We start from the raw sequence: 57,671 nt of genomic DNA, 5'->3' as shown, positions 1-57,671 counted from the left end.
GTTTTTCCGTAACTTCTACATCTCGATTCCGGATGAATTGATCAAAGCAGCAAAACTGGATGGTGCGGGCTTCTTCACCATTTTCTTTAAGATCTTATTACCGATCTCAACACCTATCATCATGGTGACGGTGATCTGGCAGTTCACTGCTATCTGGAACGATTTCTTGTTCGGGGTGGTGTATTCAGGCTCAGAGACTCAACCAATCACCGTGGCATTAAACAACTTAGTCAACACCAGCACGGGCGTTAAAGAATATAACGTCGATATGGCGGCCGCGATCATCGCCGCATTGCCAACGCTGTTGGTGTATGTCTTCGCAGGAAAATATTTTGTTCGTGGCCTAACGGCAGGATCAGTAAAAGGATAATTACCCATGGCAACATTAGATTTAAAACAGATCCGTAAAACCTATCGCAACGCGGACAACGAAACGTTAAAGGGCATCGACATCAGTATCGATTCGGGGGAATTTTTGATACTTGTCGGCCCTTCGGGGTGTGGAAAATCCACCCTAATGAACACCATTGCTGGGCTAGAAAATATTAGCTCGGGTGAAATCGTGATTGATGGTGTTGACGTGGCTCAGGTTGAACCCAAAGACCGCGACATCGCGATGGTATTTCAGTCTTACGCGTTATATCCAAACATGACGGTACGCGGCAATATCGCCTTCGGCTTGAAGATTCGTAAGATGCCACAAGACGAAATCGATGCAGAAGTGAATCGAGTTGCTGAAATGCTTCAAATCGAAAAACTGCTTGATCGTAAACCATCACAGCTATCTGGTGGTCAGCGTCAACGTGTCGCGATGGGGCGTGCTTTGGCGCGTCGTCCTAAGCTGTATCTGTTCGATGAGCCACTTTCTAATTTGGATGCCAAGCTGCGTGTTGAGATGCGTCACCAGATTAAACGCCTTCACCAAAAGCTGAACACCACCATTGTTTACGTGACTCATGATCAGATCGAGGCAATGACTCTGGCTGATCGTATCGCAGTAATGAAAGATGGTGAATTGCAGCAACTTGGCACACCGCAAGAGATCTACACCAAGCCAAATAATATGTTCGTGGCGGGCTTTATGGGGTCACCGTCAATGAACTTCATTAAGACTATGGTGGATTTGGATGATGATCAGAATCCGATCATCAAAGTAACGGGTACGGCTGAACAAGAGCACCATATTCGCTTGCCACAAAGCATGCGTGAGCAAGATGGCAAAGAAGTGGTGATTGGCCTGCGCCCTGAACATATTACCGAGCAGGAAAGTGAAGATGTGTCGGCAACGACCAAGCTAGACTTGCAGTTAGAAGTGCTAGAACCAACAGGGCCAGATACGATTGCGATGGTGAAAGTGAACGACCAAGAAGTGGCTTGTCGCTTGTCGCCAGAATTTGAAGTGTCAGTTGGGCAGATGGCGCCGCTGCATTTTGATTTATCAAAGGCGGTATTCTTTGATGCTCAGACTGAAGCGAGAATTGATTTCTAGTTTTTTGAGACAGTAGCTCAATGAGAGGCTAAGCTTAAACAAAGACAGTATCACTCACTTATAATAAGTAACGTGATGCTGTCTTTTTTGTTGTTTTAGCCTGTTTTATTTCCTCACGAAAACAGAGGGATAAACGAGATAAATGGATTAACTGCAATAATATCGCTAAATAGCCTCCGTTAGCTCTATAAAGCTGACCGAGAACAGCGTAGGATCGCGCTACTTTAGACCAAATACTAGGTTGCACATTAGTGCATAAACAGAAGAATACATGAAACTAACAGCAAAACCCTCAGCTAGTAACGCTTTACTTATTTCTATTACGACACCGGACTTCAAAGGTGATGAAGCAAAAGAGTCTCTTGCCGAACTTGCTCGCTTAGTAACAACCCTAGGGTTTAAAGTGGTCGGTACACAATCACAGCACCACAGTTCAACACAACGACAAAATGTGTTGGGCGCAGGTAAGCTTGCAGAAATTGCACACTTAACCGGTTACCAAGGTTCGATTGAAGAAGCTGAAGACGAAGATTTTATCGATGAATCCTTTGATTTTCGCGCTGGTATCGATGAGTTAGATTTTGATGATCTTCCATCTGAAGACGTGGAGTTTGGTACTGCTGACGTAGTGGTATTTGACTGTGATTTGAGCCCATCTCAGCTGCGTAATGTAGAAGCGCATTTGGGTGTCGAGGTGTTTGACCGTACTGGTATCATCATCGAGATCTTTAGCCGTCATGCTCGTACTCGTACCGCACGTCTGCAAGTTGAAATCGCTCGTCTAAACTACCTAGTGCCTCGACTGCGTGAAACGGCCGACGGTGATAAAGAGCGCCAAATGGGTCAGGGTGCTGGTGAAACTTCGCTAGAGCTAGACCGCCGTAAAGTTCGTGATCAAATTGCTGCGCTTAAGCGTGAGCTGGTTAGCGTTCAAGACGAAATGAAGAACCGACGCACACAGCGTTCGGAGCTTTTCACTGTTGCTCTGGTTGGCTACACCAACGCGGGTAAATCTTCGATGATGCGCGCTATGACAGCAACCGAAGTGAGCGGTGAAGATAAGCTTTTCGCTACTCTAGACACCACGGTTCGTGCTCTTCAGCCTATCACTCAGCCACGTATCCTAGTGTCAGATACGGTGGGTTTCATCAAGAAACTGCCACACGATCTGGTTGCTTCATTCCACTCAACACTCGCAGAAGCGCACGATGCTTCGTTACTGCTTTATGTGGTTGATGCTTCAGACGTCTCATTCCGCGCACAGCTTGATGTGGTACATGAAGTATTAGCGCAAGTGGGCGTTGAAGGCAGCGAAAAACTATTGGTACTGAACAAGTGCGATAGATTGAGCGAAGAAGAGCAGTTAGAGCTGATTGAAGAATTCCCAGATGCGATGCTGACCTCGACTCGTGACCCGCTCGATATCACCAAACTGCATAAGTATATCGTTGGTGTAGCTGAACAAGGCATGATCGAAGAAGAGATCACGATTCCTTATTCTGGACAAGGCATCATTGGTGAGATTCGCTCAAACATGAGTGTGGTGAAGGAAGAGTACGACTACGAGTGCATCAAGTTGACTGTACGTTCAAGTGCAATTGATTTAGCACGCTTGAAAAAGCGTATGCAGAAGTCTTAATCTTTTAGCTAGCTCGAAAAGAACAACCAAAAGAAAAGCGACCCGATAAGGTCGCTTTTTTGTTTCCTGTCGCTGAGTAATTAGTTACTCGTCAACTAGCTCATTTACGCCATTCTTTGAGTTGGCTTCCAACGTGCTAGTTCTGGGTCAAGTTTGATACCTTGCGAAGTCAGCAGGTTAACACGTGCTAAGTAAGCCGCACCGTGCATCAGGTGCTTAGCAAGATCGACCGCATTACGCTGTTGGTAATCATCTAGATAGCTGTCTTTTGCCCATGCGTTGAATGCGCCAAGTGCGGGGCCTGCCCATACTTGGTAATCCATTTCACGACCTTGTTCGCCAGTGTTTGACCAGCGGCTAGAAAGGCCCAAGTACCAGCGGAAAATTAGTGCCATTTTACGCTTCGGATTGCCTTCAGCACGTTCGATCTGTTTCGGGTCACGCTCGTTAAAGTGCGCGACTGTACCTGCCCAGATGTCATCCAATGTTGAACGGAATACCTGTTTCTCCAGCTTTTGACGTTCTTCAGCTGGAATCGCTTCAATTGAATCGTAACGCGTGTAGATTTCGTAAAGCTTGTTTGCTCGCATTGGGAACAAGGTACCGCGCTTAACCACTTGCAGCTTCACGCCCATTTCGAACATGTCTGCCGCCGGAGCCATAGTTACGTCAGCCATTTCAGTTGTCGAAAGCAGCTTGCGTGTGTGTTCGCTCGCGCCAGCCTCAACACAGGCTTGGTTGATAGAACCAGTAACAATGTATGCCGCGCCCATGTTAAACGTCGCTAGAGCAGCGTCAGGTGTGCCGACGCCACCACCACAACCAACGCGCAGCGGTGTTTTGAATTGGTACTGAGCTTGGATCTGTTCTTTCAACGCAAGAATCGTTGGTAACAGGGTAACCAGAGGGCGGTTATCGGTGTGGCCACCAGAATCCGCTTCTGCAGTAATGTCATCCGCCATTGGAACCAACTGTGCTAGCTCCATCTGTTCTGCTGTGATTCGACCTTCATCAACCAAAGCTTGTAGCATTTTCACAGGAGCAGGCTGCATGAATTTGCTTGCCACTTCGGTACGGCTCACTTTTGCGATGACTTTGTTGCCGATCTGGATTTCACCTTTTGCATCACGGCTAAGGCCAGCAGCACGATAGTGAACGATTTGCGGTGTTAAACCTAAGAAGGCTGAAGCCTCAACTGTTTTTACTTTGTGCTTCAAAAACAGCTCTACACTGCCACGTTCTAGTGCAGGTTCACTTGGGCTGTGAATCAGGTTAAACGCGTAAGGGCCGTTTGGTAGCGCTGCTTGAATGCGGTTGATCGCTTGTTCAACGCGAGACGGGATCAAGCCCGCCGCGCCAAATGAACAAAGAATGCCAGCCTGACCCAGTGCAATTACAAGCTCTTCAGATGAGATGCCGTTAGCCATTGCGCCTGCATAGTACGCGTATTTTACGCCATGGCAGCGACGAAACTCTTCGTCGCCTAGGCTTTGTGTGCCCAATGCCGGAGCAAAGGCGCTAACAGGTTGACTGTTCGCTGCACTTGCTGAATCACCCGATGTAATCTCAGCTTGTTGGCTTACGCCTAAGCCTTTTTCTGGGTGGTTCACTACGTAACAAGCAAGGCTTAAGTCTTTTAAGATTGTCGACATTGCCGCGCTATCAAAGTGAGTTGTGTTCTCTTCAATCTGCCAAGGCCACGGAGATAGCTTTTCGTTATTAATTGTAGTTTGAGTTGTCATACTAAATTCTTTCCTAATTCTTTGTCTCTAATGGCGGCTTATGCTTTCTTGATACCAGAAGCTTTATCGCTAGCAGGGGCTTCTTCGATACAAATCGCGATGTCTTTCACTTCGTAAATACGCAGGCCATCTTTGCTCAGGTTTGCGTCGCCAACGATGATGCGCTTGCCGTCTTCGTCTTTAATCGCAGTGATGTGTACATCCAGAGACATCTGTTTGTTCAGAGGGTTAATCTGACCACGGTATTTCCATTTCACTTCAGATTGGATTTGACCAAACTTCGGATTGCGGAAGCCTGCGCCAAGGTCTTTGTTTAGCGCGTAGGTTTGCATTAGCTCGATGATTGCTTCGACACCTAGAGAACCTGGCATTACTGGATCTTGATGGAAGTGGAATTGGAAGAACCAATCGCTTGGGTCAATCGTACGTTCAGCGTATAGGTAACCAAGGCCGTCTTTACCACCATCACTAGTGATCTGCACGGTATCGATAAAGTTCAAACGACCGCCAGCCAATTTGTAGTGCTCTTGTACTTCACCTGTAGACGTGACAGGTGCATTGAAGTAACGCGTCGTTTTGTCTAGCAGGTTGATGTTTACATCCGGTGTGCGGTTGTTATCAACGTGCCAAGGGTGAGTCACCTTACCGTTGTCCAAACCTAGTTGGTCTTTCAGTGCTGCGCCTTTGAAGTAACCAAATACCGCTGTACCTTCGTAGAACGGCACACCATCTGTGCTCAGTTCGAAGCTAAAGCTCTGTACGATGTTGGTACCCATCATTACGGTTGAAAGCAGGCGAGAATCGTTGGTGATCGTCTTGCCACGTAAGTCGACGTTACGCAGCATTTTGCCGCTGCCGTCTAGGTTACGGAAAAACAGTTCTTCACCTGGGAAGCCCAGAGTGGTGCCCATGTAGCCAGAGATGAAGCCGTTTGGCTGCAGTGAAATCTCCATCAACACCGAATAAGGCATCAAGGTATGGTGGCTGTTTTCATCAAAGTACCATGCGTTTTCTGGTACTTCGTATTCTGCGATACACGATGAAGGTTTCTTGAAGTCGCCACGCTTGCCATCAATCTCAACGACACGAGTGGTTAACTGCAGATCGCCACACGGAGTACGTGGTGGAATCATTCCACGGTAGATAGAGAAGTCAGGGCCGAAACATTTTTCGATGTCACCAGTCGCGAATTCGAACATGTGGTATGGCGTGAACGGAACCGTATCGGGTGTGCGGTTCGGGTAATCTGGAGTCACCGGTGCTTCAACGTGTTGAAGAGGAATCACGCCTTTATTTGGCGCTGTTTCTAGGTCTTCAATTTGTGCCATCAACGGCGCATTTGCTGAAGCTTGTTGGTTCACTGCTGGTTTATGGCCCAAGTTTTCGATAACAGGGGTCGCGACAGCTGTTTCTAAAGAAGGCAGGTAACGAGTGCATTCTTCGTCTTCTTTGATCATCACACCCAAGTTTTGGAAATCAACAATCACTTTGCCGTTCAGCAAAATATCGATGTTGGCTTTCGCGTATGGGCGAGGGCTTAGACCAATCTCGGTCACTTCCATGCGGTAAGTCAGTTCTGCCGATTGTGGTAGAACTTGACCACGACAGCGTACTTGTTGAGGCGCATTCTCAAGCGGTTGGAAACGACCATTTTGAACAAGCGTGTGCATGCCAAGGTGCATCATGAAGAATTGAAGCAGTTGACCACAACCTTCTGCCATCAAAGAGCCAGCCATTACTGAGTCATCTTTGAAGTGACAAGGGAAGTACCAGTGCTCAGGTTCTAGCTGCTTGTGACCTTCAATCAGACCAAGCCCCCATGTGCCGCCTTGCGGTTCAACACGGCTGACCTTTTCGATCATCATGAACTTCTCTGAGCTGAAGCATAGAGAAGGCTGGTGGCGATCAGATTGGTGAGTCGGGCCAAAACACTCTGCAATGTTTGCAGTCAGCAGGTGGCGCAGTTCTTGGTGGTTAAACTGGGTTTTAGGGCAGTGCAACATTGGGTCGAAGCGTTGCTTAGTGGCAAGCTTACGAGCCTTAATTTCGTCTTCAGTGTGAATCACACCTTTGCCGTCAGCTAGCTCTTCATCAGTGAAGAAACCTGCACAGCCGTTATCCATTTTCAGGATCATCTTGTCGCCAACGAAACATTCGTACGAGAAGAAGAACAGCAGCGTGTCGCCATTGCGAGCAAAGCTATTGATTGAGATATCGTAACGCAGCGTATCGCCACCACGAGGCAAGTCGCCCAGGAAGGTCAGCGTACAATCAAGTAGGCGATAAACACGCTCACCTTTGTTTTCGAAATCAATGCCTAAGTAGCTGATCAGCATTAAGTCACACTGACCAGATTCAACCGCAACAGCCCAAGGGATCTGACCATCTACAAGATACGGCGCATCAACAGGGATGTCGTATTCCGTAGTCATGGTGCTTGGTTTATATTCGTTCACTGTCGCGTTGAGTTTAGTAACACGAGATACCAATAGGTAATCGGTAGTTGGTAAACGAACGCGACGCGAGTAGCTATCAATGATCGCGTAGTCAGGGCCAAACACGTTCGCAATATCACCTTCCGCGTACTCAACCAGATCATCGTAATCCCAAATGCATGGCTTACGGATTGGTTTCACGGGTGCTGGCGTTGCAAGTACGTTGATTGGTGCTTCCTGAACCTGAGCCGGTTGAGCTTGAACTGGCTGAGCTGACGTTTGTTGGCCATTCGTTTGTTGAATAAGGGCATTGCTATCTAAGCCAGACGTAACGGCGTTTAGCTGTGCTTTTAATAGAGCATCTGCAATCTGCATACCTTGCGCACGTGTCTGCAGGAATGCTTTGTGAACTTGCTGCGCCGCCTGCTGGTTTTGAGCAAAGGCTTGGTTGTGTGGTGTTACAGATGGCTGTGATGCTGCATCCGTATTAGCGTTGATGTTTGATACGCCATTTTTAGCGGATAGGACATGAGTCATATTGCTGTGGTTACCTGTTAGCTGACTGTGGCGAGTTGGCGCCAGAGTAGGGGATACTGATGTAGGAGTTTCGATGACTGGCTCTACCGCGTTCTGCGCTAATGCTTTCTTCTCTAACTCTTTTTGCGCAATCGCTGCTTGAATATGTGCAGTCGTTGGAACCGACGCCACTCTTACTGCTTGTTTACCAGAGGCTTTTTGTTGAATGTGCGCTAGGTTAGCGATTGGTGTCTCTGCGATGTGTTGATAAATATCGCGACCACCAAGAGTCACTTGTTTAACTAATTGACGCTTAGCATCACTTGCCAGTTCACTACTTAAGCGAACAGAAAGTGATTGAGATTCAACACTCGATTGGCTTAGTAGCAGCTGTGAACATTGTCCTTCGCTGATGTTGGCAACAATCGCGTTTTTAGAGCGGATGCTTGGATTCAGAGGGACGAGGTTCAGGTTGAGCAGGCCGTGTAGTAGGCTGGCCATGCCAGAAGCTGCAGAGCAATGACCAACACGTTGGCTCGCTTGAGTCGTTTTTGTGTTCCCTAGGCTGATAGGAGAAGATTCATGTGCATGGTTAAGCTCAAGCAGAGAAACGTCATTCGAGCTCATGCCGACTTGAGTCAATAACTCATCAGCCACGGCGTTGTTACGCTCGCTTGAACCAAAGGCCAATGCATTGATGCTGCCGTAAGCCGTATCTTTGTTTCCAATGGCTCGACTCTCTTCAACAAGAACAATTGCACCTGCGCCTTCGCCTACATTCCAACTGCCGTCTTGCGGTTGTCCGAATTTTGGAGCAAGTGACACTGGGCTTACGCAGTTCTTCAGAATCACATGCTCTGCACTGCCACTAAGGTCAACGGCTGCAATCACGACTGCGTCCATGGATTCTTGCGACATTAGGTTTTGCGCGACATCGATACAACGAGCAACCGACTGTTCAGCGGCTGAAATCGTAAAGGCAGGGCCGTTAAAGTCCCACAATGAAGAGATACGCGAAGCCATGATATTGCCGATGAAACTGGTGTACTGGTTCAGCTTAGCTGCGTCCATCACACTGTCCATCGCAATGGTTTCTAGCGATTGGTATTCATCTTGTGTTAGCTCAATACCCATGTTGGTAAAGCTGTCAGCTAGTTGGCTATGCAGGTTTACGCGCCCACGGAATTGGTGCATCTCAAGCTCTGTTTCCATCGCAACGAGCACTGCAACCTTTTGGCCTGCCACGAGTTTGGCATCTTTGATGGCTTCATCTGCCACTTTCATCAGTAGTAACTGCTGAGAGATCAAACGGTCATCTTCATTAGGCGGCACTTTGAAGCGTAGGAAATCGAGATCGAATTGATCGATGTACGCTCCGTTTGGAATGCCGTGTAAACCAAATTGATTCAGTAGTTCTGGATGTTGGTCTAAGCCTTTCCAGCGCTTCTTAGGCAAAGCAATGAAAGCATCCTTGTTAGTCTCAATTGCAGTACTTAGTGCATTGATACTTTGCAGGGAGCCGAAGTGCGATGCGAGGCCAGTAATGCTTAAATTAGGCGATTGTAGACTTTGAGAAACTGACTCTAGAGTCTGATTTACATGACTGGTGTCTGAATACGCTTCAAGCAGCAAGTGAGCGTTACAACCACCGAAACCAAATACAGACACACCTGCGCAGCGCTCTGAGTTACCCGCTTTACTTGGCCAAGGTTGCACTTGTGTTGGTAGCGTCTGAGAACCAAATAAACCTTCTGGCGAAGACAGTGGCTTGTCCAAGTTGATACTTGGCGGAAGCACGCCTTCTTTCATAGCGAAGATCATCTTCATGATCCCTGGCATACCTGCTGCTGTCAGTAAGTGACCGAGGTTTGACTTAGCAGAGCCAATCAATGGCGGGTTAGAACCATTCAATTTCTCAGTAAAGAATCGCTCCATTGAGGTCAACTCAACCTTGTCACCTAATGGTGTGCCGGTTGCGTGACACTCAATCACTTCAATGCTGTCTGGGGTTAGGTTCGAAGCCTCGTAAGCGCGTTCAAAGGCTTGTACTTGTCCTTTGCTGTTTGGGCTTAATACGAACTGGCCGCGGCCATCGTTTGACAAGCCAATGCCGCTGACGACTGCGTAGATGTTGTCGCCATCACGCTCTGCATCAGCTAAACGTTTTAGCACTAAAACACCAGCGCCTTCGCCAGCAAATAAACCTTTACTATTGCTATCAAACGGAACCGACACACCGTGGTCAGGGTAAGCGTGGAATATGGAAAAACCCATGTTGATGAAGAATGGGTCAGCACCGGATACTGCACCTGCCAACATCATGTCGGCTTTGCCCGTGTTCAAGTAATCACACGCTAACTTCAATGAATAGACTGAACTTGCACATGCCGCATCTAGGCTTAGTTGCACGTTGCCTAGACCTAGCGCATCAGCTACTAACTTAGAGGCGTTGTGTGCCGCAGCACCGTTGATCGGGTTGAGGTCTTGAGCCGTTTCATTGGTTGGTAGCAGTGAAAACTGGTCATTAGCCAATTTAGCTTGTAGTGCTTTCTCTACCACCGAGTGATACATCGGTAGAAACAGGTCGTTTGAACGTGTGGTTGGGAACGAAAGGGCACCCATGATCACGCCTGTACGCTCTAAAACATCGGCATTTAAATCAATGCCGGCGTCGACTAAAGCCTTGCGACTGGTATCTAAAGCCCAAAGGAAACTCTGGTCGACACCTTTGAATGATTCGGCTGTTAAGCGGTAGCCATTGCTGTCGAAATTGAAGTTTTCGATGTAGCCGCCTTTATCACAGTAAAAGCGGTCTGATTCGCCTTGCACGCCCTGATAGCTTTCAGGTTTAGCGCCTAACTTTTCAGCGCTTAATGTGGTTCGAGAATCTTTTTTGTTCAGCAAGTTTTGCCAAAAATCTTTTGGTGTATCAGCTTCTGGGTATAGGTTGGCAATACCGACAATCGCGATCTTATTGCACTTCACTTGCTGCTTAGTCTTGGCTTGAGCCTGATATTGAGAACTCATACTAGCTCTCCTTGATGATTCACTGCGCTGCCTTGAGAGACACCACTTAATTGCTTAGCGGCGGTGATCTGTTGTTCTAGCCCTTGAATAAGTGGCTCGACAGACAGTGGGATTTGATGAGTAATGAGCTGACCAATGCACTTGATGAGCGTGACAACATCGTCACCACCTTTGGCATTGGAAGCGATTGAGCAGTACTGGTCTGCTACGTTGTCGCTGCGGTTGATCTTGTCGATCAATGTGCTGGTTTGACGATCGGCACCCACTTCGACAAACAGGCGAGCACCTTGCTGACGTGCACTCTGGATCAACGCGGTGAAATCCAGCGTTGAACAGAAAGTGTCGGCAATCGAAAGGGCGATGCTATCGCTGTCGATATTGATTGGTGCACCAGTTGGCAAGCCAGCTGCGCTGATAAAGCGGATATGCTTTGGCAATTCGTCGAACAGTGGTTGCGTGTAAAACTCACGCACTTGGCTATGTTGGCTCAATGCTGGTGTAGTGTGCATTGCGGTAACACGATTCGCGGCAATGCCACGTTTACCCAGTTTCTTGAGCAATGCACGACAGGTGCTTTCACAACCAGCTAATACGCAGGTGTCACCTTGGATGATGGCAAGATAAGCACGTGGAAACTCCGGTAATAGAGCTTCAATCGCTTGCGCATCACTGCGAACTACAAAGCTATTCCATTGGATGCTTTCGTTGCCGTTCAGCTGCCAATCTTGACGCACAGCTGTGAGTTCACCAGAAATAGCCGTCGTGAAAATAGGGCTAGTCTGAGTCATCTCAATCAGCGCATGTGGATTTTTCCAAACATTTAAGCTCGCCCACATTGAGGCTTCACCCTTGGAGTAACCCAAAGCGAAGTCTGGCTGTACTTTGAATTCATCACACAGTAGTTGTGTTAACAGATAACTACTGCCCACACCGGCAATTGCCAATTCACTGAGTGACATTTCTTGCGAGTCTTCAGCGTAGGTTTTTTCAGCCTGCAGCATCTCTTTCAAGTTACCTTCGCGCTCTAAACGAGCAAATAACTGTGGGAAATGGTGGTGAAATTCACGTAACATACCGGGATAAACCGTGCCAACACCAGGGTAAACAAATGCAACGCCACCTTTGCTTTGAGGCATCGGTGAGAAACAACTACCCGCAGGAGTTTTGTATTGGCTATTGTCAGCCATTACTTTTGGCAACGCATTTTCTAGCGTTGTAATCTCTTGTATTGCAGCCTCAATTGTAGCCGCCTGAATCACGATGTTTGCACCAACGCCAGCATTGTGCTGAACGCTTTGGAAGTGGCTTAGGTTTGAATGCATCAAGCTGGCGATAGCAATTTCGCTGTCCGCCGAATCGCTAATGCATTTAAGCTCTGCGCTTAACAAGGTTAACTGAGAAACCAATTCAGCTTGGCCATTGCCAGAAACCACAAACATCAAACGTTCGCTCGATAGCAATGGTTTTGGTTCTTGCAAACCGGTCGCTTGAGTCAGTATCAGGCTGGTTGCGTTTTGGCTATCGTCATTAAAGGTCAATGAAGCAACACGTGCTTTGTTCGGCTCAGTGAACCAGTAATTATTAGCTGATGAATGGCTCGGTAATGAACGGCTCGATATCGCATTAACCATATTCAGCAATTCATCAAACTGCTGCGAAGCAGAGAGTGCTGAGTATTGCTGTTGATGGCTTAAATCTGTCGCGGGGCGGCGTGCAATATCCAGAGCAAGCTCAACGCTATCTTCGATAGCTGCATCTGCAAAACTCGCTAAATTCGCGTGTGGGTGAATCTTGTTTTGAGCAGCGGTCAGTGCACTCAACATCACTAAGGATAGAGCGTGAGAATCCAAACAAAGTTTAACAACACTACCTTGATTGACTGCCTCAATTACTTGAGTAAGCGCTTGATTAAAATTGCCATCAACCACAACAGTCATCATCTCAGAGAGCGATGGTGATAAGTCGGCAGAAAGCTCAGCTGCGTTTGCTGGCTGAGCTAAAAGAGCGATGCGCAATGGCATCGCTTTATTAGTAGGAACAGTCACTATGACAATTGCTCCTTTTCTGTTTTCTTATCCGCTTTAGGCTTACTCGCTACTGCTGAACTAGACTTCGGCAAAAATGCGTCATTCAATCCCCTGCTGATGGTGACTTTGGCACCTTTCATTACAGCGCTTAAACGACCATCTTGGTGGTAAAGCGAGATATCAGCTTGCAGTGAACGAGCCGTGCTTTTTATCACGTTCAGCTCTAGCCAACCTTGGTCACCATTGTGCATCGGTGCGTAACAAATAAATTCACTGATCGCAGATGGTAGACTTGCTGCGCCGTATTTCAATCGAGCCCATACCAACATGGCTTGCAGTAAATAATCTTCTGCAAATGGCTGGCTATCACCAAAACCTTGCTTCGGAATAAATGATCCGCAGTCGCTGTTTTCAATCTGAGGTAACCGGCATTGAGCCAATAAGCCTAAGTCGTCAAAGCGTTCAACTGAGGTAATACCTTGCAATCTTGGTCCATGAAACAGAGTGCCGTCACTGTATAGAGCTTGTGCCGTTGTTACAGGTGTTGAAGTGCTGGCTTCAAAGCGTTTTACTGACGCTTGTTGAACATCTTCAGACATTTGCACTGAGGCAACTTGCAACTGAGCTTGATACTGTGGTCGCCCTTGGCAACTGATCACTGCTTTTAGCTGATCTTTTGATTTAGCGTCAGAAGAAAGAACCAGTTTCAGCTCTTGCACTTCATCAGTATCAAAAATCACACCCTTAAGCAGTTTGTAGTTGTGAACGCTAACGTTCACCCCTAACAGTTGCTCTGCGACTTCACGCATCCATTGGATGGCACACACAGTCGGTAACACTGGGTTACCGGCAATGCAGTGATCTTGAATGAAAGGCAATGCCTTCGGGTTAAGACGACGTGTCACAGTGATGCTTGTATTCAGCGGACTCTTTGCAAGATGCACAGACTCCGCATTAAGCTTTTTTACAGCAGCTTCCTTGTTGTCAGAACCTTGCATGCTCGTACCAACCAGCAGTTGAATGCCAGTTTCGTTCAGTAGTTGAGAACTAAACAGCTCTGCACCTGCTTGAAGAGGAATCACGTAAACACCGCGCTCTGTGAACATACGTTTCAGTGCTGCGTTTACCATGCCACCGTCCCACGGTCCCCAGTTGAAGCTCATCACTTTCGCTTGAGGGTTGCGAGCAGACAGCTGTAGAGCCGCTTTGTTTAGGATCTCGTTCGACATCGAGTAGTCACTTTGACCTGTGTTTCCGTAGAAACCTGCCGCCGAAGAGAACATCGCAATCAGTTTTAGCTTGCTGCTATCAAGACCACCAAGAACCGCTTCTAGTCCACCCACTTTCGTGCCGTAAACCATGTTTAGTTCATCAAGTGTTTTATCTTGAATGTGTTTGTCAGCCAGTACACCAGCACCGTGGATAAGACCTGTGATGCCTTCGAAATTCGCCAGTGTTTTGGCTACTGACTCATGGTTCGATACATCTAGGCTTAGGTATTCAGCACTCGCGCCAATCTCGTTGAAAGCGGCAAGTGCTGCGTTGATTTCAAGGCTGCTCAATACCGGTTTTAGCAAGGCATCAACTTTTTTCGGCGTTGGCTTATCACCCGTCGCTTGTAGGTGAGCGATAGCCGCTGGTTTTAGCTCTTTCTCTTGCTTGCCTTGTGCCCACTGAGGTAGCTCAGCTGAAGTAATATGCTTACTACGACCTGCAAGAATGAAGTGAGACTTACATTGCTTAGCAAGCGTCAGTGCACATTCAAACGTCACGCCTTTAGCGCCACCCGTCACCAGAACTTTGTCGCTCTTGGTGAGTTGAGCGCCTGTGTTTTTAGTTTGTGCAGCGCCTGGTGTTGCAGCAATCAATGTTGCACGACCAGATTCACCGTTTTCTGCATGGCTAAGGCCGATTTCAACCGTGTTGGTATCGATATCGAACAGTTCGCCTGTGATAGCTTCAGCTAGGTGACGAGCATCAATAGAAGCGTCAGCATCCAATGCACGGCAGAACACGTTTGACCATTCATGGCTTAGTGTCTTAGTTAGACCAGACAGCGCCGCTTGGTTAAGTTCTGCATTCGCTAATTGCTTAGCATCTAGGTAACCAAAGCCACCATCGATACGGCTTAGCGTGAAGAACACGCTGCGACCAGAAACCGCATTCAGTTGGCCATTTAGGTGCTTCGCGAACAAGAACGCTGTGGTTAGCGAAGCTCTTGAATCTGCATTCAAGTTAACCGCTTGCTCGTTGCTTTGTTTTGCATCAACGATAGCTTGTAGGTGAATGAAGCCAGCAATCACTTTGTTCGACGTTTTAAGGTCTGCTTCGATGTCGTTAATAACTGCAGTCACACCAGCATCATCGACGCTGTTGAGTGTGTAGCTTGCGATTTCACTGTTTAAAGGTGACGCGGCAGAAAGGGCACTACGCACTACGGCAACTTGAATGCCGTTAGCGGTCAACTTTTCTGCTAGAACACCGGCGTTGTGACCATCATCTGTGATCACGACACAAGCGTCTTTTGAGAAACAATCGACGAGTTTATCTGCCGCTGGTAGCTTTTTTAGCGCCACCTCATTGTGTGGAGGAAGTTCCGCTGTCGCTGTTTCTGCGATAGGCGTTACTGACTCAGCTTTTGGAGTCACTACGGGTGCAGCAGCGGATAGCTTGCTTTGCATGTAAGTAACGATTTCACCAAGCGTACGACACTCAGCTAAGTCTTCAGGGTTTAGTTCTGGCAGCGTTGGTAGTTGGTCTTGAACCGTTCCTAGAATTTCAACGCGTTTGATAGAGTCGATACCAAGATCTGCTTCCATGTCCATCGCTAGGTCGAGCATTTCTGCTGGGTAGCCTGTTTTGTCGGCAACCACTTCCATCATTGTGGATTGAACATGAGCAGGGTTTAGGTCGTTGCTCGCGCTTTCTACAATTGCCTCTACTTCTGCAGCAGGAGCTACTGTCGCTGCTTCCGAACTAGGAGCTAACTTGCTATTCATGTAGTCAACGATTTCGCCAAGAGTACGACACTCAGCTAGGTCTTCAGGGTTTAGCTCTGGCAATGTTGGTAGCTGGTCTTGAACCGTACCAAGGATCTCAACACGTTTGATTGAGTCGATGCCAAGGTCTGCTTCCATGTCCATTGCTAGGTCGAGCATTTCTGTTGGGTAGCCCGTTTTATCAGCCACTACGCTCAGCATTGTGCTTTGAACTTGTTCTGCGTTTAAACCGTTTGATACTGCTTGCGCTGGTGCAGATGCTTGAGCTGCTACAGGAGCAGAAGCCGGAAGCTTGCTGTTCATGTAGGCTACGATTTCACCTAGAGTGCGACACTCTGCGAGATCTTCAGGGTTGAGCTCTGGAAGAGTCGGTAATTCGTCTTGTACCGTACCTAGGATTTCAACACGCTTGATTGAGTCGATACCAAGGTCGGCTTCCATGTCCATTGCTAGGTCTAGCATTTCAGTTGGGTAGCCCGTTTTCTCTGCTACTACTTCTAACATGGTTTTTTGAACGACAGCCGCATCTAGTCCGCTAACTGCTTGAACTGAAGTTGCTGCAGGTTGAGCGACTACAGGAGCAGAAGCCGGAAGTTTACTGTTCATGTAAGCAACGATTTCGCCAAGAGTGCGACACTCAGCTAAATCTTCAGGGTTTAGCTCTGGAAGAGTAGGCAGTTCATCTTGAACCGTACCAAGAATCTCAACACGCTTGATTGAATCGATACCAAGGTCTGCTTCCATATCCATTTCTAGATCAAGCATTTCCGTTGGGTAACCTGTCTTCTCAGCAACCACTTCTAGCATGGTTTGTTGAACGATTTTTGCATCAAGACCATTAACTACAGCAGCTGCTTGAACTGGTGCAGCTTCATTAGTTGAAACTCCAGAAGGCATCTTGCTGTTCATGTAGGTAACGATTTCACCAAGAGTACGACACTCAGCTAAATCTTCAGGGTTCAGCTCAGGTAGGTTCGGCATTTCGTCTTGAACGGTACCAAGGATCTCTACGCGCTTGATTGAGTCGATACCAAGGTCTGCTTCCATGTCCATTTCTAGATCAAGCATCTCCGTTGGGTAACCCGTTTTCTCGGCGACCACTTCTAGCATCACTTTTTCAGCATCGGCTGATTGTACTGCTACTGGTGCAGCCACAGGAGTCGGTTGCGCTTTAACTGGCAAGGGTTGAGCTGCAACCGGTGCTGCCGCTTGAGCCGCTACTTGCGGTGCAGGAGCTGCTTTCTGTACTGGAGCTTTCTGAGTTGTTGTATTTTGAACCGGCGCAGCTTGAACAGACTGAGCTTGTACAGAAGTCGCTTGTACTTGAGCTACAGGCTGTTGAACGATAGCTGCTGGAGTATCTGGATCTTGAATCGCTGGCTGAGCATTTACAGAAGCAACGAAGGTGGGTTGTGCCGTTTGCACTGAACCTTGCGTCAGCATATTAAGTGCTGAGTTGTTGCTGTGCGCTTGCATCTCTAGGTAATGAGCGTGCGCTTTTAGCGTTTCAGCTTGGTGCTGGTGGAACATCTCCATAGAACGCTGTAGGTTCTCAGGAATTGCTACGCCAGCTGTTGCCATTTTCGCTTGCTCAGACATTAGGGTGTTGAATGTGTCACCGTATTGCTGAGGAATCGCCAAGAATTGCTGATGTACTTCTGCTGCTTGTTGTTGAGCATTGAAGAACGATTGCAGTGAAGACTCATCAACGGTTACTGAAGCTGCAGGCTGACTAGTCGCTGGGGCTGTTTGAACCACTTGTGGCTGTTGAGCTGCTGTTACTACTTGTGCACTTGGTGCTGGAGCAGCTGACTGTTGTACATTTGAAGCTTGAGGAGCAGCCACAGGTACTTCAACGATTTCTGTTTTAATCACTTCTTTTTCCACGATTTTCTCGACTTCAACTTTCACTTCAACAATCTCAGTCTTTTCGGTGACGTTGCCCGAAGCCAATGATTGATCCATTTTCTTACGAGTAGCTGGGCTGATGTAGTTGGTTGCATTCAGCTTGATGTTCATTGGTGATGCCTTTGCAGGTTCAGCAATGTCAGCTTGGTAAGGGTCAATGTTGTCTAATGAAACACCTGCCACGCACAGTTGAACCGCAGCTAAACGAAGCTGTTGGTCACTGTCGCCTTTAGGGCTTGGGTTGATGCTGATTGCGTAAAGCTCTTCGTTCTTATCAGCCAATGTTTTCTCAACCAGCTTTTGAAGAATGTTTTTCGGACCGAACTCAACGAATACACGCGCGCCTGCTTCATACATCGCTTCAATTTGCTCGCTGAAACGAACCGATTGCAGCATGTGCTGTTTGAATGCTTTCTTGATCGCTTTAGCGTCTTTGCTGTGCAGTTTGCCCGTTGCGTTTGAGTAAAGCGGCAGCGTTGGAGCGCTGAATGAAGCTTTATCAATTGCAGCAGCAAATGGTTTTTGAGCGTGAGCAACAAGTGGTGTGTGGAAAGCACCAGACACTGGCAGAGCAATCGCTTTGAAGCCTTGTTCTGTTAGCGCTTGTGCTGCTTGTTGAACCGTCGCAGTTGGACCTGCAATAACCAGTTGAGTAGGGGCATTGTAGTTGGCAATACTCACGCCTTCAAATTGGCTGATGCAGCTTTCAACGGCTGGAAGCTTGTCTGCGTCTAGGATGACCGCAAACATAGTACCGCTGTCGCCTTGTTCAGGTGTCGCTGCCATCGCATCGCCACGAGCGAAAGCTAATTGGTAGTAATCGTCTTGCGAGATAACACCCGATGCACATAGTGCACTTAGTTCACCAAAGCTATGACCTGCGACCATGTCGGCTTTGAAGCCAGCTTGAGTCATGATGTCGAACTGACCCATAGACACAGTACCAATCGCACTTTGCGCATTGGCCGTGTTGGTTAACACCGCTTCTTGAGCCTTGGTTGCTTCTGGTGTGAAAGTTGGAATTGGGAACAGAATTTGCGACAGAGCCGTTTTCTTGTGCTGACCAAATACTTGATCCGCTTGAGCAAGCTGTTGGCGCATTTCAGGATAATGACAAGCAAGCTCGCGACCCATGTTTAGGTACTGCGAACCTTGACCTGCAAATAGCGCTGCCACTTTACCTGCGCCGTTTGCAGCAATCAGTGCCGACTCACGGTAGCTAGTGCCGTTTGGCATCTGCCAATGTGCTTTGGTTTGGCTCTCAAGCATAGAAAGCGCTTGAGTCAGTTGCGCTTGAAGGTCTACTTGGTCAGTGACAACTAAACCAATACGAGCATGCTTAGCGTCAATTTCGCGTAGAGCGTGTTGCTCAGCAAGCGCTTCCAGCTTGAACGCAGCATCTGCAGTTTGAGTTGAAACCTGTTTTAGTTCATTGATCAGTGCTTGACGAGATTCTGCGCTGAATAACAGAGTTTGCGGTACTTGGCGCTGACGGTATTTGTCACCGCGAGCGTGTTCTGGAGTGTACTCTTCCAATACAACGTGGAAGTTAGTGCCACCAAAACCAAATGAGCTGATACCTGCACGGCGTGGTGTGCCGTCAACACGTTTCATCCAAGGACGCGTTTGTGTGTTTAGGTAGAACGGTGAGTTCTCGATATCCAACTTAGGATTCGGAGCCGATACGTTGATCGTTGGCGGCAGTACTTTGTGGTGTAGTGCTAATGCAGCTTTGATTAAACCTGCAGTACCCGCGGTTGATTTAGTGTGACCAATTTGAGATTTCACAGAGCCTAACGCAATGTGTTGCTTCTCTTCATTGTTCTCACTGAATACCGAGTTTAGGCCGCCAAATTCAGCAACATCGCCTGCTGCTGTACCTGTGCCGTGCGCTTCTAAAAGGCCAAGCGTGTGCGGTGCGAAACCAGCATCATCGTAAGCGCGTTTCAGTGCTTTTGCTTGTCCTTCAGGGCGAGGCGCGTAGATACTCTTGAACTTACCATCCGAAGAAGAACCGACACCTTTAATCACGGAGTAGATTCTGTCGCCATCGCGCTCTGCATCTTCAAGACGCTTAAGAGCTACCATGCCGATGCCTTCACCAATCATCATGCCTTTTGAGTCGATGTCGAAAGGTTGAATGGTTTCATTAGTGGTGAATGCTGGCGTTTTCGAGAAGCTCATGTACATGGTTGGTGAGTTATCAGTACACACGCCACCCGTGATCATCATTTCACTGCGGCCTTCAACCAGCTCACTTAGAGCCATACGCATTGCGGCTAGAGAACCAGCACACGCAGCGTCTACCACACAGTTGATGCCACCAAGATCAAAGCGGTTAGCAATACGACCTGAAATTACGTTACCCAATGAACCAGGGAATGAGTTCTCTTCCCAATGGATGTATTGATCTTGGAATTTTTTGATCAGCATTTCGCTGTCTGCGTCGTTGATGCCACTGCTCTTGAAGACTTTTTTCAAAACAGGGTATTGCAGACGAGCATTCAAGCTTTGGGCAATCTTCTGACCGCCACCAACACCAAGCGTAATACCGATCTTGTCGCGATCGTAACCCTCTGGAAGTTTTGCATCTTCAAGTACTTCTTTTGCCACAATCAGAGAAAGCAGCTGTGACGTATCAGTCAGTTCTAGGATATTTGGCGGAAGACCGAATTCCATAGGGTTGAAGTCGACTTCTGGGATGAAACCGCCGCGCTTACAGTAAGATTTGTCTGGCGTTGTACGATCTGAATCGTAGTAATCTTCTGGACGCCAGTGCGTATCAGGCACTTCGGTAATTGCATCGATCTTTTCGCTGATCAAATCCCAGAACTTGTTTAAGTAACGAGAGTTCGCAAACATGCTTGCCATACCAACGATAGCAATAGGCATGTCTTTAAGACGTTTATTAAGTCGAGTGTCGTCGACTGATTCCGGTGTATTTTTTTCGGGTTGGCTCATTATGAGTCTCCACTTGAAATCACTGAGGGCGATGTCGTGTTTTGAGGCTGCGCTTTTAATTGAATCGAAAATAAATCTGAAACAGATTTGGGCAAACGCAGCTGAAGAGTAAGGCTGCCGAAAGTTGGCCACCTGACTGAAATAGGGAGTGCGAAGTTCATTGACTTGCAGACGTTGAGAACGTGTTTCATGCGTGAAGGGGGTATTCGAATGTGAGGGTAATGTCCATTTAAATCCTGTCCAAAGTACTGCTTAACGGAAAGCAGTTATCCGCAATGAAAACGTGTGAATTTGTTTAATGGTTGAGCAGGCTACCCGAGGTGAGTTGCCGATACAATGCTCCCAGAGGCCACTATGATCTGTTCAGACCAGATGAAATTTGTGTGTTTTTGATTTTTGTATTTTTAATGTAATTAACTTATTGATAATTAATGGGTATGACTTGTTTTTTAGTGTTTATACTCTATATTTTGACTTGGTGAGATCTATGTCAGATTTTTGTAAGTAACATTTAATAGATGCCTGTTCCGTAAGGCTAAGTGTGATCTGTGTTTTAATTTGTTATTATTTGAAAAATTAGTTTTAAGTCCGCATATGAAGGGTGTTTCCTGCCCCAATTCTCTATGTTTCTCTCAAAACATAGGTGAGTTAAATTTGTTCGTTTTGATGTTTTATTGATGGCTTTATGAAGAGTGATTTTTAAGAAGTGAGTGCTAGAAAGATGGAAACACCAGTCGTTGATTTGTGGCTTTGTTCTCTAAGCGATTTGGATGAAGGTACTGAGCATGTGTTGCGCCTTAAACAGAAACTGACCGACGATGAAGTCGCTAAGGTTGAGCGTTATCGAATGCCTTCATCTCAGATCCAAGCGCTCTATGTTCGTAACTACCTGCGAGAGGTGTTGTCGATCTACTCTGATTTGACGGCTGAAGAGTGGCGGTTTGAGTATGGTGAAAAAGGCAAACCAAGCTTGATTGCAGAGCAGCAACACAAAACCAGACTGAATTTCAATATTAGCCATAGCCAAGATCATTTACTGATTGCTGTCTGCCAAACGAAAGGGCAACCACTACAGCTTGGGGTGGATATAGAACATGCAAGAAGCTCGACCAACATCGCGGCGATCATGAAGCATTACTTTTCGGAGTTTGAGATTAACGACTTACTCGAACTGGATGAGGTATCTCAAAGAGAGCGTTTTTTTGATTTGTGGGCACTGAAAGAGTCGTACATCAAAGCGACAGGAAAGGGATTGGCCACATCGTTGAAAAGTTTCTCGTTCGATTTTTCCAGTCTAAATCAACAAACACTGCCAGTTTATTCGTCGGGCTTACAACCAGAGTTACATGATGGAATCATTGTACATAACGGAGTTGGGTTGGATGCTGCTGAACAAGGTGATACTTCAACAGATTGGCAATGCAGTTTAGGAAGACTGGATAACCAGTTTCGATTTGCCGTGACGCTTGGTGGTGCAACGCTTCCTATGCAATTAGAGATGAAGTGCTTCCCCAAATCGAAGCTACTTGGCTGAGTTTACGCTCGTTACACTAGAACCTTGAGCTTCTAATCTGGAACAAGGCGCACTCTCAACCACTCGCACTTTCAGCCACTCGCGCTCTCAGCCATTAACAATCTTAGTTAACTCGTTTCGCCAAGCATCGCTTTTAATACTTCTGCGGGTACAGGCTGAAGTTGTTTGTCTTTATCTAGGCAAACCATCTCGATATCACCAATCACGGCAGGTTTGGTCGCATCTTTACGCCATACCTCTTGTCGCCATAAGGTTTTGTATTTGCCATCGAGTTCAAAAGAGGTTCGGATATCGCAGATCTCTGCGAACTCAACGCCGTCTTGAAAGGTCATATTGGCTTTATACACCGCAAACCCCAGTCCATGCTCATTCCACAACTCCGCCAGTTTATCGCTGCCCAACACATGCTCTCGCGCACGCTCAAAGTATTTAAGGAAGTTAGGGTGATAAACCACACCTGAGTGATCGGTATCTTCGTAGTAAATCTGTACTGGGTGATGGTAGATCTGACTCATGGGTAGCAACTCTTGGTAAGTAGTGGATCAGTAAATCTGACTAAGTTGTGCTGCACTCTACAGGATAGGTTGAAATTACTTCAAGGCATCATCGTGAAAGGGGCTTTTGGTCAGACCTCATTTATCACTGATGCTTTGGTCAACTCCCACCCATTTATAAATATTCTATGTGTCATTTTCCACCCATTAAATTTTGCAAAGAGCTAGCGACTCATGTTGGCAACTATGATGAAGCCTTGTGGTTAAAGGCTTGTTAATGTTTTGTATCAATATGGCGCGCTAATTGCCTTAGTGAAAGCACGCAGTTCCCATTGAAGGGCTGCTTTGTTTACTAAGGAGAATAATAATGTTTAAGCCTCTTACCCTGCTGTCTGTATCTGCTCTGGCGCTCACAAGTTTTAATGCTGCTGCAAACTGTGACCCTGGTGAAATCGTGATTAAATTCAGTCACGTAACCAATACTGATAAGCACCCGAAAGGCATTGCCGCTTCTCTACTAGAAGAGCGAGTAAACACTGAAATGAATGGTAAAGCTTGTATGCAAGTTTTCCCTAACTCGACGCTTTACGATGATAATAAGGTACTGGAAGCCCTGTTAAATGGTGATGTTCAAATGGCGGCACCTTCGCTGTCTAAATTTGAGAAGTTCACTAAGAAATACCGCATTTTTGACCTTCCGTTCTTATTTGAAGATGTAGACGCTGTTGACCGTTTCCAAAACTCAGAATCCGGTGAAAAACTGAAGAATGCGATGAAGCGTCGTGGCCTACAGGGCCTAGCGTTTTGGCACAATGGCATGAAACAGATGTCGGCGAACAAACCTCTTATCAACCCTGAAGATGCGGAAGGTTTGAAATTCCGTGTTCAAGCATCAGATGTATTGGTTGCTCAGTTTGAACAGCTAGGCGCTAACCCACAGAAGATGTCTTTCAAAGAAGTGTACGGTGGCTTGCAAACTAAGGTTATCGATGGCCAAGAAAACACATGGTCAAACATCTACGGTAAGAAGTTCTTTGAAGTACAAGACGGCGTGACTGAAACCAATCACGGCATCTTGGATTACCTAGTTGTAACCTCAAACGACTTCTGGAAAGACCTACCTGAAGATGTACGCACGCAGCTTGGCACTATCGTTCAAGAAGTGTCTGAGACGCGTAACGCGGAATCTTCAAAAGTTAACCTAGCGAACAAAAACAACATCATCGAAGCTGGTGGTGAGGTTCGTACGTTGACGCCTGAACAGCGTCAAGCATGGGTAACGGCACTTCAACCAGTATGGAAGAAGTTTGAAAAAGACATCGGTTCAGATCTTATCGATGCAGCATTAGCTTCAAACCAATAACACCGCTATAGGGTGGCGGCTCCCTACCGCTGCCCTTTATTAAAACAATTATAAGCGGAGTCAATTATGGAAAAGCCTCAAATGGAACAACCAAATTCTAGCGAATCAGCACTGGACCCCTCTCTTTTTTCCAAAGTCGGAAGAGTTACGGATGCGATTGAAGAGTCATTAATCGCATTTTTCCTTGGCGCAATGACGCTACTTACTTTTGCCAATGTGGTATTTCGATACGCATTCAATGACAACATTTTATGGGCATTAGAACTGACGGTATTCATGTTTGCATGGATGGTATTGGTCGGCGCATCTTATGGTGTTAAAAAGCACTTCCACATTGGTGTTGATGTCATCATCAACCTTGCCCCTGAAAAGCTACGTAAAGTGTATGCGTTAATCGCGGTGACCAGCTGTCTAGCATTTTCAATCTTACTGCTTATCGGTTCTTGGAACTATTGGTACCCATTCGCGACCGATCGCGCATGGTATGAGACCGATGATATTCCAATGCCAGAGATGCTTCAGTTTCTTGCTGATTGGCTGAATGAAGGCGAACGATACGAGAAACTGCCACGCTTTATCCCTTACATGGCGCTGCCGATTGGTATGGCAATGCTTACGTTCCGTTTTGCTCAAGTTGCTTACCAAGTAGTAACAGGCAAACTCGACCGTATGATTGCTGGGCACGAAGCCGAAGAAGAGCTGGATGCATTGAAAGCGGACGTGCTAGCGGGTTCTGATGAAGGCGCGACAGCGGTATTGGATTCGACGAAGCCAAGCAAGGCGAGTGAGTCGGATACAAAATCCAACGGTAAGGAAGACTAATCATGGCAATGTTATTTCTATTTTTAATGGTAATTGCTTTCATGTTGGTCGGTGTACCAATTGCGATTTCTCTAGGTTTATCGAGTGTAATATTCTTATTGATGCACTCAGATGCGTCATTAGCTTCAGTCGCACAAACGCTGTTTAATGCTTTTGCAGGCCACTACACACTCTTAGCGATACCTTTCTTTATCTTGGCCTCTAGCTTCATGTCTACAGGTGGTGTGGCGAAACGTATTATCCGTTTTGCAATCGCGATGGTGGGTTGGTTCCGTGGCGGTCTGGCGATGGCATCGGTAGTGGCATGTATGATGTTCGCAGCGCTGTCTGGTTCGTCTCCGGCGACGGTAGTGGCAATCGGTAGTATTGTTATCGCCGGCATGATCAAAAACGGCTACTCAAAAGAGTTCGCAGCAGGGGTTATCTGTAACGCAGGTACTCTGGGCATCTTGATTCCGCCTTCAATTGTGATGGTGGTATACGCAGCGGCGACCGATGTATCTGTTGGTCGTATGTTCTTAGGTGGCGTTATTCCAGGCCTGTTGGCGGGCGTGATGTTGATGATTGCTATCTATATTGCGGCGCGTATTAAGAAGATTCCTGCACAGCCATTTGTTGGTTGGGGCGAGATGTTCGCAGCCGCGAAAGATGCAAGCTGGGGCTTGTTACTGATTGTCATCATTCTGGGCGGTATCTACGGCGGTATCTTTACTCCGACCGAAGCAGCGGCTGTTGCAGCGGTTTACGCGTTCTTTATTGCCAACTTTATCTATAAAGATATGGGGCCGTTTGCGGATAAGAACAACACAAAACCAGCGCTGGTTAAGGTGTTCCAAACCTTCTTCCATAAAGACACCAAAGATACGCTTTACGATGCAGGCAAGCTGACGATCATGTTGCTGTTTATCATTGCCAACGCTCTGATTCTTAAGCATGTACTGACGGAAGAACGTATCCCTCAAATGATCACTGAGTCTATGCTTTCTGCAGGCTTAGGTCCGATTACCTTCTTGATTGTAGTGAACGTACTACTCTTGATTGGTGGGCAGTTCATGGAGCCATCAGGCTTGCTGATAATTGTTGCGCCGTTGGTATTCCCAATCGCTATTGCACTCGGTATCGACCCAATTCACCTTGGTATCATGATGGTGGTGAACATGGAGATAGGGATGATAACCCCGCCAGTTGGGCTCAATTTGTTTGTGACTGCAGGGGTTGCGAAGATGTCGATGATGAACGTGGTCAAAGCGGCACTGCCTTGGGTAGGCGTGATGTTCTTGTTCTTGATTATCGTAACCTACGTGCCTTGGGTTTCTACATGGTTACCAACCACCTTGATGGGGCCGGAAATTATAACCAAGTAGCTATTTGATCCATTCACTAACATGGAATTTAATCCATAAAAAATGAGGAGGTCGTTAGACCTCCTCATCTATATTTCTGCCACGATTTGACTGAGGGTTTATCTGCTCATACAAAGCGCGTTTTGCTTCTAATTCTGGCGTATTTAAATCGACGTGATGATCGGTATAGTAAATGCCATCTATCTCAAAAGTATCAGTAATCGATGGTACTCTCGTTTTCTCACCCATAACCACTTCCTTATTATATTTATTGCATAACATCCTGTTATTGAAATAAGTATAGGTGATCTTGCTCGCAAATCTAATTTAGTTTGGTTCTACCTTATAAGACTCTTTCGTTAGCTGGTGTTTTTGCATCTTATCGTAGAGGGTTTTCCTTGGTAATTGCAGCCTCTCCATGGTCTCTTTTATGCTGCCATTACATTCAATAAGTGCTTGCTTCAGCGTATTTTTTTCGAAGTCAGACACCAGTTCAGCTAAGGACAGCTCTTGAGCCGTTTCAACGGTGCTGTCTGATAAGTGAGAAAGCTTACCTAAAAGCACAAAACGTTCTGCAGTATTACGTAATTCACGCACATTTCCCGGCCAATCATGGGCTAGAAGCTCATGTAGCTGCTTTTGTGGAAGCGCAGGGGCTGTTTTCCCATAGCGAGCCGCAGCAACAAGCAAGAAGTGGTGAAACAGTGCAGGGATGTCTTCTTGGCGACTTCTTAGTGGCGGTAAATCTAAGGTCACGACATTGAGTCGGTAATAGAGGTCTTGTCGAAAAGTCCCTTCTTCAGCCGCTTTCTTTAGATCGATTTTGGTGGCGGCAATCACTCGAATATCGAGAGGCACCAAGCTATTGGATCCAACTCTCTCAATCACGCGTTCCTGTAATACACGCAGTAGGCGAATTTGTGCCTGCATCGGCATGGATTCAATTTCATCTAAGAATAGGGTTCCGCCTTGAGCAAATTCAAATTTACCGACACGTTTACTTTCTGCGCCAGTAAACGCGCCTTTTTCATGTCCATAGAGTTCGCTTTCAATCAGGTTCTCTGGAACCGCACCGCAATTGACGGCGACAAAGTTTTGCTCTCGACGACTGCTTTGTTCATGCAGAGAACGTGCAACCAACTCTTTACCTGTGCCTGTTTCACCAAATAACAAGATGTCGGCATTGGTGTCGGCAACATGGGTGATGATAGAACGTAGCTCTGTCATAGATTGTGTGTCACCAATGATTCTCGGTCCTAGTGCCTTACTCGCCTTCAACGAGCGCTTCAGTTCTTGGTTTTCGAGAGTTAACTGGCGTTTTTCGATGGCGCGTTTGGTCGTCTCAATTAAGCGTTCATTCGCAAAGGGCTTTTCAATGAAATCATAGGCACCGTTATGGATAGCTTGAACGGCCATTGAGATATCACCATGACCAGTGATTATGATGACCGGGATTTCTTTGTCTTTATGCATGACCGTGCTGAGTAGGTCATGCCCAGAGATACCCGGCAAACAGATATCGGTAATGATCACGTGGGGAAGACCATTTTTCTGGATGGCGATCAGCGCAGATTCTGCATCGGGAAAGAATTCGGCGTCAATCTCGGCAAGTTCAAAGCTTTGCTCAATGGCCATTCTTAGATCGGATTCATCATCAATGAAATAGACGTGACACATAGTTTATTCCTTTACTCTTTTGTTCTAATTATCGTTGAGTTTGCTTGCTTGTGAAGTTAGCTAATTTAATGAGTTAGCCTTAATCTGCTTGCGTGCGTTCTGTTCGTGCACGTTGCTCATCAGGCACAATTGGGAGTTCGATACTAAAACGAGCGCCACCTTGTGGGCTGCTATCGGTCAACAGTTTTCCGTTAATTCCACCGATTATTTGTTGAGAAATCGATAGCCCGAGTCCAAGACCATTTTTTTTGGTGGTATGGAAGGGTTCAAAAAAATCTCCCGTCGAAGGTGACATAAAGCCGGGGCCATTATCATCAACGTGAATCAACAGAGTTTTTGATTGTTCATTATTTGATTCCCTAATCTCTAACAGGATAGCCAATTGTTTATCTTCTTGATTTTCCATAGCTTGAACTGCATTGGTCAGTAGGTTAATGATTACCTGTTCCAGTTGAATCGCATTGGCGAGCACGCAAGCATTGAAGGTTTCAGGGAGCTCATTTACTTTGACTCGCTCAGTTTTCAATTGCGGTTTCATCAGCTCTTTAGAGGAATGAAGAACAGGCAATATCTGCAATGTGTGTAGCTCTTCCGCCGTGGACTTTTTTGCGAAGGAGCGAAGCTGGTGGCTAATTTTCGCCATACGATCGGTGAGTGATGAAATTCGAGATAGGTTGTCATCAACACGCTCGGTCTTTTCTTTTGCAAGAAACAGTCGGCCGTTATCGGCATAACTGCGAATCGCAGCGAGTGGGTTATTCAGTTCGTGACTGATGCTCGCTGACATTTGACCCAATACCGCTAGTTTAGCGGCTTGGATAAGCTCATCTTGTGTTTGCCTGAGCACCCGTTCTGTTTCGATACGCTGTTTGATCTCGATATGGAGCTCAGAGGTTCTTTCGAGGACTTGAAACTCGAGTTTTTGTTTGGCTTCAGATTGTAGCCTATCGATTTGCGTACGCCTTTGTTGGCGGTGATGGTTGAGTTGCATCGTGAGATAGATAATGGCAAACACTAAACTCAGCACCACAAGGTAAGCGATGAGATCCCACCAAACTATGTGTGTTGGAGAAAATACTCTGACAGTTAGTTTCGGGTCATCGAGGAAGCGTGATGAAGTAAAAAAACGTTCTTTTACGAGCTGGTGTGGTGATTGAATGCTGCTGGTGGCGCTTTCTAAGTCTCCTGAAAAGTGAAGGCTCTCGATCTTGGTATCAAGGTATTGTCTGCTTTCTTGAATGCGAGTTTTTTGCGCTTTATCTAAAGGTTGAAGGCTTTTGAACAACCATTCAGGCTTGCTCGACATAAAAACAATCTGGTCTTTATCGTCGGCAACAAAAAAACTCTGCTTTCCTTTCCAACTTGCTTCAATCAGTGATAAATCCATTTTTACGACAATCACGCCAATGATTTCGGCCGCGTAGGAGACAGGGTAAGAATAATAATAACCTCGCTTTCCCGAGGTAGAACCTAAAGCAAAGTACTGGTTTTCATTGCCGAGAATTGCTTGTTGATAGTAGGGACGAAAAGCAAAGTTACGTCCAACGAAAGAGTGTTTCAGGTTCCAGTTACTAGCAGCTATGGTGGTACCGATACTGTCGAGTAGGTAAGTGTCGGACGCTTGAATTACTGTGTTTACGTGCTCTAGATACCGATTAGTCAGCTCGATTTGCGCGGAATTACTTGGTGAGTGTAGGGCATCGACCAGCTCTTTGTCTTTTGAAAGCAGTTCTGGAATGTGCGCGAACTTGTCCAATTGACTTGAAATGTGAACAGAAAAGCGGTCCAGCTTAGATTGATGATCATTTAACAAACTTTCATGGCTTGTGTTCCATACCCAATGACCGCCAAACACCATTAGTAAAGTGTATATGACCATTAATAGGCTTGGGATTCTAAAAGCTTGAAACATGAAGGCTCTCCGCTAATTTCTTTGGTAAACAATCAAGCCTGTCTTCTCTCGTTTATGGTAGCAAATAGCGGTAGTTTTTGCTGAAAGCGGAGAGTGAACAGATGGGTGTAGGTTAAGGGTTTGTAACGAGGATTGTTGAAAAAGTTATCGACTCTGAGGGGTAAAACAAGAGCAAGATCTCTTTTTAAGGTTTTTAGCAAAAAAAGCCCTCGATTCCCTTGAAAAAGTCGCTATTGTCCCCATTTCTGTTGTGCTAAGTGATGATTTGATCGTTTTTGTATCACTTAGTTGGACGAATTTAGAGCATTCATCATCATGCAGAGGTGAACGGCTCGACAGAGATTAAACAGATCGCTAGAATGTCGCGTCTAAAATTTCTGTCCTGAGGCTAATCGGAGATACCTTTCTTGTTTCTGAAAACAAGCTTTATTACGTTTTAATCGACGTGTGAAGAACGAAGATATCGCTGATTAGTCTGTTGTTTGGTTGAATAATCAATTCAGACATCAATGCTCGATTTTAAATTAGGTGTTCGGATAGAGCACTACACAAGGATGCAGCCAACAACGTCGGCTTTTGAATTAAAGCTAAGTTACGGCTCATATGCTCAGATTACTGAGCCAGTTTTGAGGTTTATATAATGCAAGTTACTGTTGAAACGCTAGAAGGCCTAGAGCGCCGTCTTAATATTACTGTTCCTGCTGCTAACATCGAAGATGCAGTTACAGCTGAACTACGCAACATCGCGAAAAACCGTCGTTTCGATGGTTTCCGTAAAGGCAAAGTGCCAATGAAGATGGTTGCTAAAATGTACGGCAAAGCAGTACGTCAAGACGTGATGGGCGAAGTAATGCAACGTCACTTCATCGAAGCGATCGTTAAAGAGAAAATCAACCCAGCTGGCGCACCAACTTTCGCACCAGTTGAAAACAACGAAGGCGCTGACCTAGTATTCAACGCAACTTTTGAAGTTTACCCAGAAGTTGAGCTGAAAGGTCTACAAAACATCACTGTTGAGAAACCAGCAGTAGAAGTTAAAGAAGCTGACGTTGAAGAGATGATCGAAACTCTACGTAAGCAACAAGCAACTTGGACTGAAGTTGAAGCTGCTGCTGACGCTGGTTCTCGTGCAACTATCGACTTCGTTGGTTCTATCGACGGTGAAGAGTTTGAAGGCGGCAAAGCTGAGAACTTCCCACTAGAGATGGGCGCTGGTCGCATGATCCCTGGCTTCGAAGACGGTATCGTTGGTAAAACAGCAGGTATGGAATTCGAAATCGAAGTAAACTTCCCAGAAGATTACCACGCTGAAAACCTAAAAGGTAAAGCAGCTAAGTTCTCTATCAAGCTGAACAAAGTTGAAGCTCGTGAGCTTCCAGAACTAAACGAAGAATTCGTTTCTAAGTTCGGTGCTGCTGACGGCGTTGAAGGTCTTAAAGCTGAAGTTCGTAAGAACATGGAGCGTGAGCTTAAGCAAGCTGTTAAGAACCGCATCAAAGAGCAAGCAATCGACGGTCTAGTTAACGAAAACAACATCGACGTACCTTCTGCTCTTATTGATCAAGAAATCGGTGTTCTACGTCAACAAGCTGCTCAACGTTTCGGTGGCAACACTGAAGCTGCTGACCAACTTCCACGTGAGCTGTTCGAAGAGCAAGCTAAACGTCGCGTAGTTGTAGGTCTTCTTCTTGGTGAAGTAATCAAGACTGAAGAACTAAAAGCTGACGACGAGAAAGTTAAAGCTATCATCGAAGAGATGGCTACAGCATACGAAGATCCAACAGAAGTTATTGCTTACTACGAGCAAAACGAGCAAATGATGAACAACATGCGCAATGTTGCTCTAGAAGAGCAAGCTATTGATGCAATCATCGCTAAAGCTCAAGTTTCTGATAAAGAAGTTAGCTTCAACGAGCTAATGAATCAGCAACCTGCTTAATATAGTAATATCTGACGTAGAAGGTTGACGTACGGTCAACAATTCTGCTAACAATGGTCCGTATGATTTAATCATTCGGGCCATTTATTTTAGGGACATAAGAATATGAGCTACCAAGAAAAAAACACAATGCCATCGATTATGGACGCACTAGTTCCTATGGTGGTTGAACAGACTTCCCGTGGTGAACGTTCTTACGATATTTATTCTCGTCTATTAAAAGAACGTATCATTTTCTTAACCGGTCAAGTGGAAGACCACATGGCAAATCTTGTCGTGGCTCAACTGCTTTTCTTGGAATCAGAAAACCCAGACAAAGATATCTATCTTTACATCAACTCACCTGGCGGTAGCGTAACAGCAGGCATGTCTATCTACGACACAATGCAGTTCATCAAGCCAAACGTGAGCACAGTATGTATGGGTCAAGCTTGCTCTATGGGTGCATTCTTACTAGCGGGTGGTACTCCTGGTAAGCGTCACGTGCTTCCAAACTCACGTGTAATGATTCACCAGCCACTTGGCGGCTTCCAAGGCCAAGCGTCTGATATTCAAATTCACGCGCAAGAAATCCTAACGATCAAACAAAAGCTAAACAAACTATTGGCAGAGCACACTGGTCAGCCTCTAGAAGTTGTTGAGCGCGATACAGATCGTGATAACTTCATGTCTGCTGATCAAGCAGTAGAATACGGCTTGGTGGATTCAGTTCTTAATCACCGCGGTCAATAATTGCAGGGCAATTGTTTAACGCAAAGTGATTCAAATTGATATACACTCAAGCATAGAGAGTTAAGGCTAAGAGGTTAGCGAATGACAGACAAAAGCAAAGAGGGTGGTAGCGGTAAACTGCTTTACTGCTCTTTCTGTGGCAAAAGCCAACACGAAGTTCGCAAGTTAATCGCAGGTCCTTCTGTTTACATTTGTGATGAATGTGTCGATCTTTGTAACGACATTATTCGTGAAGAAATTAAAGATGTTCTTCCTAAGAAAGAATCTGAATCGCTGCCAACGCCGCGTGAGATTCGTGAGCATCTTGACGACTATGTAATCGGTCAAGAATACGCGAAGAAAGTGCTAGCAGTTGCAGTTTATAACCACTACAAGCGTTTACGTAATGGTGATACGACAGCTGAAGGCGTAGAGCTAGGTAAGAGTAACATTCTTCTTATCGGTCCTACTGGTAGTGGTAAAACACTACTGGCTGAAACATTGGCTCGTTTCCTAGACGTTCCTTTCACAATGGCAGACGCAACAACACTAACCGAAGCGGGTTACGTGGGCGAAGATGTTGAAAACATCATCCAGAAGTTGCTTCAGAAATGTGATTACGACGTAGCGAAAGCAGAACGTGGCATTGTTTACATCGATGAAATCGATAAGATTTCTCGTAAAGCTGAAAACCCATCCATAACGCGTGACGTGTCTGGTGAAGGTGTACAGCAAGCTCTACTAAAACTTGTTGAAGGTACAGTTGCTTCAGTTCCACCTCAAGGTGGTCGTAAGCATCCACAGCAAGAGTTCTTGCAAGTGGACACGTCTAAGATCCTATTTATCTGTGGTGGTGCGTTTGCAGGCCTAGATAAAGTGATTGAACAACGTGTAGAAACAGGTTCAGGTATCGGTTTTGGCGCAGAAGTGCGTTCAAAAGACGAAACCAAGACTATTGGTGAATTGTTCACTCAAGTAGAACCTGAAGATTTAGTGAAATATGGTCTGATTCCAGAATTCATTGGTCGTCTACCTGTGACAACAACACTGACAGAGCTTGATGAAGAAGCGCTAATCCAAATCCTATGTGAGCCAAAGAATGCACTGACAAAACAGTACGCAGCATTATTTGAGCTTGAGGATACAGAGTTAGAATTCCGTGAAGATGCCCTACGCGCAATTGCTAAGAAAGCAATGAACCGTAAAACAGGTGCTCGTGGTCTACGCTCTATCTTGGAGGGTGTTCTACTAGAAACTATGTACGAACTGCCATCTTCAACTGATGTAAGCAAGGTTGTGATTGATGAGTCGGTAATTAATGGTGAGTCAGAACCACTGTTGATTTACAGCAACTCAGATAATCAAGCAGCTGTTGCAGAGTAGGTCTTTTTTAGACAAGTCACTCAAATTGAAAAAGGAGGTAAGCAATTACCTCCTTTTTTTTATTCTTCCATTGAATCCAGTCGTTTAAGCCCCATATACTGCTTTATAAGTTAAAGCGGAAGAGAGAAATATATGAACTTGGAACGTTCCGAGCGTATCGAAATCCCCGTGCTACCTCTACGTGATGTAGTGGTTTACCCACACATGGTTATTCCATTGTTTGTCGGTCGTGAAAAATCGATTACATGCCTTGAATCGGCAATGGAAGCTAACAAACAAGTACTACTTGTAGCGCAGAAAGAAGCGGACACTGATGAGCCTTCAATCGACGACCTATTTAACGTAGGTACAGTCGCTACTATTCTTCAGTTACTAAAGCTCCCTGATGGTACGGTTAAAGTACTTGTTGAAGGTCAGCAGCGTGCAAAAATTCACCAGTTCAAAGAAAGTGAATTCTTCTTAGCGGATGCCGAATACGTTGTTACCTCAGAACTTGACGAAAAAGAACAAGAAGTGGTTGTTCGCAGTGCGATCAATCAATTCGAAGGCTTTATTAAGCTAAACAAAAAGATTCCACCAGAGGTTCTAACATCTCTGAACGGTATTGATGAGGCGGCTCGCCTTGCTGATACCATTGCTGCGCACATGCCACTTAAACTGGTAGACAAGCAGCACGTTCTAGAAATCTTAGATGTCACTGAACGTCTGGAATTCTTGATGGGCCAAATGGAGTCAGAAATTGACATCCTGCAAGTTGAAAAACGCATCCGTGGCCGCGTTAAGAAGCAGATGGAAAAATCTCAGCGTGAGTACTACCTGAATGAGCAAATGAAAGCGATTCAGAAAGAACTTGGCGAGATGGACGACGCACCTGATGAATTCGAGACTCTGAAGAAGAAGATCGAAGATTCTAAGATGCCTCAAGAAGCTCGTGAAAAAACCGAGCAAGAACTGCAAAAACTGAAAATGATGTCGCCAATGTCTGCTGAAGCAACAGTAGTACGTAGCTACATTGATTGGATGGTGGGTGTTCCTTGGGCTAAGCGTTCAAAAGTGAAAAAGAATTTAGCGAAAGCGGAAGAGATCTTAAACGAAGATCACTACGGCTTAGAGCGTGTTAAAGAACGTATTCTTGAGTACTTGGCAGTACAAAATCGTATCAACAAGCTAAAAGGTCCAATCCTTTGTCTAGTAGGTCCTCCAGGTGTAGGTAAAACCTCGCTAGGTCGTTCGATTGCAGCGGCAACGGGTCGTAAGTACACACGTATGGCACTTGGTGGCGTTCGTGATGAAGCTGAGATTCGTGGTCACCGTCGTACGTACATCGGTTCACTTCCGGGTAAATTAATCCAGAAGATGTCTAAAGTTGGCGTTAAGAACCCACTGTTCCTATTAGATGAGATTGATAAGATGTCTTCTGATATGCGTGGCGACCCATCTTCAGCACTTCTAGAAGTTCTAGACCCTGAGCAAAACAACGCATTCAACGATCACTATCTAGAAGTCGATTACGATCTGTCTGATGTGATGTTCGTGGCAACGTCTAACTCAATGGACATTCCTGGCCCACTACTGGACCGTATGGAAGTAATTCGCCTGTCTGGTTACACAGAAGATGAAAAGCTGAACATTGCTAAGAGCCACCTGTTGGACAAGCAAGTTCAACGCAACGGTCTGAAGCCTCATGAGATTGAGATTGAAGACTCTGCAATCATCGGCATCATTCGTTACTACACGCGTGAAGCGGGTGTACGTAACCTAGAACGTGAAATCTCTAAGATCTGCCGTAAAGCAGTTAAGAATATCCTGCTAGACAGCAGCCTTAAGTCTGTAACGGTTAACATTGATAACCTGAAAGAGTACTTGGGTGTTCAACGTCATGACTTCGGTAAGGCGGATGAGAGTAACCGTATCGGTCAAGTGACTGGTTTAGCGTGGACTCAAGTCGGTGGCGATCTACTGACTATCGAAACTGAATCAATGCCAGGTAAAGGTAAGCTAACGCAAACCGGTTCTCTTGGTGATGTGATGAAAGAATCGATTCAAGCAGCAATGACTGTGGTTCGTTCTCGTGCGGAAAATCTGGGTATTAATTCAGATTTCTACGAGAAGCGTGATATTCACGTTCACGTACCTGAAGGTGCAACACCAAAAGACGGCCCGAGTGCGGGTATCGCAATGTGTACTGCATTAGTGTCTAGCTTGACGGGTAACCCTGTTAAAGCTGAGGTCGGTATGACAGGTGAAATTACCCTTCGTGGTGAAGTTTTACCTATCGGTGGCTTGAAAGAAAAACTGCTTGCAGCACACCGTGGCGGTATCAAAACTGTACTGATTCCTAAAGACAATGAGCGTGATTTGGAAGAGATTCCAGACAACGTAATCGCTGACTTGAAAGTGATTCCGGTTCAGTGGATTGATGAAGTACTTAAAGTAGCGCTAGAACGAGATCCGTCAGGGGTCGAGTTTGACGTGAAAAAATAGTGATGCATAGCAAAAATAAGTAAAGAATTACGCTGATAGGCCCGAAAAGGCTTGTCAGCGTTTTTTTTGGACGCTAAGTTATTGATCAAAGCGGCAGCCCTTTTGCAATAAGGCTTGCGGCTAAATTAAAACCAAAATGGAACGTACAGTCATCAAGAAGTAGTCACAGATGACACATAGGGGAAAAACAGTGAATAAAACACAACTAGTAGAATCAATCGCAGAAAACGCAGACATCTCTAAAGCTTCAGCTGGCCGCGCTCTAGACGCATTCATCGAAGCAGTTGGCACAACGCTACAATCAGGCGACCAAGTTGCACTTGTTGGCTTTGGTACTTTCAGTGTTCGTACTCGTGCTGCTCGTACAGGTCGTAACCCAAAAACTGGTGAAGAGATCCAAATCGCAGAAGCTAAAGTACCTGGCTTCAAAGCGGGTAAAGCACTTAAAGACGCATGTAACTAATTTTCACTGCTGAAACCTCCATTTTAAGAGGGGAAGGTAGTAAAATGCGTTTACTGTTTGAAAAATGATGTTTCATTCTTAAACAGTATGTGTGCAAAGCACATTGAACTTATTTAAATTATGCGCATCCTACTGATGCGCATTTCTTTTTCTGATAATATCGCGTGAATAGATTTTTATTTTGAAGCCAATGCTTCATATCCGGAGAGCACTTAAATTATGATGGATCGATTACGCGAAGGCGTGAATAGCATCGCGGTAAAAATTATCCTTGGGTTGATTATCCTGTCATTCGTATTCGCAGGTGTAGGCAGCTACATCACCGGTGGCGGTAACAACGCAGCAGCTAAAGTTGGCAACACAGAAATTGCTCGTGGTGAGTTCGAACAGGCTTACCAAAACGAACGTAATCGTATGCAGTCGCAACTTGGCGATTACTTCGCTCAAATGCTTGCAGACCCTGCATACGTAGAGTCTTTCCGTAAATCAGTACTTGATCGCATGATCAACGACGTTTTACTTGAGCAGCAAGCTGAGTCTCTAGGCCTACGAATCAGTGATTCTCAAATCCGTACCATGATTCTAGAAATGCCTCAGTTCCAAACGGCTGGTCAATTCGACCAAGAAGTTTACCAATCAGCACTACGTCGTGCAGGTTTCAGCGCAGAAAGCTTCGCTGAATACATGCGTCGTGATCTAATGCGCAACCAACTTGTTACTGCCCTACAAGGCAGCGAATTTGTTCTTCAAGGCGAAATCGACACGCAAAGTAAACTGATTGCTCAAACTCGTGACATTCGTACAGTGACACTGTCTGTTGCTGACCTTGCGAAAGGCATCGAGCTAACTGACGAACAAATCGAACAGTACTACCAAGAGAACCCAGCAGCTTACACTCGTCCAGAGCAAGCGAAGGTATCTTACATTGAGCTTTCTGCTGAAGCACTTAAGTCTCAGCTTGAAGTAAGCGATGAAGAAGCGCAGAAATACTACCAAGATCACCTAGATAAGTACTCAACTGAAGAGCAACGTAAAGTTAGCCACATTCTAGTTCAAGGCGATGACGAGGCGAAAGCTCAGTCTATCCTAGACGAACTAAATGCAGGCGCTGATTTTGCTACGCTAGCGGAAGAGAAATCTGACGACTTCGGCAGTGCTGACGTTGGCGGTGACCTAGGTTGGATCGAACGTGATGTTATGGATCCAGCATTCGAAGACGCGGCTTTCGCTCTTGAGAATATTGGTGATACTACTGGCCTAGTTAAATCTGATTTTGGCTACCACATCATCAAGCTAGATGAACTAAAAGCGTCTCAAGCTCAGCCTTACGCTGAGGTAGCGGCAGAGATTAAGACAGAGCTTCTAGACCAGCACGCAGTTGATCAGTTCTACGAGCAACAAACTGAACTAGAAAAAGTAGCGTTTGAATTCCCAGATTCTCTAGATGATTCTGCAGAAGCTATCAACGCTAAGATCACAACAACAGATTTTATCTCTCAAGTTGACGCTCCAGAAGTGCTGATGACGCCTGCAGTTATGCAAGCAATCTTGAGCCCTGAAGTGAAAGAAGACGGTCTAAACTCTGAAGTTATCGAAGTGGCTCCTGAGCACGTGATTGTTGTTCGTGTTGAAGAAACTCGTGACGAGACAATTCTTCCTCTAGCTGAAGTGAAAGATCAAGTTGTCGCTGCACTGTCTGCGGTACAAGCAGAGCAACAAGCGGTTGAGCTTGGTGTATCTCTTGTTAACGAACTTGAGCAAGGCAACGAAGCGGTGCTAGCGGACAACAACCTTGAGTTCACTGAACTTGAAACGATTGACCGTAACTCTCCACTTGCAGCTTCTGTGTTCGCACTGTCGAAACCAGAAGAAGGCCAAGCGGTATTTGGTCAATCTAAAGACCAAGACGGTAACATCGTCGTTGTTGAGCTTTCTAAAGTAACGGCTGAAATTAACCCAGCTTACAGCACTCAAATTGGTGCACAGTTGGAGCGAGTTGGTAACCAGCAAGATCTGACTAACGTACTAAACGTACTTCGTAAAAACGCAGACGTTGAATACTACGTAGTGGGTCAAGGTCAGTAAGCGTTTGATTCCTTCAGTAGCAAGCTCAAGTTAGAGTTTACTACTGAGGATCAACATATGATTGTTAGGCACTAATTTAGATTTGTGAGCCAACAAACAAGCTGATGAAAATAAGATGTATAACGAAGCGGGTCACTTAGGTGGTCCGCTTTATTTTTGTCTGGTGATTGTGTTATCTAGCGAGGAAAATGCATAAGTTACCTTTTTTGAACAAAGGAACGATTTATGCGCACGATATATTCAACACTATTTCTTTCATTTCTGATGCTTTTAAGCCCTGCTGTGTTTGCAAACAGCCCAACCAAGGCTGAGCTTTACGATGGCATTGAGATTACGGTCAACATCAATACCGCGACAGCAGAAGAACTTTCAGCACTATTGGTTGGTGTAGGTGACAAGAAAGCCAAAGAGATCGTCGATTACAGAGATCAGAACGGGGCATTTACGACTGCTGATGATTTGGTGAGTGTCAAAGGGATAGGTGAAGCTACGGTGAAAAAGAATCTCGAAAGAATTCAGCTTTGATCCGTTTTTTTATTCATTAGAAATGAAACGACAGCTATGAAGCCTCCAGCCATTGCACCTGCTAGGTGGGCTTCAATTGCAACACGAGCGTTAATCAGTTCACCAGTCGTACTAGAAGGGCCAACAAGCTGCTCCCAAGCGATTTTAGCGACTAATCCTAATAGTAATAGCCAACTAGATTTCCTACCGTTTAAAGCTTCTCTGAGCGCGAATAAGCCAAACAGTCCATGCAAAGTGCCCGATAGGCCAACGTAGATCTGAATACTCGAAAATAACAGAGCGCCCCCAGTCACTAAACTAATCACTAGCAAAGCAACAATAAGCTGTTTTTTACTCGGTTGAAACAGGTAGCTGATGATCCACAAGCCTGCTAGATTCATTAGAAGGTGTGAGGTGTTGGTATGTGAAAAATTTCCTGTTAGGATTCGCCACCATTGTCCATCGGCAATCGCATTGCTATCCCAAACGACCCAAGTTTGTATTGGTTCAATTTGGAATAAGACGCATAAAAGTGAAGTGAAAATTAAAACAGGGTACACATTAAATCCATGTCTCGTTATTGCCCCCAATGCAGCAAGGCTTTGAAAGCTTGTATTTGTCAGTGGGTTACACCACTCGAATCGAATGTTGAGCTTATCATTCTTCAGCACCCATCAGAAGAGCATCGTCCGATGGGAACGGCGCGTATCCTCTCGTTATCTCTAAATAACAGTGTGACGTTTGTCGGTGAAGACTTTTCAGATAATAAAAAATTGAACGCGTTGCTGGCCGATGAGGGTTACCAACACGTGATTTTGTACCCAAGTGAGCACTCTGTATCTGTTGATTCTGCAACATGCCCAAGCAAAAAAATGCGTGTGATTCTATTGGATGGTACGTGGAAGAAGGCATTTAAGATGTGGCAGGTGTCGAGTAACTTGCACGGGTTGCAAACTGTTCACCTACCCAAAGACCTTAAAGGTAATTACCGAATCCGCAAAGCGCCAAGTGAAAACAGCCTTTCGACTGTAGAGGCGGGTTATCACCTGTTGAGCTTGTTAGAAAATGACCGAGACTTTAGCCCTTTGCTAACGGCATTTGACCAGATGATTCAGTTTCAAATCAATCAAATGCCGCCGGGCGTGTTTGAGAGAAACTACTTAGATTAAGATCAAGCCGTTTCACGAGCACGAGTTAGAAATTAAAACTCTGTATGCGCTGAAAACAATTGTTGATGCATTTTTTGTGCAAGATCATCAGTCATTGACGAAATGTAATCGGTAATCACGCGCATCTTTCTCGATTCATCTTCATGCTGTAGCCATTGCTTCTTGATTGGCAGTGGCAACAAACGTTCAGGGTCAGCACTGAATGCCTCAAACATGTCCATGATGATCTGTTGACCCTTATATTCGATGACTTGAACCTGTGGCACTTGAATAACGAACTCGCTGACAAAGTGTTTCAGTTTTTCGAGCGTGCCGTCCATGCTTGGTTCAAGCACGGCATTGTAAGCCAAAAGCACATTCTCAAAGCCTGCATCGACTCGCTTAATCGAGATACTGGTCAGTAGCGCATTAACTATTCCGCCAATGGCGTCTTTACGGCGGTATTGTTCTCCAGAAAACAGCATTTCGGTAATTGAATCTAGGTGCTCGCAAATCCAAGGGTCGGCCATCTCTTTCAATTGAGGATAAGCAGATTCAACCCATTGCGCTTTGGTCACTGAACCAAGCACAATCGCATCTTCTAAATCGTGCACGCCATAAGCAATGTCATCAGCAAGCTCCATAATCGAACAATCAAGTGACTTATATTTGGTCTTATTATGCTCAAGAGGCTCGGTGTGTGCTTTTCTTTTCTGTTTGAGAAGCTGTTGGTCGCAGCTTGAGAGCGGCTCCAATACCCAGTTAAACAGCTCTTCATCATGATCGTAGATGCCTTTGGCTGGCATCCAATCTTTGGCTCGGAGCTGTCGTTGATGCTTTACTGGCTCAGACTGCAATTTAGCTTGAACCTCACTCAGTAGAGAAGGGTACTTAATAAGGCCTAACAAAGTGCGTCGAGATAGGTTCATCCCGTGATGCTCGGTGTAAGGTTCTAGCTGTGTGACAATGCGAAACGTTTGGGCGTTGCCTTCAAAGCCTCCGTGGTCACGCATCATATAATTGAGTGCGACTTCGCCGCCATGTCCATAAGGTGGATGACCGATGTCGTGAGCCAAGCAAAGTGAATCAATCAAACTGTCTGAGGGTAATAGGTCTCGAAACTCGGGCTGCTTTTTTTTCAGTTGGGCAACGATGCCGGTACCAAGTTGTGCGGCTTCGAGCGAGTGGGTAAGGCGTGTTCGGTGAAAATCATTGACCGTAGTACCATGAATCTGGGTTTTAGCTTGTAGACGACGGAAAGCAGCAGAGTGAAGCACGCGCGCACGGTCACGCTGATACGGGCTGCGGTGATCGTCACGTCTTATTTTATGTTCATCGTCATTTCGATGCTGCCATTCTTGTTCGAGTACAAAGGGTGGTTCGAGTAGAGAATTCAAAATAGCACCTATCAAATTGATTTTATTTAGCTAATTAAAAACAACTTATACCCAGCTAGCTTATCTCGTCTAGTGATAATTCGAAGCTGGGAGCAAATGTGGTGAGAAAGTAGTCCATTTCTGGGCTTTTGCGTTGTTCGAGTGTCTCTTCTAATCGACGCTTGGCTTGCTCGTATTCATGGTTGCCGGCACTGAGCTCTTCCAAGCATTTCAGATAAGCACAGATGGTGTCGGCCTGCTTGACGATGTTTTGCTCTTCTTTACTCGCGGTTCCAGATATTAAGAAGGGAGCGAAGTCGTCTCGGAACTCTTCTGGCAACATAGAAAGCAGTCTTTGTTCTGCTGCGGCTTCTATCTTCTTATACTCTTGGGCGATGTCTGGGTTGTAGTATTTAACTGGCGTTGGCAAATCACCAGTCAGCACCTCACTGGTATCGTGGTACATGCCAAGCAGAGCAATGTGCTCTGGGTTAAGCTGACCATCAAACTTCTTGTTTTTGATGAGCGCCAAAGCGTGTGCGACGAAAGCCACCTGTAGGCTATGTTCTGAAATATTCTCGCTTGAGACAGAGCGCATTAGAGGCCAACGTTGAATCAGCTTCATGCGTGCGAGATGGGCAAAAAAATGGCTTTGGTTCATAATCGTCCTTTTAGTACCAATCGTAGTAAATAACTGGTCATCCTAGCTTGTTAAAAAGCTCGATAACTTTGTTAGAATTTTTGATTGTAGAATAACTACTTACCAAAAAATCCTGCCTTGTTCTCAAGTTTTTTTCCTGCGCTATTTCTGAACACTTACTTACTGTGATTGGTATAAGCAATGCTCCACTCGTATCTTGTGTTAATTCAAACAGTACGAGACAGCGGATACAAAAAAGGCTCCTAAACAGGAGCCTTTTAAGCATAGAAGTGAATGAATACAAGTTAAAGTCTTTTAAAACAGTAAATTGTAGCCACCTTTCATTGTGTTTATTTAGCGTCGATAAGGTCGTCTTGACTATAAGTTTGCAAGAAGCGTTCTAGGCGACCAATCGCGATTTCTAGATCTTCGATGTGCGGCAGAGTCACGATGCGGAAATGATCCGGTTTCGGCCAGTTGAAGCCTGTACCTTGAACCAATAACACCTTCTCTTGCTTAAGGAAGTCGAGTACAAACTTCTGATCGTCTTTGATGTTGTACATGTTGGTGTCGATTTTAGGGAACAAGTACATTGCGCCTTTCGGCTTCACACAAGAAACGCCTGGGATCTTGTTGATCAGTTCCCATGCACGGTCGCGCTGTTCAAGCAGTCGACCACCCGGAAGTATCAGCTCATTGATACTCTGATAGCCACCGAGCGCGGTTTGGATAGCGTGTTGCATCGGAACGTTGGCACACAAACGCATTGAGGCCAGCATTTCTAGCCCTTCAACGTAGCCTTTCGCTAGGTGTTTAGGACCTGTTAAGAACATCCAACCACCACGGAAACCACATACACGATAAGCTTTAGATAGGCCGTTGAACGTGACCATTAGTACGTCTTCAGCCAGCGTTGCAACTGAAGTATGTACTGCACCGTCGTAAAGCACTTTGTCGTAGATTTCATCGGCGAAGATGATCAAACCGTGCTCGCGAGCAATCTCAACAACTTGTAATAGGAAATCACGGCTGTAAACCGCGCCTGTTGGGTTGTTCGGGTTGATAAGAACGATGCCGCGCGTCTTTGGTGAGATCTTCGCGCGCATGTCGTCTAAATCTGGATACCAATCAGCATCTTCATCACACAGGTAGTGAACCGGTGTACCACCAGAAAGCGCAACAGACGCTGTCCATAGTGGGTAGTCCGGAGCGGGAACTAAGATTTCATCGCCATTATCCAGTAGCGCCTGCATAGACATAACGATAAGCTCTGATGCGCCGTTACCAATGTAAACGTCTTCTACATCAAGGTTACGTAGGCCTTTTTTCTGGTAGTGCTGAACAACCGCTTTGCGGGCTGAATAGATGCCTTTTGAGTCGCAGTAACCTTGAGATGTCGGTAGGTTACGGATTACGTCAACAAGGATTTCATCAGGGGCGTCAAAACCAAATGGGGCGGGGTTACCAATATTAAGCTTTAGTATTTTATGCCCTTCTTCTTCCATGCGCTTAGCATGTTTGAGTACAGGCCCCCTGATTTCGTAGCATACGCTGTTGAGTTTTGACGACATCCCGATATTTTGCATTGCCGATTTCCTGAAATTAATTTAAATACTTTATTAAAGTACCGCAAAATGGCGTTTGATAGAATAAAAATCTGATGAATGTCGCATTTCAGTGTCACGTTTGGTCTTTTTGTTGTCACTCTTTTCTAAATTTTAATTAATCGCTTTCTTGGTTATTAACTAAGATGAATAAAGGGGTGGGATCGCTTAAAATCACAGGAATGTTGAAAAGATATAGTACATTCTTGATCTAAGTGGGTACTGCCCATAAAGTATCAAACTAATATAATAATAATTTAGATGTGAACGAGGTCGATTTGTCACATTTCCAACAAACTATCTCCGCTTTGATTGAGCGAGTACAAAATGCCCAAGCAAGCGAAGTTCGTTGTGTTGAAGTTCTAACGCAAAAACCATCGTTTGCATTTATTGAATGGCTTCATGCTCAACCGCTCTTTCCTAAGTTCTACTGGCAGTCGCGCGACACTCGTGAAGAGGTTGTTGCGCTCGGTCAACTGCACACTTTTTCTGATCCTGCTCCCGCGTACGCAATTCTTGGTGAAGACCAACGAATTTGGGGTGGACGCTCGTTTGACGGGCACACCGCAAAGAATCGTCGCTGCATGGAGTCGTTTTTCTTCCTTCCTCAAGTTGAATTGATCCGCTTTGACAATACTTGGTCGTTGGCGGTTAATTTGTCCCCTGATCGAGTTTCTTCTATTAATGCTCTGAATAAGCTTTCTGTGGAAGCCGCGATATTGGCGCCTTTGTCTGCCCATATTGAACAGATCAATCATGTTCCAGAAAGAGAGCAATGGGACAACCTTGTCGATAAAGTGCTCAAAGGCATTAGCGACGAAGAGTATAAAAAAGTCGTTTTAGCGCGTAAAACTACACTGCAACTCGACGCGCCTATTTGCGCAGCTCAATTACTTAAAGCCAGCTATCTGCAAAATCACCACAGTTTCCACTTTATGTTGGTGCTAGATTCTAAACACAGTTTCATTGGATCAACACCAGAGCGCTTATATAGCCGACACGGTACTGAGCTCGATACAGAAGCGCTTGCTGGAACCATTGGTCGCGGAGATAGTGCTACTGAGGATATGGAACTGGCCAACTGGCTTTCTCAAGACAGCAAGAACCTCAACGAGAACCAGTATGTGGTCGACGACATCATTGAGCGTCTCACTCCTCACTCTCAAACAGTCGATGTTGAAAAAGACGCTCGTCTAGTGCGTTTGCGTAAGGTGCAGCATCTTAAGCGCAATATCCATGCTCAGCTTAATACTGGCGTTAATGGTGTGCAGTTACTTGCTGCCTTACAGCCAACTGCTGCGGTAGCGGGTTTGCCGCGTAAAGAGGCGATGGATTTCATTCTTGAACACGAACCGTTTGCTCGAGGTTGGTATGCAGGCTCTGTGGGTTATATCAGTCATCAGAGAGCGGAATTCTGCGTGGCGATTCGAAGTGCCTTGATTGTAAACGATCAAGTACAGCTATTTGCTGGCGCGGGGATCGTGCCGGGATCGGTTGCCGAGCATGAGTGGCAAGAGCTGAACAAGAAGATGTCGACTTTACTCAGCCTCATTTCTGATCACCCACCATTGGGTGTGGCGTCATGAATCACGACCAAGCCGTATTAAATAGAGTTTGGTGTCAAACATTATTAGAAGAGCTTGCACGCAATGGCGTTGAACATGTTTGTGTTGCACCGGGCTCTCGCTCAACGCCGTTAACTCTCGAAGCTGAAGCGAACCCCAAGTTAACCTTACACACGCACTTTGATGAGCGTGGTCTTGGATTTTTAGCTTTAGGCTTAGCAAAAGCCAGCGATAAGCCGGTTGCAGTGATTGTGACATCGGGAACCGCTGTGGCGAATTTGCTTCCTGCGACGGCTGAATCTGGGTTGACACGCGAGAAGCTGATCTTGCTGACCTCTGATAGACCCATCGACTTGGTCGACTGTGGTGCCAATCAAGCGATTCAACAACAGGGTATCTTTTCTTCCCATGTTGAAAGTACTTTAAACCTACCAAGCCCGAGTACACAAGTTTCTTTGAACTGGCTACTGACATCAGTTGATAACGCGCTGGCGAAACAACGTAATGTTGGTGGTGCGATTCATATCAACTGTCCGTTTCCAGAACCTCTATATTCTGCGAATAGCGCGGAAATGTATGCGGAATACACTTCTAGTGTCGCTGGGTGGAAATCGGGAATAAGTTGTTACAGCCAAACGTTTTTACCTAATCAATTGAACATGCAACCCATCGCTCTAGGTGAGTACCTTGGGCGTAAGGGTGTGGTTATTCTCGGTTCGCTAGATATTGAACAAGCGACAAGAGCTCAGCAGTTTGCCGCAGCATTAGGTTGGCCAGTTTTTTGCGATCCTCAATCAGGTGTCACAAGTGATTGGAAACATTATGATCTGTGGATGCAGAGTGACGTAGCTAAAGCGCAACTCAACCAATGTGATTTCATCCTTCAGTTCGGTGAGCGCATTGTTTCTAAGCGCCTTAACCATTGGATAAAGTCGCAAGCTTCATCATTCTGCTCATCACAATACATTGTTGTGTCACCAGATTCGCACCGAATCAACCAAGATCATCTGCCTCAAACCCATATCGTTGCTGATATCGAGTTATGGGTGTCAGAACAGCATTTACCTACCTTGTTAGGTCAACATGCAGGTTGGGCTGCACCTTTGGTAGAAATCGCGAATACGGTTCAACAATTAGCGTTGGCGCAAATATCCAATAATGACCAGCTAACCGAGTTGAGCGTTGCAGTTGACTTGTCGACTAGACTTAAAGACAGAGAGCTATTTGTGGGAAATAGTTTGATGGTAAGGCTGGTGGATATGCTGTCATCAATATCTGCGAATCAAGTTTACAGTAATCGTGGCGCATCAGGCATTGATGGCTTGGTGGCGACGGCTGCGGGTGTGGTGAAAGCTAACCAGAACCCCTTGATGATGTTGATTGGCGATACTTCTTTGTTGTATGACCTCAACTCTCTGGCTCTGCTTACTCACAATGTAACGCCTATGGTGATTGTTGTGACCAACAATGATGGCGGTGCGATCTTTGATTTGTTGCCCGTTCCTGAGCAACAAAAACAATCTCTATATCAAATGCCCCATGGTTTTGGTTTCGAACATGCCGCTGCGCAATTCCAGCTTGGTTATGCGGCGCCAGAAACTTTGAATTGCTATCAAACCATTATCGAACAACATTTCGAACAGGGTCAGGGTACCTTGCTCGTTGAAGTTAAGACGCCTCCCGAACAAGCGTCTACTTTACTGAAACAATTCAGTTCAATGCTCACCGAGGCATTAGCCTAAGGACTTTACATGCTTTACTCCAATTATTACCCAGCTGTACAGGAATCTTCTGACAAACCTTTGCTTGTTTTTCTACATGGTTTACTCGGAAGCGGGGATGATTGGAGCGCATGTCATCCATATCTAGAGGATTTTCCTCGTCTTTGCATAGATTTACCCGGGCACGGACAAAGTCGCTTTATTGATCCGGTAGGCTTTGATCATTGCTGCAAGAAAATCGTTCAGTGCATCATTTCTCAACTGGCCCTTAATGACCTCCCTGCAGATTACCCTATCGTGGTGATTGGCTACTCTATGGGAGGCAGGCTCGCCATGTATGGGGTGACAAGCCCTTGCTTTGAAACGCTCAACCTAGAGAAAGTCATTATTGAAGGCGGCAACTTTGGTCTGGAGCGTGATGAAGAACGAACACAAAGGTTAGTGCATGATACGCAGTGGGCTGTCCGCTTTGCGCAGCAGTCGATTGAAGATGTTTTAGACGATTGGTATCAACAAAGCGTCTTTTCTTCACTAAATCATGAGCAAAGACAAACTTTGGTCATAAAGCGTAGTGGTAACCTTGGAGTATCCGTAGCAAATATGTTGTTATCTACTTCGTTGGCTAAGCAACCGGATTTACGTGCCACATTGAAATCTCATGAGCATTTATTGCATTATGTATGTGGAGAAAAAGATCGTAAATTCATGGAGCTAGCTGAGAATAGTGGCTTTGAATATAGTCAGGTGGATTACGCTGGTCATAATGTTCATTTTGAGCAACCTGAGCTGTTTTCCAACCTGATCATCCAATGTATCGCCAGTCGTCGTTAATCTGACTGAGCGATTCTCTCGTATCAAGCACTATCAAAAGCAGAGCAACACCGTCACGACTATTTGTTAGTCGTGGTCTCTAATAGAACAATGGGAATCACCATGGCTAAAACAGTAGGCATCACAGAAGAAGAACTTTACGCAGCAGTTAACTGGCGCGATGAAAGCAGTCAATTTGAAGATATTCAGTACCATAAGTCTGACGACGGTATTGCGAAAATCACGATTGCGCGTCCTCAAGTCCACAATGCGTTCCGTCCACAAACCGTAAAAGAGATGATCAATGCACTGGCTGATGCTCGTTATGACGAGAAGGTTGGCGTAATCATTTTGACGGGTCTTGGTGAGAAGGCGTTCTGTTCTGGTGGTGACCAAAGTATCCGTGGTGACTACGGCGGTTATCAAGATGATTCAGGTACACACCACCTGAACGTGCTTGATTTCCAGCGTCAAATTCGTACTTGTCCAAAACCAGTTATCGCAGCGGTATCGGGTTGGGCAGTCGGTGGTGGTCATGTACTTCACATGATGGCAGACCTTACTATTGCCGCTGAAAACGCTCAGTTCGGTCAGACGGGTCCTAAAGTAGGTTCATTCGATGGCGGTTGGGGTGCTTCTTACATGGCTCGTATCGTTGGCCAAAAGAAAGCGCGTGAAATCTGGTTCTTGTGTCGTTTCTACGATGCTCAAGAAGCATTGGACATGGGCCTCGTGAACACGGTTGTTCCTGTCGCAGACCTAGAAAAAGAAACCGTTCGTTGGTGTCGTGAAGTGCTTCAACACAGCCCAATGGCACTGCGTTGCTTGAAAGCCGCACTAAACGCAGACTGTGACGGCCAAGCCGGTCTTCAAGAGTTGGCGGGTAACGCAACCATGATGTTCTACATGACAGAAGAAGGCCAAGAAGGCCGAAACGCATTTAACGAGAAGCGTCGACCTGATTTCGACAAATTTCCGCGTAACCCATAGCTTTCTCCTCTTCAAAATGAGTCGCTAAATAGCGGCTCGTTTTGTTTTGATGTTCCCGTTTTTTAGGAAACCTTATGAATTCAATGAATTCCCAACGTCACGCTAAACTATATCGTTATCAACTACCTATGGATAGCGGTGTAGTGCTGCGTGATAATAAGCTGAGCGAGCGCGTTGGCTACGTCATCCAACTTGAGTGTGATGGTAAAACCGGTTTTGGTGAAGTTGCGCCTCTGCCGGGCTTTAGCCAAGAAGATGCTGCGCAAGCCGGTATTCAGCTGCAAAACGAGCTAGAGCTTTGGAGTCACAACAAACCCCACACCCCATTCGATGAGTTATATCCGTCAGTTGCGTTTGGCTTTTCAATGGCATTGATGGAATTACGAGGCGATCTTAATGCTGAAGGTAACTACCGAGCTGCACCTTTATGTACCGGTGACCCTGATGAACTTATTCCTGTGCTTAATGAGATGGAAGGTGAGAAGGTCGCTAAGGTAAAAGTTGGCCTTTATGAAGCAATCCGTGATGGCATGCTGGTGAACTTATTCCTTGAGTCGATTCCTGATTTAACGCTAAGACTAGATGCTAACCGCGCGTGGAAGCCTGAAAAAGCCAAGCAGTTCATCAAGTACATTTCGCCTTCGCTGCGTCAACGTATTAGCTTTATTGAAGAGCCTTGTCAGAAACCAGAAGACAGCTTGGCCTTTGCCATCGACCACGGTGTGGCGATTGCATGGGATGAGACACTACAAGAAGCGGTGCGAAGCCCTGAGTTTGATCTTAGTGATTTAACGGGTGTTAAGGCGGTTGTGATTAAACCAACCTTGATTGGCTCAGTAGAGCGTTGTGTTGCTATCATTGAGCGCGCGCAACAACTTGGTATTAAACCAGTACTAAGCTCAAGCATAGAGTCTAGCCTTGGATTAACTCAGGTTGCTCGATTGGCGCAGCAGTACTTACCTAATGAAGTGCCGGGGCTTGATACGATTGGCTTGTATCAGCAACAGCTAGAAGTCTCTTGGCCGGGTTGTCAGCTTCCAGTTTCAACGCTTGAACAGCAACAATTGATTTGGTCTTCTTAGTCTGATCGTTCGATTGGCTTAGACCGTTCTCAATCTATAACTTGGTTATCTTATGATGCGCCCACAATCTAATCATCACCCGCTCTGGGTACAGTGGGCGCAGCAGAACCCACATCAAACAGCGTTAGTGATTCCTAACCGCGCTTACACTTGGCAGCAAGTGTCTGTGCTGGTGAGTGAGTACCAACAACAGTTGTCTCATCAAGGCCTATCTGCAGGTGATGTACTGACGATTGTCGGTAAGAACCAAGCTGAAGTGATTCCAGTGTATCTTGCGGCCTTAAATTTAGGTGTGGTTTGTGCGTTTACCATGCCTCAGCCGAAAGCTCGTTTAACGCAGAAGCTTGAATCCCTCTATGGTCAGTTAGACAGACGTTACCTTTGGCTATTAGATAGCTGTGGGTTAGATCATTCTGATGCTGTTGACCTCAAGACCATATTGGTGACGTTACTTTGCTTGAGCGAAGTTAAGGTCGATGGTGATGACAAGCCAACAACACCGGAAAATCCTAACTTTAATCCTCAATCTTTAGCGAGCATCGTATTCACTTCTGGCTCTACCGGAAACCCGAAAGCGGTGGCGCACACGTTGCAGCAACACTTATGTTCAGCTCAGGGTTTACTCGACGTTTTCAACTTTGAACAAGCTAACACTTGGCTACTTAGCTTGCCGATGTACCACGTATCGGGATTAGCGATTGTCCATCGTTGGCTAGCTGCTGGTGGTTGTATCAAAATAGGTCAAGGTAAGCTTGAGTCAGACATCGAAGGTTGCAGTCATGCCTCTTTAGTGGCTACTCAACTACATAGGTTATTGCAGAGTAAGCAAGCACTTACTTTAACTCATGTGTTGTTAGGTGGGAGCCATATCCCAGAAGCGCTAGGGCTTGAAGCTCAACAAATGGGCATTGAAACTTGGCTTGGATACGGCATGACAGAAGCGGCTTCAACAGTGACCGCGAAGCAAGTCGATTCTAGTAATACTGCAGGTTTTGTTCTCGACCAACGCCAGTTGAAAATTGAAGATCAACGTATCTTTATTGGCGGAAATACGCTTGCTTCTGGTTATTACTATCAAGGTGACTTAACACCACTGGTGGATGACCAAGGTTGGTTCGACAGCAAAGACCTCGGCGAATGGGATGGCGAACAAGTATCGATTATTGGTCGTGCTGATAACCAGTTTATTTCTGGGGGAGAGAATATCCACTGTGAAGAAATTGAGCGAGCACTCAACCAATTACCTGAAGTTAAACAAGCCTTTGTGATCCCTATTGAAGACAGTGAATTTGGCTTTAGACCGATTGCGATCGTTGACTGTGATGAACTACCGACCAAAGACTGGTTTGCAAAACAGTTACAAGGGAGCTTAGAGCGATTCAAATTCCCTATCGAGTATTATCAAATACCTGAGCAAGAGCAGCAGGGCATTAAGGTATCTAGGTCGGGCTTAGCATCTTGGTTGTTTCAGCATAGGAACTAGAAAGCCGCACATCTCTGGAAGGTGTTTGTGGTTTGCTAGATTGGAAGACGGTTAGTTAATTTAGCGATTAGATAGTTCAAAACAGAATTTATTATCTTTATAACCATCCATCATAATAAGCCATATAAATAACGGATTATAGAATAAGGTCTTATTATGAAAATTGCGCTCATCATTGCGGTATTACTGCAGATAGGCCAAGCGATAACATCGTCAGGGCTGACACGCTCGTTAGCTGAGCTCACCGCGTTCGTGTTAGTTGTGGTATTGGTTTTGATGAAAAGAGAGAGCAAGAAGAGTGATAAGCCCCTGTTTGAATAGTATTTTGGTCAATATAGACAACAAACGATAAAGGCAAAGCCCATACAAGCTTTGCCTTTTTGTTTTGTTGTTCGCTATTTTTGCGAGAGATTCAGTTTTCGTGAGATTAAGCGAGGGTTAACCAAGCTAACGAACCTGTAGAAATCATCACCCACATCGAAATACCAAACATCAATGGCTTTGGTCCGGCCGCTTTCAGTTTCTCTACAGAGATGCCACAGCCAATCAAGAACAGACACACAACCAATGCACGCTTAGACACATCAAAGATCCCCTGATACACCATCTCAAACTGTGGTAATAAGTCACTCACCGCGATAGCCGCACAGTAGAAGAAAATGAAGTAGGGAACGGTAATCTTCTTTTGATCGCTCTTGAAGATCATTGCGCTAACTAAAGCAATTGGGATGATCCAAAGTGCACGCGCTAGCTTAAGTGTTGTCGCTGTAGTCAGTGCTTCCTCACCATAAGCTGATGCTGCACCAACAACCGAAGAGGTATCGTGAATCGCGATTGCCGCCCAAGTACCGAACGTCTGTTGGCTTAATTCAAGCGCATGGCCAATCATTGGAAATAGAAACAGCGCCACTGAGTTCAGTACGAAGACCGTAGCCAACGCCAAACCAATCTGTTCATCTTCTGCTTTGATGGCTGGAGCTACAGCTGCAATCGCGCTACCACCGCAAATAGCGGTGCCAGAAGAGATAAGATAGCCTGTGGTACGATCTAGCCCCATACGTTTCGCTAAGAACCAGCCAATCACTAGCGTGCCGATGATGGTAGTGATGATCAAACCAATACCGTCGCCTGTTACTGCTAGCGCTTTCTCGAATTGAATACCGAAACCTAAGCCGACAATAGAGTAAGCCAGTAGCTTCTTAGTTAATTTGCCAACCTCTACGTTCTCAGGCACCAAGCCTAAGCTCGCAAGTAGAAAACCGATAACCAGCGCAGTAGGGGAGCTTACCCATGGGGTTAAGCAAAATATAGCAGCAAGATAAAACGGAATGGACTTATTCATTTTCATTATATTGTTTTTGTCATTTCTGGTTATGGCAGCATAGCGAAGACTATACGCTTAACTTAATGATAAGTAAGTCTAAATGAATTGAACAAACGTTAAGAAAAACTAAACGTTTGTTCATGGCTATGAATTTGGCGTAATAAAGCGTGAGTTTAACGAGTTATTGTAGCGATCCACGGAGTTCAGCAACCGATTGACGAAGTGTCTCGCACGTCGCTTCCTTCGGTGGAATGGGCTCACCAGCTTCAATCTCTAGCTTAGTCCAGAAACGGCTTGGTAGCCCTTTGCATGCTCGTCCTTTGAAGCGGCTAAAGTAGCTGCCCCAAAGGCCTTTAAGTGCCATTGGAATCACTGGGACAGGAGAGCGTCTAATAATCAGCTCCATGCCACGCATGAACTCTGCCACTTCACCATCAGAGGTGAGTTTACCTTCAGGGAAGATACACACGATGTGACCTTCATGAAGCGCTTGTTCCACTTCTTTGAAAGCGTTACGAATAGAGCCGCGATTGGTCGCGGAGATTGGAATAACCCCAGCTCTTTTCAAGAAGCGTCGAATCGGCGGTAACTTGGTGTAATCCTCTTCCATCACAAAGCGAATCAAACGTGGGCAAACCGCACTCAACAGCAGTGCATCCATATAACTCACATGGTTGCAGACGATTAGTGCGCCGCCTTTCTCAGGCAAGTGATGTAGGTTCTTATGCTTTACACGATACATGGTGTGAGTCACCACCCAAGTGAAAAAGCGGAACGCATAGATAGGCACCTGATAAAACAGGTACAGCATCACCAAAGTGTTACCTGCCGCCAGCAATACAAACAATTGTGGAATGGAAAGCTCAAACACACTCAGGCAAACGATGCCTAGTACAGCACTTCCCACCATGAACAGTGAGTTGTAGATGTTGAGTCCGGCAATGACTTGCGCTCGCTCATCTGGCTTTGCTCGTAACTGCATCAAGGAATACAGAGGGACAATAAAGATACCGCCAGATATCCCAAGCAGCAGCAAGTAAGCAAACAGTGGCCAAAGTTCTGAGTGGGTGACGAATTGGTGGAATGAGCCGAAATCAGGCAGCGATTCAGGAATTGATATCGCCATTAATATGCCAAATACTGAAATCCCCAAGCTGCCCATTGGCACTATGCCGATTTCAATTCTGTGATTGGATAACTTGTCACACGCTAAAGAACCGATGGCAATGCCTACCGAGAACAGTGCTAACAAAAAGGCGACCGAACTTTCAGTGCCATTTAAGTGCAGCTTAGTGAAGTTCGGGAATTGAGTGAGGTAAGCCGCGCCAAGGAACCAGAACCAACTAATAGACATCAGCGCTTGGAAGGTTGGGCGGTCTTTTTTGGCAATCGCAAGTGTTGCTCGGGTCAGCTTTACTGGCTGCCACTTCACTTTCAAATCAGGTGCGTTACTTGGCGCTTCAGGGATAAAGCAGCTTGATACGTAACCAAGAACCGCGAATGACACGATACACACAGCAGCAATAAGCTTAGCGCCTTCTTCTGAAGCAATAATGCCAGCACCAAGAGTACCAATCAGAATCGCTAGGAATGTACCGGTCTCAACTAGAGCATTGCCAGAAACGAGCTCTTTTGTCTTTAGTTGTTGTGGAAGTAGGGCGTATTTTACAGGGCCAAAGAAGGCACTTTGTGTTCCCATTAGAAACAGCAGTAATAGCAATATTCCGTAGCTTTCATAGATAAACCCGATCGCACCCAGTGACATGATCACCACTTCAAGGAGCTTAACTTTTCGGATAAACCAAGATTTTTCGTATTTATCAGCCAGTACACCGGCCAAAGCAGAAAATAGGAAGAAGGGCAGAATAAACAGGCCTGCAGCCAAATTTATGAATAAATTACTGGAGATAGGCAGCGTGTCTACGCTTGCGAAAGCAACAAACAGTAACAGAACATTTTTGAAGATGTTGTCATTAAAGGCTCCCAGAAATTGGGTAATAAAGTAGGGTAGGAACCTTTTTTGCGTTAACAGCGAAGATTGGCTGCTGTTGTTCATTCTCTTTCCTTGGATGCTTACCAGTTGGTTAGGTAGTTTGAGACTAGGTTATTGATCAGTTCTTTACCATCGATAGGCTCAGAAGCAAAAAACTTATCATCAACGCTAAGTAGAGTAATTCCATGTACTCCAGACCATAATACACGGCTGGCTTTAACGACTTCGCTTTCTGTATGTTCAGGAGCAATAGCCACCAGAAGCTGCTCAAGCATACCGGTCATTTTATCGATACGGTTCGATTGCCATTCAGGAAGGTTTTCACCGTTCATGTTGTGCTCAAAAATAAGCTGCCAACGGTGAGGGTGTTTCTGTGCAAAGTCATGGTAGCAGTAAGCAAGGTTGAATAGAGCTTGTTGAGGATTGCTCGATTGTTCAACTGCGGCCGCAGATTCAGACGCCAGTTCATCTAATGTTTGAGCAACAACGTGCAAAAGCAGTAGGTTGTAGTTGCCGAATACATTCACCAATGTACTAGGAACATAACCAATCATATTGGCAATTTTACGTAGACTTAACTCGTGATAAGAGTGCTGGTCTAAAAAGTCTGTCACTGTCTTTAAAGTCAGCTGAACTAATTGTTCTCGAGTGTGATCGTTTCTGCGTGCCATGATTAGTTTCTAGTAAATGAACATCGTTCAATATTTTAATGCCCTCCCCGATAGCCGTCAATCCTTCCGCTAATTAAGTAACCAATTAATAGCCGCAATATTATGATACATGTGTAAACACCGTGAATATTTCATTGTTCTTTGTTAACGAGTATGATTAAGGTGTCGAAAGATAAAGAAACCTATAAAGGATAATAATGAAACGATTTTTCTCACTAGTCGCGATCCTGTTGGTAACAGTCGCGGTGACGCCAATCGCGGAAGCGAAAAAGTTTGGTGGTGGTAAGTCATTTGGCAAAAGCTTTAAAACGGCTCCAGCACCAAAACAACAAAATACGAATTCGATCCGTCAAGATCAAACGGGTAAGAACACAGCGGCGAACTCTAGCAAGAAAGGCCTTATGGGCGGTCTGCTAGGTGGTCTACTTGCTGGTGGTCTATTAGCGGCGTTCTTTGGTGGCGCATTTGAAGGTATCCAGTTCATGGATATTCTGATTATGGGTCTGATCGCTTTCCTAGCGTTTAAATTCCTACGCGGAATGTTGGGTGCTAAGCAGGGCTCTATGAATCAGCAGAATGCACGTGGTCAACAGCCAGCATTCGGCGGCATGGGTCAGAACAAGTTTGAACAACCAAAGCAGCAACAGCCAAATGTTCATAACTTCGAGCAAGCACAACCTCAATCACAAGGCACTGCTGGTGGCTTTGGTTTTGGTGCACAAAGCGATGTTCCACATAACTACCCACCGGGCTTTGATCAAGCGGCCTTCATCAATGGCTCTCGTGAGCACTACCGTACACTGCAAGGTGCATGGAACCACAACGAGCTAAACACGATTGAAGAGTACGTGTCTCCAAGCCTATTTGAAGACCTAAAAGCTGAGCGTAACAAGCTAGACGGTGATCAGCACACAGACGTAATGTACGTTGATGCTGAAATCGTTCGCGCTGACCACGATGGTAGCAAAGCACAACTAAGCCTACAGTTTAGTGGTCGTTACCGTGATACAGCGGATGGCATCGAAGAAGATATCACTGATATCTGGCACTTAGAGCGCGATCTAACTACTGACAATGCACCTTGGCTAATTGTTGGTATTCAAGGTTAATCTCGATAGTTAACTAAAAATGAGTTAACTAGATATTACTTTGATTATTGAAAGCCCCTACGGAGAAATCTGTAGGGGCTTTTTTGTGTCCGGTTGTTTGGAACTGTAAATTTTAAGAAGGGCGTTTGTCCTCGGGGTATAGAAAATGTAGTTCTTTAGATATTTTCGTTGGTAGAAAACGGTATCATCACGACAATTATTTAGAGTGATACTTTGTGCTAACGGTGAGTTAGGCTGAACGCAAGTTACCCATTCTATTTAGATATTCAATAGGGGTATTTAACCAAGATAGAGGTGTTCATCGTGACGACTGAGTTTTTCGAGCCGATACTAGAACCTGAAATACCACTACAACAGAAACAACAAATAGCGGATGAGTGTGAGGAGTATGTATCTACAAACTGCTTAGGTTGCGCTGCTTACTTGGTATGTGAACGCCACATGGAAGTCTGGAGAGACTGAGCGCTCGGTGAGCTTCAAGAGTTCAATCTTGTTGTGAGATCTACGGATAGAAGTTTGAAGTGTTGGACTTAGACAGAAGCGGTTTCAAGTTTAGCCTTAATAGGGCAGGGCTTATCAATAAAACGTTCAGAAACGAAAAAAGCCAACTCAATGAGTTGGCTTTTCGATTTTCCAATTAAGGAGAATATGGTGGAGGGAGACGGATTCGAACCATCGAAGGCAGTGCCGGCAGATTT

At 45.7% G+C, this 57,671-nt stretch carries 38 protein-coding genes and 1 pseudogene (1 of these 39 running past the window's edge); 24 read left to right on the top strand and 15 right to left on the bottom strand.

The window, feature by feature from the left end; translation table 11 throughout:
* From OQJ75_RS16355 to hflX, 3 genes are all read left to right on the top strand, one after another.
* Positions 1 to 370 carry the 3' portion of a carbohydrate ABC transporter permease gene (locus tag OQJ75_RS16355; protein WP_048661487.1) on the top strand. 488 nt of this gene lie to the left of the window's left edge, so 370 of the gene's 858 nt are visible here — the last part of the coding sequence; its start codon lies off the left edge, out of view; it ends in the stop codon at positions 368 to 370.
* Between the two features lie 6 nt (positions 371 to 376).
* Positions 377 to 1,489 carry an ABC transporter ATP-binding protein gene (locus tag OQJ75_RS16350; protein ID WP_265974064.1) on the top strand — a complete coding sequence of 371 codons (1,113 nt, stop codon included), beginning with the start codon at positions 377 to 379 and terminating at the stop codon, positions 1,487 to 1,489.
* 271 nt (positions 1,490 to 1,760) lie between these two features.
* Positions 1,761 to 3,128, top strand: coding sequence for a GTPase HflX (gene hflX, locus OQJ75_RS16345; protein ID WP_017071725.1), 1,368 nt, complete (start codon positions 1,761 to 1,763; stop codon positions 3,126 to 3,128).
* 104 nt (positions 3,129 to 3,232) lie between these two features.
* On the opposite strand, the gene pfaD is transcribed toward hflX, so the two are convergent.
* Genes pfaD through OQJ75_RS16325 form a run of 4 tightly spaced genes read right to left on the bottom strand, consistent with a single transcriptional unit; the run spans position 3,233 to position 20,743 of the window.
* The gene (pfaD, locus tag OQJ75_RS16340) at positions 3,233 to 4,870 is read right to left on the bottom strand and encodes an eicosapentaenoate synthase subunit PfaD (protein WP_265974063.1); all 1,638 of its coding nucleotides are present in this window, start codon (positions 4,868 to 4,870) and stop codon (positions 3,233 to 3,235) included.
* Between the two features lie 38 nt (positions 4,871 to 4,908).
* The gene (locus tag OQJ75_RS16335; protein ID WP_265974062.1) at positions 4,909 to 10,848 is read right to left on the bottom strand and encodes a beta-ketoacyl synthase N-terminal-like domain-containing protein; all 5,940 of its coding nucleotides are present in this window, start codon (positions 10,846 to 10,848) and stop codon (positions 4,909 to 4,911) included.
* The gene (locus tag OQJ75_RS16330; RefSeq protein WP_265974061.1) at positions 10,845 to 12,893 is read right to left on the bottom strand and encodes a PfaB family protein; all 2,049 of its coding nucleotides are present in this window, start codon (positions 12,891 to 12,893) and stop codon (positions 10,845 to 10,847) included. The genes OQJ75_RS16335 and OQJ75_RS16330 overlap by 4 nt, the downstream gene beginning before the upstream one ends.
* Positions 12,893 to 20,743 (bottom strand): type I polyketide synthase, encoded by a 7,851-nt coding sequence (locus OQJ75_RS16325; protein ID WP_265974060.1) that lies wholly within the window; start codon positions 20,741 to 20,743, stop codon positions 12,893 to 12,895. Before OQJ75_RS16325 ends, OQJ75_RS16330 begins: the two co-directional genes overlap by 1 nt.
* 721 nt (positions 20,744 to 21,464) lie before the next feature.
* Between OQJ75_RS16325 and OQJ75_RS16320 the strand changes: the two genes are divergently transcribed.
* Complete coding sequence (locus OQJ75_RS16320; protein ID WP_265974059.1) at positions 21,465 to 22,277, top strand: 4'-phosphopantetheinyl transferase family protein; 813 nt, start codon at positions 21,465 to 21,467, stop codon at positions 22,275 to 22,277.
* 107 nt (positions 22,278 to 22,384) lie between these two features.
* On the opposite strand, the gene OQJ75_RS16315 is transcribed toward OQJ75_RS16320, so the two are convergent.
* Positions 22,385 to 22,792, bottom strand: coding sequence for a thioesterase family protein (locus tag OQJ75_RS16315; protein WP_004736070.1), 408 nt, complete (start codon positions 22,790 to 22,792; stop codon positions 22,385 to 22,387).
* 346 nt (positions 22,793 to 23,138) lie between these two features.
* Here OQJ75_RS16315 and OQJ75_RS16310 point away from each other — a divergent pair, with 346 nt between their 5' ends.
* The 3 genes from OQJ75_RS16310 to OQJ75_RS16300 all read left to right on the top strand — a co-directional run bounded on the left by OQJ75_RS16310 (position 23,139) and on the right by OQJ75_RS16300 (position 26,320).
* On the top strand, positions 23,139 to 24,134 hold the full coding sequence (locus tag OQJ75_RS16310) for a TRAP transporter substrate-binding protein (RefSeq protein ID WP_010439482.1): 996 nt from the start codon (positions 23,139 to 23,141) through the stop codon (positions 24,132 to 24,134).
* Between the two features lie 66 nt (positions 24,135 to 24,200).
* On the top strand, positions 24,201 to 24,956 hold the full coding sequence (locus tag OQJ75_RS16305) for a TRAP transporter small permease (RefSeq protein WP_265974058.1): 756 nt from the start codon (positions 24,201 to 24,203) through the stop codon (positions 24,954 to 24,956).
* A gap of 2 nt (positions 24,957 to 24,958) precedes the next feature.
* Positions 24,959 to 26,320 carry a TRAP transporter large permease gene (locus OQJ75_RS16300; RefSeq protein WP_017060625.1) on the top strand — a complete coding sequence of 454 codons (1,362 nt, stop codon included), beginning with the start codon at positions 24,959 to 24,961 and terminating at the stop codon, positions 26,318 to 26,320.
* 54 nt (positions 26,321 to 26,374) lie between these two features.
* Here the strand turns inward: OQJ75_RS16300 and OQJ75_RS16295 are convergent, their stop codons facing one another.
* The 3 genes from OQJ75_RS16295 to OQJ75_RS16285 all read right to left on the bottom strand — a co-directional run bounded on the left by OQJ75_RS16295 (position 26,375) and on the right by OQJ75_RS16285 (position 29,888).
* Positions 26,375 to 26,548 carry a hypothetical protein gene (locus OQJ75_RS16295; RefSeq protein ID WP_017631412.1) on the bottom strand — a complete coding sequence of 58 codons (174 nt, stop codon included), beginning with the start codon at positions 26,546 to 26,548 and terminating at the stop codon, positions 26,375 to 26,377.
* Positions 26,549 to 26,626: 78 nt separating this feature from the next.
* Positions 26,627 to 27,976: a sigma-54-dependent transcriptional regulator gene (locus OQJ75_RS16290; protein ID WP_265974057.1), complete on the bottom strand. Its 1,350-nt coding sequence runs from the start codon at positions 27,974 to 27,976 to the stop codon at positions 26,627 to 26,629.
* 79 nt (positions 27,977 to 28,055) lie between these two features.
* The gene (locus OQJ75_RS16285; RefSeq protein WP_265974056.1) at positions 28,056 to 29,888 is read right to left on the bottom strand and encodes a sensor histidine kinase; all 1,833 of its coding nucleotides are present in this window, start codon (positions 29,886 to 29,888) and stop codon (positions 28,056 to 28,058) included.
* 163 nt (positions 29,889 to 30,051) lie between these two features.
* Between OQJ75_RS16285 and OQJ75_RS22540 the strand changes: the two are divergent.
* From OQJ75_RS22540 to OQJ75_RS16250, 8 genes and pseudogenes are all read left to right on the top strand, one after another.
* Positions 30,052 to 30,234, top strand: a pseudogene (locus OQJ75_RS22540) (hypothetical protein); the annotation flags it as partial.
* A 294-nt stretch (positions 30,235 to 30,528) separates the two neighbouring features.
* Complete coding sequence (tig, locus tag OQJ75_RS16280; RefSeq protein ID WP_265974055.1) at positions 30,529 to 31,827, top strand: trigger factor; 1,299 nt, start codon at positions 30,529 to 30,531, stop codon at positions 31,825 to 31,827.
* Between the two features lie 105 nt (positions 31,828 to 31,932).
* Entirely contained in the window at positions 31,933 to 32,559 is a 627-nt protein-coding gene (gene clpP, locus OQJ75_RS16275) for an ATP-dependent Clp endopeptidase proteolytic subunit ClpP (RefSeq protein WP_004736080.1), read from the top strand.
* Positions 32,560 to 32,640: 81 nt separating this feature from the next.
* On the top strand, positions 32,641 to 33,921 hold the full coding sequence (gene clpX, locus OQJ75_RS16270; protein ID WP_009847283.1) for an ATP-dependent protease ATP-binding subunit ClpX: 1,281 nt from the start codon (positions 32,641 to 32,643) through the stop codon (positions 33,919 to 33,921).
* A gap of 132 nt (positions 33,922 to 34,053) precedes the next feature.
* A complete protein-coding gene (gene lon / locus OQJ75_RS16265; protein ID WP_248388015.1) occupies positions 34,054 to 36,405 on the top strand; it encodes an endopeptidase La in 2,352 nt (783 codons plus the stop codon).
* Between the two features lie 169 nt (positions 36,406 to 36,574).
* The gene (locus OQJ75_RS16260) at positions 36,575 to 36,868 is read left to right on the top strand and encodes an HU family DNA-binding protein (protein WP_012604504.1); all 294 of its coding nucleotides are present in this window, start codon (positions 36,575 to 36,577) and stop codon (positions 36,866 to 36,868) included.
* Between the two features lie 219 nt (positions 36,869 to 37,087).
* Positions 37,088 to 38,953, top strand: coding sequence for a peptidylprolyl isomerase (gene ppiD / locus OQJ75_RS16255; protein WP_265974054.1), 1,866 nt, complete (start codon positions 37,088 to 37,090; stop codon positions 38,951 to 38,953).
* A gap of 225 nt (positions 38,954 to 39,178) precedes the next feature.
* Positions 39,179 to 39,478 carry a ComEA family DNA-binding protein gene (locus OQJ75_RS16250; protein WP_248396105.1) on the top strand — a complete coding sequence of 100 codons (300 nt, stop codon included), beginning with the start codon at positions 39,179 to 39,181 and terminating at the stop codon, positions 39,476 to 39,478.
* On the opposite strand, the gene rrtA is transcribed toward OQJ75_RS16250, so the two are convergent.
* On the bottom strand, positions 39,469 to 40,017 hold the full coding sequence (rrtA, locus tag OQJ75_RS16245; RefSeq protein WP_265974053.1) for a rhombosortase: 549 nt from the start codon (positions 40,015 to 40,017) through the stop codon (positions 39,469 to 39,471). The genes OQJ75_RS16250 and rrtA overlap by 10 nt on opposite strands.
* Before the next feature lie 9 nt (positions 40,018 to 40,026).
* Here rrtA and OQJ75_RS16240 point away from each other — a divergent pair, with 9 nt between their 5' ends.
* On the top strand, positions 40,027 to 40,626 hold the full coding sequence (locus OQJ75_RS16240; RefSeq protein ID WP_248388011.1) for a tRNA-uridine aminocarboxypropyltransferase: 600 nt from the start codon (positions 40,027 to 40,029) through the stop codon (positions 40,624 to 40,626).
* Positions 40,627 to 40,658: 32 nt separating this feature from the next.
* Here the strand turns inward: OQJ75_RS16240 and OQJ75_RS16235 are convergent, their stop codons facing one another.
* From OQJ75_RS16235 to OQJ75_RS16225, 3 genes are all read right to left on the bottom strand, one after another.
* Positions 40,659 to 42,002 carry an anti-phage deoxyguanosine triphosphatase gene (locus OQJ75_RS16235; protein WP_265974052.1) on the bottom strand — a complete coding sequence of 448 codons (1,344 nt, stop codon included), beginning with the start codon at positions 42,000 to 42,002 and terminating at the stop codon, positions 40,659 to 40,661.
* A gap of 55 nt (positions 42,003 to 42,057) precedes the next feature.
* Entirely contained in the window at positions 42,058 to 42,642 is a 585-nt protein-coding gene (yfbR, locus tag OQJ75_RS16230) for a 5'-deoxynucleotidase (protein ID WP_265974051.1), read from the bottom strand.
* A gap of 329 nt (positions 42,643 to 42,971) precedes the next feature.
* On the bottom strand, positions 42,972 to 44,207 hold the full coding sequence (locus OQJ75_RS16225) for a pyridoxal phosphate-dependent aminotransferase (protein ID WP_265974050.1): 1,236 nt from the start codon (positions 44,205 to 44,207) through the stop codon (positions 42,972 to 42,974).
* 296 nt (positions 44,208 to 44,503) lie between these two features.
* Here OQJ75_RS16225 and OQJ75_RS16220 point away from each other — a divergent pair, with 296 nt between their 5' ends.
* The 7 genes from OQJ75_RS16220 to OQJ75_RS16190 all read left to right on the top strand — a co-directional run bounded on the left by OQJ75_RS16220 (position 44,504) and on the right by OQJ75_RS16190 (position 52,197).
* Complete coding sequence (locus OQJ75_RS16220; protein WP_265974049.1) at positions 44,504 to 45,811, top strand: isochorismate synthase; 1,308 nt, start codon at positions 44,504 to 44,506, stop codon at positions 45,809 to 45,811.
* The gene (gene menD, locus OQJ75_RS16215; RefSeq protein ID WP_265974048.1) at positions 45,808 to 47,532 is read left to right on the top strand and encodes a 2-succinyl-5-enolpyruvyl-6-hydroxy-3-cyclohexene-1-carboxylic-acid synthase; all 1,725 of its coding nucleotides are present in this window, start codon (positions 45,808 to 45,810) and stop codon (positions 47,530 to 47,532) included. The genes OQJ75_RS16220 and menD overlap by 4 nt, the downstream gene beginning before the upstream one ends.
* A gap of 9 nt (positions 47,533 to 47,541) precedes the next feature.
* Positions 47,542 to 48,342 (top strand): 2-succinyl-6-hydroxy-2,4-cyclohexadiene-1-carboxylate synthase, encoded by an 801-nt coding sequence (gene menH / locus OQJ75_RS16210; RefSeq protein WP_265974047.1) that lies wholly within the window; start codon positions 47,542 to 47,544, stop codon positions 48,340 to 48,342.
* 102 nt (positions 48,343 to 48,444) lie between these two features.
* Complete coding sequence (menB, locus tag OQJ75_RS16205) at positions 48,445 to 49,311, top strand: 1,4-dihydroxy-2-naphthoyl-CoA synthase (RefSeq protein WP_010439547.1); 867 nt, start codon at positions 48,445 to 48,447, stop codon at positions 49,309 to 49,311.
* A gap of 74 nt (positions 49,312 to 49,385) precedes the next feature.
* The gene (gene menC / locus OQJ75_RS16200) at positions 49,386 to 50,393 is read left to right on the top strand and encodes an o-succinylbenzoate synthase (protein WP_265974045.1); all 1,008 of its coding nucleotides are present in this window, start codon (positions 49,386 to 49,388) and stop codon (positions 50,391 to 50,393) included.
* A 52-nt stretch (positions 50,394 to 50,445) separates the two neighbouring features.
* The gene (gene menE / locus OQJ75_RS16195) at positions 50,446 to 51,876 is read left to right on the top strand and encodes an o-succinylbenzoate--CoA ligase (protein ID WP_265974044.1); all 1,431 of its coding nucleotides are present in this window, start codon (positions 50,446 to 50,448) and stop codon (positions 51,874 to 51,876) included.
* A gap of 156 nt (positions 51,877 to 52,032) precedes the next feature.
* The gene (locus tag OQJ75_RS16190) at positions 52,033 to 52,197 is read left to right on the top strand and encodes a hypothetical protein (RefSeq protein ID WP_008220662.1); all 165 of its coding nucleotides are present in this window, start codon (positions 52,033 to 52,035) and stop codon (positions 52,195 to 52,197) included.
* 106 nt (positions 52,198 to 52,303) lie between these two features.
* On the opposite strand, the gene OQJ75_RS16185 is transcribed toward OQJ75_RS16190, so the two are convergent.
* The 3 genes from OQJ75_RS16185 to OQJ75_RS16175 form a co-directional block, all read right to left on the bottom strand.
* Positions 52,304 to 53,224: a YeiH family protein gene (locus OQJ75_RS16185; RefSeq protein WP_265974043.1), complete on the bottom strand. Its 921-nt coding sequence runs from the start codon at positions 53,222 to 53,224 to the stop codon at positions 52,304 to 52,306.
* A gap of 157 nt (positions 53,225 to 53,381) precedes the next feature.
* Positions 53,382 to 55,256, bottom strand: a complete 1,875-nt coding sequence (locus OQJ75_RS16180) for an MFS transporter (RefSeq protein ID WP_265974042.1) — start codon at positions 55,254 to 55,256, stop codon at positions 53,382 to 53,384.
* A gap of 17 nt (positions 55,257 to 55,273) precedes the next feature.
* Entirely contained in the window at positions 55,274 to 55,864 is a 591-nt protein-coding gene (locus tag OQJ75_RS16175) for a TetR/AcrR family transcriptional regulator (RefSeq protein WP_210473111.1), read from the bottom strand.
* A 197-nt stretch (positions 55,865 to 56,061) separates the two neighbouring features.
* On the opposite strand from OQJ75_RS16175, the gene OQJ75_RS16170 reads away from it, so the two are divergent.
* Positions 56,062 to 56,973 (top strand): Tim44 domain-containing protein, encoded by a 912-nt coding sequence (locus OQJ75_RS16170; protein WP_108020797.1) that lies wholly within the window; start codon positions 56,062 to 56,064, stop codon positions 56,971 to 56,973.
* Positions 56,974 to 57,671 lie beyond the last annotated feature (698 nt).

The sequence above is a fragment of the Vibrio sp. 14G-20 genome, assembly GCF_026241515.1.
Taxonomy (GTDB): Bacteria; Pseudomonadota; Gammaproteobacteria; order Enterobacterales; family Vibrionaceae; genus Vibrio.
The sequence above is the reverse complement of the archived record's forward strand: the minus strand, read 5'-3'. Positions and strand labels throughout refer to the sequence as shown.

Bases quoted from the DNA above. Each gene is read 5' to 3' on its own strand.
- OQJ75_RS16350 (WP_265974064.1), top strand. From the start codon at position 377: ATGGCAACATTAGATTTAAAACAGATCCGTAAAACCTATCGCAACGCG.
- OQJ75_RS16185 (WP_265974043.1), bottom strand. From the start codon at position 53,224: ATGAAAATGAATAAGTCCATTCCGTTTTATCTTGCTGCTATATTTTGC.
- yfbR (WP_265974051.1), bottom strand. From the start codon at position 42,642: ATGAACCAAAGCCATTTTTTTGCCCATCTCGCACGCATGAAGCTGATT.
- OQJ75_RS16290 (WP_265974057.1), bottom strand. From the start codon at position 27,976: ATGTGTCACGTCTATTTCATTGATGATGAATCCGATCTAAGAATGGCC.
- hflX (WP_017071725.1), top strand. From the start codon at position 1,761: ATGAAACTAACAGCAAAACCCTCAGCTAGTAACGCTTTACTTATTTCT.
- menC (WP_265974045.1), top strand. From the start codon at position 49,386: ATGAATTCAATGAATTCCCAACGTCACGCTAAACTATATCGTTATCAA.
- pfaD (WP_265974063.1), bottom strand. From the start codon at position 4,870: ATGACAACTCAAACTACAATTAATAACGAAAAGCTATCTCCGTGGCCT.
- ppiD (WP_265974054.1), top strand. From the start codon at position 37,088: ATGATGGATCGATTACGCGAAGGCGTGAATAGCATCGCGGTAAAAATT.
- OQJ75_RS16240 (WP_248388011.1), top strand. From the start codon at position 40,027: ATGTCTCGTTATTGCCCCCAATGCAGCAAGGCTTTGAAAGCTTGTATT.
- clpP (WP_004736080.1), top strand. From the start codon at position 31,933: ATGAGCTACCAAGAAAAAAACACAATGCCATCGATTATGGACGCACTA.
- lon (WP_248388015.1), top strand. From the start codon at position 34,054: ATGAACTTGGAACGTTCCGAGCGTATCGAAATCCCCGTGCTACCTCTA.
- OQJ75_RS16180 (WP_265974042.1), bottom strand. From the start codon at position 55,256: ATGAACAACAGCAGCCAATCTTCGCTGTTAACGCAAAAAAGGTTCCTA.
- OQJ75_RS16305 (WP_265974058.1), top strand. From the start codon at position 24,201: ATGGAAAAGCCTCAAATGGAACAACCAAATTCTAGCGAATCAGCACTG.
- clpX (WP_009847283.1), top strand. From the start codon at position 32,641: ATGACAGACAAAAGCAAAGAGGGTGGTAGCGGTAAACTGCTTTACTGC.
- menE (WP_265974044.1), top strand. From the start codon at position 50,446: ATGATGCGCCCACAATCTAATCATCACCCGCTCTGGGTACAGTGGGCG.
- OQJ75_RS16320 (WP_265974059.1), top strand. From the start codon at position 21,465: ATGGAAACACCAGTCGTTGATTTGTGGCTTTGTTCTCTAAGCGATTTG.
- OQJ75_RS16250 (WP_248396105.1), top strand. From the start codon at position 39,179: ATGCGCACGATATATTCAACACTATTTCTTTCATTTCTGATGCTTTTA.
- menB (WP_010439547.1), top strand. From the start codon at position 48,445: ATGGCTAAAACAGTAGGCATCACAGAAGAAGAACTTTACGCAGCAGTT.
- OQJ75_RS16175 (WP_210473111.1), bottom strand. From the start codon at position 55,864: ATGGCACGCAGAAACGATCACACTCGAGAACAATTAGTTCAGCTGACT.
- menD (WP_265974048.1), top strand. From the start codon at position 45,808: ATGAATCACGACCAAGCCGTATTAAATAGAGTTTGGTGTCAAACATTA.
- OQJ75_RS16325 (WP_265974060.1), bottom strand. From the start codon at position 20,743: ATGAGCCAACCCGAAAAAAATACACCGGAATCAGTCGACGACACTCGA.
- OQJ75_RS16295 (WP_017631412.1), bottom strand. From the start codon at position 26,548: ATGGGTGAGAAAACGAGAGTACCATCGATTACTGATACTTTTGAGATA.
- tig (WP_265974055.1), top strand. From the start codon at position 30,529: ATGCAAGTTACTGTTGAAACGCTAGAAGGCCTAGAGCGCCGTCTTAAT.
- menH (WP_265974047.1), top strand. From the start codon at position 47,542: ATGCTTTACTCCAATTATTACCCAGCTGTACAGGAATCTTCTGACAAA.
- OQJ75_RS16225 (WP_265974050.1), bottom strand. From the start codon at position 44,207: ATGCAAAATATCGGGATGTCGTCAAAACTCAACAGCGTATGCTACGAA.
- OQJ75_RS16260 (WP_012604504.1), top strand. From the start codon at position 36,575: ATGACACATAGGGGAAAAACAGTGAATAAAACACAACTAGTAGAATCA.
- OQJ75_RS16310 (WP_010439482.1), top strand. From the start codon at position 23,139: ATGTTTAAGCCTCTTACCCTGCTGTCTGTATCTGCTCTGGCGCTCACA.
- OQJ75_RS16170 (WP_108020797.1), top strand. From the start codon at position 56,062: ATGAAACGATTTTTCTCACTAGTCGCGATCCTGTTGGTAACAGTCGCG.
- OQJ75_RS16315 (WP_004736070.1), bottom strand. From the start codon at position 22,792: ATGAGTCAGATCTACCATCACCCAGTACAGATTTACTACGAAGATACC.
- OQJ75_RS16285 (WP_265974056.1), bottom strand. From the start codon at position 29,888: ATGTTTCAAGCTTTTAGAATCCCAAGCCTATTAATGGTCATATACACT.
- OQJ75_RS16300 (WP_017060625.1), top strand. From the start codon at position 24,959: ATGGCAATGTTATTTCTATTTTTAATGGTAATTGCTTTCATGTTGGTC.
- OQJ75_RS16335 (WP_265974062.1), bottom strand. From the start codon at position 10,848: ATGAGTTCTCAATATCAGGCTCAAGCCAAGACTAAGCAGCAAGTGAAG.
- OQJ75_RS16190 (WP_008220662.1), top strand. From the start codon at position 52,033: ATGAAAATTGCGCTCATCATTGCGGTATTACTGCAGATAGGCCAAGCG.